53 protein-coding genes and 1 pseudogene (2 of these 54 only partly in view) are annotated in these 55,430 nt (G+C 70.3%); 26 read left to right on the forward strand and 28 right to left on the reverse strand.

The window, feature by feature from the left end; translation table 11 throughout:
- Positions 1–279 carry the start of an L-glyceraldehyde 3-phosphate reductase gene (gene mgrA / locus ACIHFB_RS02830; protein ID WP_400124990.1) on the reverse strand. The gene continues 714 nt to the left of window position 1, outside the view, so the window shows 279 of its 993 coding nt (coding positions 1–279); it begins with the start codon at positions 277–279; its stop codon lies off the left edge, out of view.
- A 116-nt stretch (positions 280–395) separates the two neighbouring features.
- On the opposite strand from mgrA, the gene ACIHFB_RS02835 reads away from it, so the two are divergent.
- Positions 396–1,283 (forward strand): LysR family transcriptional regulator, encoded by an 888-nt coding sequence (locus ACIHFB_RS02835; protein ID WP_365269052.1) that lies wholly within the window; start codon positions 396–398, stop codon positions 1,281–1,283.
- Positions 1,284–1,308: 25 nt separating this feature from the next.
- On the forward strand, positions 1,309–1,818 hold the full coding sequence (locus tag ACIHFB_RS02840; protein WP_365269055.1) for a DUF664 domain-containing protein: 510 nt from the start codon (positions 1,309–1,311) through the stop codon (positions 1,816–1,818).
- Here the strand turns inward: ACIHFB_RS02840 and ACIHFB_RS02845 are convergent.
- Both ACIHFB_RS02845 and ACIHFB_RS02850 read right to left on the reverse strand, forming a co-directional pair.
- Complete coding sequence (locus ACIHFB_RS02845; protein ID WP_400124991.1) at positions 1,806–2,870, reverse strand: adenosine deaminase; 1,065 nt, start codon at positions 2,868–2,870, stop codon at positions 1,806–1,808. The genes ACIHFB_RS02840 and ACIHFB_RS02845 overlap by 13 nt on opposite strands.
- 34 nt (positions 2,871–2,904) lie before the next feature.
- Complete coding sequence (locus tag ACIHFB_RS02850) at positions 2,905–3,297, reverse strand: VOC family protein (RefSeq protein WP_400124992.1); 393 nt, start codon at positions 3,295–3,297, stop codon at positions 2,905–2,907.
- 158 nt (positions 3,298–3,455) lie between these two features.
- Between ACIHFB_RS02850 and ACIHFB_RS02855 the strand changes: the two genes are divergently transcribed.
- Positions 3,456–3,914 carry a pyridoxamine 5'-phosphate oxidase family protein gene (locus ACIHFB_RS02855; RefSeq protein WP_400124993.1) on the forward strand — a complete coding sequence of 153 codons (459 nt, stop codon included), beginning with the start codon at positions 3,456–3,458 and terminating at the stop codon, positions 3,912–3,914.
- 15 nt (positions 3,915–3,929) lie between these two features.
- Here ACIHFB_RS02855 and ACIHFB_RS02860 read toward each other — a convergent pair whose 3' ends face one another.
- The 5 genes from ACIHFB_RS02860 to ACIHFB_RS02880 all read right to left on the reverse strand — a co-directional run bounded on the left by ACIHFB_RS02860 (position 3,930) and on the right by ACIHFB_RS02880 (position 9,581).
- Entirely contained in the window at positions 3,930–5,444 is a 1,515-nt protein-coding gene (locus ACIHFB_RS02860; protein WP_400124994.1) for an FG-GAP repeat protein, read from the reverse strand.
- Positions 5,445–5,619: 175 nt separating this feature from the next.
- Positions 5,620–6,525 (reverse strand): aldo/keto reductase, encoded by a 906-nt coding sequence (locus ACIHFB_RS02865; protein WP_400124995.1) that lies wholly within the window; start codon positions 6,523–6,525, stop codon positions 5,620–5,622.
- 38 nt (positions 6,526–6,563) lie between these two features.
- Entirely contained in the window at positions 6,564–7,454 is an 891-nt protein-coding gene (locus tag ACIHFB_RS02870; RefSeq protein WP_400124996.1) for a glycoside hydrolase family 19 protein, read from the reverse strand.
- 218 nt (positions 7,455–7,672) lie between these two features.
- Complete coding sequence (locus ACIHFB_RS02875) at positions 7,673–8,995, reverse strand: aldehyde dehydrogenase family protein (protein ID WP_400124997.1); 1,323 nt, start codon at positions 8,993–8,995, stop codon at positions 7,673–7,675.
- Positions 8,996–9,143: 148 nt separating this feature from the next.
- Positions 9,144–9,581 carry a MarR family transcriptional regulator gene (locus ACIHFB_RS02880; RefSeq protein WP_365269076.1) on the reverse strand — a complete coding sequence of 146 codons (438 nt, stop codon included), beginning with the start codon at positions 9,579–9,581 and terminating at the stop codon, positions 9,144–9,146.
- An 83-nt stretch (positions 9,582–9,664) separates the two neighbouring features.
- On the opposite strand from ACIHFB_RS02880, the gene ACIHFB_RS02885 reads away from it, so the two are divergent.
- From ACIHFB_RS02885 to urtE, 6 genes are all read left to right on the forward strand, one after another.
- The gene (locus ACIHFB_RS02885) at positions 9,665–10,777 is read left to right on the forward strand and encodes a substrate-binding domain-containing protein (protein WP_365269079.1); all 1,113 of its coding nucleotides are present in this window, start codon (positions 9,665–9,667) and stop codon (positions 10,775–10,777) included.
- A gap of 246 nt (positions 10,778–11,023) precedes the next feature.
- Positions 11,024–12,244 (forward strand): urea ABC transporter substrate-binding protein, encoded by a 1,221-nt coding sequence (gene urtA / locus ACIHFB_RS02890; RefSeq protein ID WP_400124998.1) that lies wholly within the window; start codon positions 11,024–11,026, stop codon positions 12,242–12,244.
- 61 nt (positions 12,245–12,305) lie between these two features.
- Positions 12,306–13,202: an urea ABC transporter permease subunit UrtB gene (gene urtB / locus ACIHFB_RS02895; protein ID WP_365269084.1), complete on the forward strand. Its 897-nt coding sequence runs from the start codon at positions 12,306–12,308 to the stop codon at positions 13,200–13,202.
- A complete protein-coding gene (gene urtC / locus ACIHFB_RS02900) occupies positions 13,199–14,281 on the forward strand; it encodes an urea ABC transporter permease subunit UrtC (protein WP_365269086.1) in 1,083 nt (360 codons plus the stop codon). The genes urtB and urtC overlap by 4 nt, the downstream gene beginning before the upstream one ends.
- Positions 14,278–15,048 (forward strand): urea ABC transporter ATP-binding protein UrtD, encoded by a 771-nt coding sequence (gene urtD / locus ACIHFB_RS02905; RefSeq protein WP_365269089.1) that lies wholly within the window; start codon positions 14,278–14,280, stop codon positions 15,046–15,048. Before urtC ends, urtD begins: the two co-directional genes overlap by 4 nt.
- A complete protein-coding gene (gene urtE / locus ACIHFB_RS02910) occupies positions 15,048–15,740 on the forward strand; it encodes an urea ABC transporter ATP-binding subunit UrtE (RefSeq protein ID WP_365269092.1) in 693 nt (230 codons plus the stop codon). The genes urtD and urtE overlap by 1 nt, the downstream gene beginning before the upstream one ends.
- Here urtE and ACIHFB_RS02915 read toward each other — a convergent pair whose 3' ends face one another.
- Positions 15,741–16,922, reverse strand: a complete 1,182-nt coding sequence (locus tag ACIHFB_RS02915) for an RNA polymerase sigma factor (protein WP_365269094.1) — start codon at positions 16,920–16,922, stop codon at positions 15,741–15,743. It abuts the gene before it with no gap.
- Positions 16,922–17,281 carry a YciI family protein gene (locus ACIHFB_RS02920; RefSeq protein WP_365271005.1) on the reverse strand — a complete coding sequence of 120 codons (360 nt, stop codon included), beginning with the start codon at positions 17,279–17,281 and terminating at the stop codon, positions 16,922–16,924. Before ACIHFB_RS02920 ends, ACIHFB_RS02915 begins: the two co-directional genes overlap by 1 nt.
- 98 nt (positions 17,282–17,379) lie before the next feature.
- Here ACIHFB_RS02920 and ACIHFB_RS02925 point away from each other — a divergent pair, with 98 nt between their 5' ends.
- A complete protein-coding gene (locus ACIHFB_RS02925) occupies positions 17,380–18,426 on the forward strand; it encodes an acyl-CoA dehydrogenase family protein (RefSeq protein ID WP_365269097.1) in 1,047 nt (348 codons plus the stop codon).
- A 28-nt stretch (positions 18,427–18,454) separates the two neighbouring features.
- Here ACIHFB_RS02925 and ACIHFB_RS02930 read toward each other — a convergent pair whose 3' ends face one another.
- From ACIHFB_RS02930 to ACIHFB_RS02950, 5 genes are all read right to left on the reverse strand, one after another.
- Positions 18,455–19,597, reverse strand: coding sequence for an LLM class flavin-dependent oxidoreductase (locus ACIHFB_RS02930; RefSeq protein WP_400124999.1), 1,143 nt, complete (start codon positions 19,595–19,597; stop codon positions 18,455–18,457).
- Between the two features lie 13 nt (positions 19,598–19,610).
- Positions 19,611–20,795 (reverse strand): SfnB family sulfur acquisition oxidoreductase, encoded by a 1,185-nt coding sequence (locus tag ACIHFB_RS02935; protein ID WP_400125000.1) that lies wholly within the window; start codon positions 20,793–20,795, stop codon positions 19,611–19,613.
- 5 nt (positions 20,796–20,800) lie between these two features.
- Positions 20,801–21,355: an NADPH-dependent FMN reductase gene (gene ssuE / locus ACIHFB_RS02940; protein WP_400125001.1), complete on the reverse strand. Its 555-nt coding sequence runs from the start codon at positions 21,353–21,355 to the stop codon at positions 20,801–20,803.
- A gap of 54 nt (positions 21,356–21,409) precedes the next feature.
- Positions 21,410–22,531: a dimethylsulfone monooxygenase SfnG gene (sfnG, locus tag ACIHFB_RS02945; RefSeq protein WP_365269109.1), complete on the reverse strand. Its 1,122-nt coding sequence runs from the start codon at positions 22,529–22,531 to the stop codon at positions 21,410–21,412.
- A 116-nt stretch (positions 22,532–22,647) separates the two neighbouring features.
- The gene (locus ACIHFB_RS02950; protein ID WP_353693630.1) at positions 22,648–22,731 is read right to left on the reverse strand and encodes a putative leader peptide; all 84 of its coding nucleotides are present in this window, start codon (positions 22,729–22,731) and stop codon (positions 22,648–22,650) included.
- A gap of 137 nt (positions 22,732–22,868) precedes the next feature.
- Here ACIHFB_RS02950 and ACIHFB_RS02955 point away from each other — a divergent pair, with 137 nt between their 5' ends.
- Both ACIHFB_RS02955 and ACIHFB_RS02960 read left to right on the forward strand, forming a co-directional pair.
- Positions 22,869–23,792 carry a LysR family transcriptional regulator gene (locus ACIHFB_RS02955; protein ID WP_400125002.1) on the forward strand — a complete coding sequence of 308 codons (924 nt, stop codon included), beginning with the start codon at positions 22,869–22,871 and terminating at the stop codon, positions 23,790–23,792.
- Between the two features lie 89 nt (positions 23,793–23,881).
- Complete coding sequence (locus tag ACIHFB_RS02960; RefSeq protein WP_365269114.1) at positions 23,882–24,322, forward strand: SPW repeat protein; 441 nt, start codon at positions 23,882–23,884, stop codon at positions 24,320–24,322.
- 66 nt (positions 24,323–24,388) lie between these two features.
- Here the strand turns inward: ACIHFB_RS02960 and ACIHFB_RS02965 are convergent, their stop codons facing one another.
- On the reverse strand, positions 24,389–25,183 hold the full coding sequence (locus ACIHFB_RS02965; RefSeq protein WP_365269117.1) for a metalloregulator ArsR/SmtB family transcription factor: 795 nt from the start codon (positions 25,181–25,183) through the stop codon (positions 24,389–24,391).
- Between the two features lie 192 nt (positions 25,184–25,375).
- Here ACIHFB_RS02965 and ACIHFB_RS02970 point away from each other — a divergent pair, with 192 nt between their 5' ends.
- Positions 25,376–25,987 (forward strand): hypothetical protein, encoded by a 612-nt coding sequence (locus tag ACIHFB_RS02970; RefSeq protein ID WP_365269120.1) that lies wholly within the window; start codon positions 25,376–25,378, stop codon positions 25,985–25,987.
- Between the two features lie 73 nt (positions 25,988–26,060).
- Here ACIHFB_RS02970 and ACIHFB_RS02975 read toward each other — a convergent pair whose 3' ends face one another.
- Positions 26,061–27,503: a hydrolase gene (locus ACIHFB_RS02975; RefSeq protein ID WP_365269123.1), complete on the reverse strand. Its 1,443-nt coding sequence runs from the start codon at positions 27,501–27,503 to the stop codon at positions 26,061–26,063.
- Between the two features lie 219 nt (positions 27,504–27,722).
- Between ACIHFB_RS02975 and ACIHFB_RS02980 the strand changes: the two genes are divergently transcribed.
- The 3 genes and pseudogenes from ACIHFB_RS02980 to ACIHFB_RS02990 all read left to right on the forward strand — a co-directional run bounded on the left by ACIHFB_RS02980 (position 27,723) and on the right by ACIHFB_RS02990 (position 28,559).
- On the forward strand, positions 27,723–27,986 hold the full coding sequence (locus ACIHFB_RS02980; protein ID WP_365269125.1) for a GlsB/YeaQ/YmgE family stress response membrane protein: 264 nt from the start codon (positions 27,723–27,725) through the stop codon (positions 27,984–27,986).
- Between the two features lie 80 nt (positions 27,987–28,066).
- Positions 28,067–28,231: pseudogene (locus ACIHFB_RS02985) on the forward strand (TetR-like C-terminal domain-containing protein); the annotation flags it as partial.
- A 109-nt stretch (positions 28,232–28,340) separates the two neighbouring features.
- A complete protein-coding gene (locus ACIHFB_RS02990) occupies positions 28,341–28,559 on the forward strand; it encodes a hypothetical protein (protein WP_365271116.1) in 219 nt (72 codons plus the stop codon).
- On the opposite strand, the gene ACIHFB_RS02995 is transcribed toward ACIHFB_RS02990, so the two are convergent.
- Positions 28,547–29,323: a GNAT family N-acetyltransferase gene (locus ACIHFB_RS02995; protein WP_365269128.1), complete on the reverse strand. Its 777-nt coding sequence runs from the start codon at positions 29,321–29,323 to the stop codon at positions 28,547–28,549. The two genes, ACIHFB_RS02990 and ACIHFB_RS02995, sit on opposite strands and share 13 nt — an antisense overlap.
- A gap of 207 nt (positions 29,324–29,530) precedes the next feature.
- Between ACIHFB_RS02995 and ACIHFB_RS03000 the strand changes: the two genes are divergently transcribed.
- Entirely contained in the window at positions 29,531–30,016 is a 486-nt protein-coding gene (locus ACIHFB_RS03000; RefSeq protein ID WP_365269131.1) for a nucleoside deaminase, read from the forward strand.
- Between the two features lie 68 nt (positions 30,017–30,084).
- On the opposite strand, the gene ACIHFB_RS03005 is transcribed toward ACIHFB_RS03000, so the two are convergent.
- Positions 30,085–30,726 (reverse strand): chaplin family protein, encoded by a 642-nt coding sequence (locus ACIHFB_RS03005; RefSeq protein ID WP_400125003.1) that lies wholly within the window; start codon positions 30,724–30,726, stop codon positions 30,085–30,087.
- 270 nt (positions 30,727–30,996) lie between these two features.
- On the opposite strand from ACIHFB_RS03005, the gene ACIHFB_RS03010 reads away from it, so the two are divergent.
- The 3 genes from ACIHFB_RS03010 to ACIHFB_RS03020 all read left to right on the forward strand — a co-directional run bounded on the left by ACIHFB_RS03010 (position 30,997) and on the right by ACIHFB_RS03020 (position 34,840).
- Complete coding sequence (locus ACIHFB_RS03010) at positions 30,997–32,571, forward strand: alpha/beta hydrolase (RefSeq protein WP_400125004.1); 1,575 nt, start codon at positions 30,997–30,999, stop codon at positions 32,569–32,571.
- 92 nt (positions 32,572–32,663) lie between these two features.
- The gene (locus ACIHFB_RS03015) at positions 32,664–33,758 is read left to right on the forward strand and encodes a chemotaxis protein (protein ID WP_365269139.1); all 1,095 of its coding nucleotides are present in this window, start codon (positions 32,664–32,666) and stop codon (positions 33,756–33,758) included.
- Positions 33,759–33,820: 62 nt separating this feature from the next.
- Positions 33,821–34,840, forward strand: a complete 1,020-nt coding sequence (locus ACIHFB_RS03020) for a Gfo/Idh/MocA family protein (protein WP_400125005.1) — start codon at positions 33,821–33,823, stop codon at positions 34,838–34,840.
- Positions 34,841–34,853: 13 nt separating this feature from the next.
- Here the strand turns inward: ACIHFB_RS03020 and ACIHFB_RS03025 are convergent, their stop codons facing one another.
- Positions 34,854–35,267, reverse strand: a complete 414-nt coding sequence (locus tag ACIHFB_RS03025) for an SsgA family sporulation/cell division regulator (RefSeq protein ID WP_400125006.1) — start codon at positions 35,265–35,267, stop codon at positions 34,854–34,856.
- Between the two features lie 382 nt (positions 35,268–35,649).
- Between ACIHFB_RS03025 and ACIHFB_RS03030 the strand changes: the two genes are divergently transcribed.
- Entirely contained in the window at positions 35,650–37,116 is a 1,467-nt protein-coding gene (locus ACIHFB_RS03030) for a PP2C family protein-serine/threonine phosphatase (protein ID WP_400125007.1), read from the forward strand.
- Between the two features lie 18 nt (positions 37,117–37,134).
- Here ACIHFB_RS03030 and ACIHFB_RS03035 read toward each other — a convergent pair whose 3' ends face one another.
- Complete coding sequence (locus tag ACIHFB_RS03035; RefSeq protein WP_365269149.1) at positions 37,135–38,625, reverse strand: hypothetical protein; 1,491 nt, start codon at positions 38,623–38,625, stop codon at positions 37,135–37,137.
- A 246-nt stretch (positions 38,626–38,871) separates the two neighbouring features.
- Here ACIHFB_RS03035 and ACIHFB_RS03040 point away from each other — a divergent pair, with 246 nt between their 5' ends.
- Together ACIHFB_RS03040 and ACIHFB_RS03045 are read left to right on the forward strand one after the other, a co-directional pair.
- The gene (locus ACIHFB_RS03040) at positions 38,872–40,011 is read left to right on the forward strand and encodes an aminoglycoside phosphotransferase family protein (protein ID WP_365269152.1); all 1,140 of its coding nucleotides are present in this window, start codon (positions 38,872–38,874) and stop codon (positions 40,009–40,011) included.
- Between the two features lie 241 nt (positions 40,012–40,252).
- On the forward strand, positions 40,253–42,202 hold the full coding sequence (locus ACIHFB_RS03045; RefSeq protein ID WP_365269154.1) for a peptidoglycan recognition family protein: 1,950 nt from the start codon (positions 40,253–40,255) through the stop codon (positions 42,200–42,202).
- Positions 42,203–42,209: 7 nt separating this feature from the next.
- Here ACIHFB_RS03045 and ACIHFB_RS03050 read toward each other — a convergent pair whose 3' ends face one another.
- From ACIHFB_RS03050 to ACIHFB_RS03080, 7 genes are all read right to left on the reverse strand, one after another.
- Positions 42,210–42,707: a hypothetical protein gene (locus tag ACIHFB_RS03050; protein WP_365269157.1), complete on the reverse strand. Its 498-nt coding sequence runs from the start codon at positions 42,705–42,707 to the stop codon at positions 42,210–42,212.
- Positions 42,708–42,780: 73 nt separating this feature from the next.
- Complete coding sequence (locus ACIHFB_RS03055) at positions 42,781–45,678, reverse strand: AAA family ATPase (protein ID WP_400125008.1); 2,898 nt, start codon at positions 45,676–45,678, stop codon at positions 42,781–42,783.
- Between the two features lie 165 nt (positions 45,679–45,843).
- Positions 45,844–46,086: a DUF397 domain-containing protein gene (locus ACIHFB_RS03060; protein WP_365269163.1), complete on the reverse strand. Its 243-nt coding sequence runs from the start codon at positions 46,084–46,086 to the stop codon at positions 45,844–45,846.
- Between the two features lie 83 nt (positions 46,087–46,169).
- Entirely contained in the window at positions 46,170–47,336 is a 1,167-nt protein-coding gene (locus tag ACIHFB_RS03065; protein WP_365269166.1) for a thiolase domain-containing protein, read from the reverse strand.
- Complete coding sequence (locus ACIHFB_RS03070; RefSeq protein ID WP_400125009.1) at positions 47,333–48,382, reverse strand: thiolase domain-containing protein; 1,050 nt, start codon at positions 48,380–48,382, stop codon at positions 47,333–47,335. The genes ACIHFB_RS03065 and ACIHFB_RS03070 overlap by 4 nt, the downstream gene beginning before the upstream one ends.
- Positions 48,379–49,326: an OB-fold domain-containing protein gene (locus ACIHFB_RS03075; RefSeq protein WP_365269171.1), complete on the reverse strand. Its 948-nt coding sequence runs from the start codon at positions 49,324–49,326 to the stop codon at positions 48,379–48,381. Before ACIHFB_RS03075 ends, ACIHFB_RS03070 begins: the two co-directional genes overlap by 4 nt.
- Before the next feature lie 153 nt (positions 49,327–49,479).
- A complete protein-coding gene (locus tag ACIHFB_RS03080; protein WP_365269174.1) occupies positions 49,480–50,280 on the reverse strand; it encodes a crotonase/enoyl-CoA hydratase family protein in 801 nt (266 codons plus the stop codon).
- A 166-nt stretch (positions 50,281–50,446) separates the two neighbouring features.
- Between ACIHFB_RS03080 and ACIHFB_RS03085 the strand changes: the two genes are divergently transcribed.
- The 3 genes from ACIHFB_RS03085 to paaK form a co-directional block, all read left to right on the forward strand.
- Positions 50,447–52,051 carry an acyl-CoA synthetase gene (locus tag ACIHFB_RS03085; protein WP_365269177.1) on the forward strand — a complete coding sequence of 535 codons (1,605 nt, stop codon included), beginning with the start codon at positions 50,447–50,449 and terminating at the stop codon, positions 52,049–52,051.
- A gap of 400 nt (positions 52,052–52,451) precedes the next feature.
- The gene (locus tag ACIHFB_RS03090; protein WP_400125010.1) at positions 52,452–54,059 is read left to right on the forward strand and encodes a sulfatase; all 1,608 of its coding nucleotides are present in this window, start codon (positions 52,452–52,454) and stop codon (positions 54,057–54,059) included.
- A 188-nt stretch (positions 54,060–54,247) separates the two neighbouring features.
- On the forward strand, positions 54,248–55,430 hold the 5' portion of the coding sequence (gene paaK / locus ACIHFB_RS03095; protein ID WP_365269182.1) for a phenylacetate--CoA ligase PaaK. It continues 116 nt past the right edge of the window; the window shows 1,183 of its 1,299 coding nt (coding positions 1–1,183); the start codon lies at positions 54,248–54,250; its stop codon lies beyond the right edge, outside the window.

A 55,430-nucleotide genomic window follows, 5' to 3' on the forward strand; every position in this document is an offset into this window, starting at 1 on the left:
GACGACCAGCTCGTCGCGGTAGGGCGCGAGGTCCGCCTTCAGGGCCTCACCGAAGGCGCTCTCGGCGGCTCCGGGCGGCGGGCCGTAGTTGTTGGCCAGGTCGAAGTGGGTGACGCCGAGGTCGAAGGCGCGGCGCAGGATGGCGCGCTGTGTCTCGACCGGGCGGTCCGGGCCGAAGTTGTGCCACAGGCCGAGCGACAGGGCGGGCAGCTTCAGGCCGCTGCGTCCGGTGCGCCGGTAGGGCATGTCCGCGTAGCGGTCGGGGTGTGCGGTGTACAACGCGACTCCAGAGGGGTTGGCGCGGTTTCTGAGGACCTTTGTCCACTCTTTCGCGACCTGGAGCCATTGGTCCAACAGAAGAATCCGATGGAATTCAGCGGATAGGCTTCTCAGTCATGGAACTGCGTCATCTTCAGCACTTTGTCGCGGTCGCCGAGGACCAGCACTTCACCCGTGCCGCCGAGCGGCTGCTGGTGTCCCAGTCCGGGCTGTCCGCCTCCATCCGGGCGCTGGAGCGCGAGCTTCAGACCCCGCTGTTCGTGCGGACGACCCGGCGGGTGACGCTCACTCCGGCCGGGCGGGCGCTGCTGGGCGAGGCCGAGCGGATCCTGGCCCAGGTGCGGTCCGCCCACGAGGCGGTGGCCGCGGTGCAGGGCGTGCTGCGCGGCATGCTGGCCCTGGGGTCGGAGCAGTGCATCGCCGGGGTGCATGTGGCCGGGCTGCTCGCCGCGTTCCGGGGCCGGCATCCGGACGTGGAGATCTGTCTGCGGCAGGCGGGCTCGGGTGCGCTGGCCGAGGAGGTCGCGGCCGGGCGCCTGGATCTGGCGTTCACGGTCCGGACGGCGGGTGAGGACACCGATCAGCTGCGTGCCGTCCCGCTGACCAGCGAGCCGATGACCCTGCTGTGCCATCCCGGCCACCGGCTGGCACAGAACGGTTCGGCGGTGACGCTGGAGGAGCTGGGCGGCGAGGTCTTCGTCGACTTCCACCCGGACTGGGGTCCGCGGCGCACCACCGACGCCGCGTTCGCCGACGCGGGCGTGCGACGGACGGTCGCCCTGGAGGTGAACGACGTGCACAGCCTGCTGGACATGGTGGACGAGAACCTCGGCATCGCCGTCGTACCGCGGCATTTCCGGCACAAGCGCGAGTCGTTGACGGCGCTGTCCGTGAAGGACACCGACGAGATCGTGTACGAGACGGTCGCCCTGCTGCCGCCCGCGCAGGCCACGAGCCCGGCGGCCCGGGCGCTGATGGCGTTGCTGGAAACGGAGAGCGGCTGAGCGGCCGGTGCGCGATGGTGGTCGTATGCATGCAAAGGACGTCCTCATCGACGGGTTCAACCGCATCCAGGAAGAGGTCCATGCCGCCGTCGACGGTCTCGGGCCGGACGAGCTGCACGCCCGGCCGAGCGCCGACGCCAACTCCATCGCCTGGCTGATCTGGCATCTCACACGTGTCCAGGACGACCACCTGGCCGACGCCTTCGAGCTGGACCAGGTGTGGCTGGCACAGGACTGGCAGAAGCGCTTCGGCCTCGACCTGCCGCGCCACGACACCGGGTACGGCCACAGCTCGGCGAAGGTCGCCAAGGTCAGGGTCGAGTCCGCGGGCCTGCTGACCGGCTACTACGACGCGGTGCACGAGCAGAGCCTTCAGGCACTGCGCCAGCTGGCCGCGAAGGACCTGGAGCGCATCGTGGACGAGCGCTGGGATCCGCCGGTCAGCCTGGGCGTCCGGTTGGTCAGCGTCCTGTCCGACGATCTCGAGCACGTCGGACAGGCCGCCTACGTCCGCGGACTGGTTCAGAGCGCGTAACCCGGCATGACTACGTCCTCGATGAGGGCCTTGCGCTCGTCGAACGGGATGAAGGCGCTCTTCACGGCGTTCACGGTCACCGTCCGCAGATCCTCGAGCGTCCAGCCGGCCTCGGCGACCAGCAGGGACATCTCACGGGTCATCGTCGTGCCGGACACCAGACGGTTGTCGGTGTTGAGGGTGACCCGGAAGCCCAGCTCCTTCAGGGCGGTGATCGGGTGCTCGGCGATCGAAGTGGCGGCGCCGGTCTGGAGGTTGGAGGTCGGGCACATCTCCAGCGCGACACGGCGGTCGCGCACCCAGCCCGCGAGCCGGCCGAGTTTGCCGTCCACGATGTCCTCGGTGATACGGACGCCGTGGCCGATGCGCTGGGCGCCGCACACCTGGAGGGCCTGGTGGATGCTGGGCAGCCCGTGCGCCTCGCCGGCGTGGATCGTGAACGGGACGCTCTCACGGCGCAGATGCTCGAAGGCGGCCAGGTGGTCGGCGGGCGGGAAGCCGTCCTCGGCGCCCGCGATGTCGAAGCCGACGACTCCCGCGTCCCGGAAGGCGACGGCCAGGTCGGCGGCCTCCCGGACCCGGTCGAACATCCGCATCCCGCACAGCAGCGTGCCCACCCGGACCGGCGTGCCCGCGGCCGCCGCCTTCGCCATGCCCGCCGCGAGCCCCTCCTGGACGGTCTCGACGACCTCGGGGAGGGTGAGCCCGCCGTTGGTGTTCAGCTCGGGGGCGTAGCGCACCTCGGCGTAGACCACACCGTCCGCCGCCAGGTCGAGGACGTACTCCTCGGCCGTGCGCAGCAGGCCCTCGCGGCTCTGCATCACGGCGAGGGTGTGCTCGAAGGTGGCTATGTAGCGCACCAGATCACCGGAGTTGGCGGCCTCGTAGTACCAGGCGGCCAACTCGTCGGGGTCGGTGGTGGGCAGGGTGTGGCCGACCTCGTCCGCGAGCTCCACCACGGTGGCGGGACGCAGGCCGCCGTCGAGGTGATCGTGCAGGACGGCCTTGGGGAGGCGGCGGAGGGTGTCGGTGTCTATGCGCGTAGATGACATGTGCGGTGGTTCCTCGACGTTCGGTTGAGCGGGGTCAGGCCGCGGGCTGGAGCAGGTCCCAGCGGTTGCCGTACAGATCCTGGAAGACGGCGACCGAGCCGTACGGCTCGTGCCGCGGCTCCTCCAGGAAGGTCACGCCCCCGGCGAGCATCCGGGCGTGGTCGCGGGCGAAGTCGTCGGTGTACAGGAAGAAGCCGACGCGCCCACCGGTCTGGTCGCCGACCCGCCCGCGCTGGGCGTCGCCCTTGGCACGCGCGAGCAGCAGCCCGGTCCCCTGCGTCCCGGCACCGGGCTCGACCACGACCCAGCGGGAGCCGTCGGGGCGCGCCGCGTCCTCGACGAGCCGGAATCCGAGAGCCTCGGTGTAGAAGCGGATCGCCTCGTTGTAGTCGTCGACGACGAGGGTGACCAGGGCGATGCGTCTCATCGGGGCCTTTCGGGGTGGGGTGCCGAGGAGCGGTTAGCGGGTGAGGTTATACGTAGAACCCCGCGCACGCCAGTCGCAGCGGAACGTGCGTGTGGGACCCGAGGCCCAGGCCCGCGGCCCGCGGCGGGACGGGCGGTCCGGGCACTAGCGTCTCGGGCATGACGATCACCGGTTCGCCCCGCAGTCCCGAACGGCGCAAGCAGGATGTCCTGGCCCGGCTGGAGCGGGAGGAGGACATCTGGGTGGCCACGGCGGACGCCGACGGAGTTCCGTTTCTGGTCGCGCTGTGGTTCGTCTGGGACGGCGAGTCCCTCTGGATGTCCACCCGGATCACCAATCCCACGGGCCGTAACCTGCGCGACGGCGCACGGACCCGGCCGGCGTTCGGGGACACGCGGGACGTCGTACTCATCGACGGCGACGTGGAGACCTTCGGCGCGCAGGACGTGCCCGCCGCCGCGTCCGCCGCGTTCGAGGCGAAGCACGGCTGGGATCCCGTCAAGGACAGCCCGTCGTACGCCTACTTCCGGGTGCGGCCGCGCGCGGTGCAGGCGTTGCACGGGGTGCATGAGATGCCCGGACGGCATCTCATGCGGGACGGCGTGTGGGTGGTCTGACCCGTGGGACCGCCACTACGGGGCGAGGGTCTCCCCGAAGCGGGCGTCCGGCGAAGGGGCGCTGAGAGTGGCGCCGTTGAAGGTCCACGATCCGCTCGCGGCGGGGCCGCTGCTCGTGCCGGGGAAAACCCAGGCGGCGCCGTCGTTCGTGTCCTCGCCGGGCGCGGACGCGATCAGCTCGGCCTTGCCGTCCCGGTTGGCGTCGATGAGCCGCACGGCGCCGCCGAACCAGTCGCCGTTCTCGTTGTCACCGGGAACGGACGGCGTGCTCTGGCTGAAGCTGGCCAGGCCCCGTGGCGTGAGTCCGCCGGAGGCACCGCGCATCACCCACACCGTGCCCGGGTCGGTGAGGCTGTTGATGTCGTTGGCCGGTGCGCTGAGCGCGGCGTCGGCGTAACCGTCGCCGTTCACGTCCGCCACGCTGACGGACCCGCCGAATCGGTCACCGGTCTTGTCGTCGCCGGAGGCGCCGATGGTCGTCTGGTCGAAGTGCTGGTCGGCCTCGGGACCGCCCAGGCCGTTGGGCCCGCCGAGGAACACGTCCACCGTGCCGCCGTCGACCAGCACTTCGTTCAGGTCGTCGCTGTCGGCCGGGGAACCGAAGACGACGTCGGCGTAGCCGTCGCCGTTGATGTCTCCAGAGGCCCCGACCGGGCCGCCGCGCAGAATGCGGGCGTACGTCAGGCCCTCGGAGCCACCGCGCAGATACCTGGCCTGCCCGAAGGTCTCGACGGGATTGATCGTCTCGTAGATGGTGAAGGTGCCGAGGAGCACCAGGTCGTCTTCGCTGCCGTTGTTCTCGTAGTCACCGGAGGTGAGGCCGGTGGGGGTGAAGTCCTCCGGCCATTTCCAGTCCACGGGAGTGGCCTGGAAGGTGTACCCGCCGGCGGTGTTCTCGAAGGCAAAGGTCTGTAGGGCGTTGCCGCTCACCAGGGCGAGTTCGGTGCGGGACGCATGGAAGCGGCCGGTGGCCAGGCCGAGTCCGAAGCGCCCGCGCGTCGTCGGGGCACTGTCCTGCAACCAGAGGGCGCCGGTGGCACGCAGCCCGCTCGCCGAGCCCCACAGCACGACCGCCGCCCCCGCGTCGGCGACGGTTCCGATGTCCCTGCGCGGCATACCCACGACGAGATCGGCGTAGCCGTCGCCGTCCAGGTCCCCGGAGGCGGTGGTCTGTCCGAAACCGTCGTCGGCCTGGGCGAGACCCGGTATGCCGGGGGTGCTCATGCTGAACGTCGCCCGGTGGGAAGAGGACAGACCGCTCGCGGACCCGTACAGCACCGCGACATAGCCGGCGCCCTTCTGGCCGCTGACGGTGCCGCCGGGGGCCGAGACCACGGCATCGGGATAGCCGTCGCCGTTGAAGTCGTCGTGGGCCGCCGCCACTGCCGCGTCCGCGGCGGGTGCCTGAGCGGCCGTCGCGGTGATCGTGGCACCGATCGTCAGTAGCACGGTCGCCGCGGCCGGCCCGGACAGCAGGCTCGCTCGGCGTCTGGTTGTGGCGGTCGTGGTGGTGGAACGCGTAATGCGCACGTCGTGGCTCCTGAGAACTCGCACGGCCGGTCGGGCACGGAGTCGCGGGGGTACGGCGAGGGCCCGTTCCCCGCCGCCGCGACTTTGGACCGGTCAGCACGTACGAGGGTTGTGCCGCAGCACGCCCAAAACTGCGTCAACTCCGGGCATGCGCGCTGAAAGCAGGAGCTGACGCTCAACCCGCCTTCCTGCGCAGCGTGTTGAGCCGCTCCATCTCGTCCTCGGTGAGGCGGAGCGCGCCCGCCGCCACGTTCTCCACGAGGTGGTCCGGGTTGCCGGTGCCGGGGATGGCGAGCACGTGCGGGCCCTGTTGCAGTGTCCAGGCGATCCGGACCTGCGCGGGGCTCGCACCGTGCGCGCGGGCGACGGCGAGCACCTCCTGTTCGTGGCTGTCAGCGCTGCCCTGGTCCCGGCCCTCGCCCGCCACGGCGTAGAACGGCACGAACGCGATGCCCTGTTCGCCGCAGAGCCGGAGGAGTTCGTCGGTCGCGGGGTCGGCGAAGGCGATGCCGTACGGGTTCTGCACGCACACCACGGGTGCGATGGACTGTGCCTCGGCGAGGTGGCGGGGTTCCACGGCGGAGATGCCGAGGTGCCGGATCAGGCCCGTTTCGCGGAGGTCGGCGAGCGCACCGAAGTGCTCGGCGATGGAGTCCTGCCGCATGCGGCGCAGATACACGACGTCGAGGTGGTCGCGGCCGAGCTGGCGCAGGTTCTCCTCGACGTGGCCGCGCAGCTGGTCGGGTCTGGCCGAGGTGCCCCACTCGCCGTGGATGTCGCGGTAGGGGCCTACCTTCGTGGCGATCACCAGGTCGTCGGCGTACGGCGACAGCGCGCTGTTGATCAGCTCGTTGGCGGAGCGCAGCGAGGAGAAGTAGAAGGCGGCCGTGTCGATGTGGTTGACGCCGAGCTCGATCGCCTTGTGCAGCACGGCGATCGACCTTCGGCGGTCGCTGGGGGTGCCGAGGTGGAAGGCTGCGCTCCCCGTGAGCCGCATCGCACCCAAGCCGATGCGGCTGACGGGCAGGTCACCGAGGTTCCAGGTGCCCGCGGCCTGCGCGGTGATCGTGTCCGAGGTCATCGGCGGAGTCTCGCACAGGCCTCGCGGGCGGGGTGGCGTCAGCAGTAGAGGTTGCCGCCGGGCGAGACGCCGAGGATCGAGGTGAAGCGGTTGTAGTTGTCCACGCGGCTCTGGACCTGCGCGGGGTTCTTGCCGTCGCACTCCAGGGAGCCGTTGATGGAGCGGATCGTCTGACCGAAGCCGGCCTGGTTGACCATGGCATTGTGCGGGGTCATGGTGCCGGGGCCCGACTGGGTGTTCCAGTACCAAAGACCGGTCTTCCAGGCCACGGCGGAGTCGTTCTGCACCAGCCACGGATTGTTGAGCAGGTCGATGCCGAGCGCGTCGCCCGCCGCCTTGTAGTTGAAGTTCCAGGACAGCTGGATCGGGCCGCGGCCGTAGTAGGCGGCCTGGCCCGCCGGACAGCCGTAGGGCTGGCTCCAGTCGCAGTAGTGCGGGTAGTTGGCCTGGTTCTGCTCGACTATGTGGACCAACCCGCCGGTCTCGTGGCTGACGTTGGCGAGGAAGGCGGCGGCCTCCTGCTTCTTCACCGTCTCGCTGCCGGTGTTCGCGAAGCCCGGGTAGGCGCTCAGCGCGGCGGTCAGACCGCTGTACGTGTAGAAGGAGTTCCGGTTCGGGAACATCTGGTTGAACTGCGCCTCGCTCACCACGAAGGTGGCGGAGGGCGTGTCGGAGCCGCCGTCGCAGGCGTAGGGCTCCCAGTACCAGGTGCTGATGATGGGATCGTAGCCCGGGTTGGCGTGCTCGGCGATGTAGGCCTTGCCGTCGGTGTAGCGGACGATGTCCCCGGCGTTGTACGACCGCCCCGCCGTCCAGCTCGGGTAGCTCGAGCAGGCGGCGGCGGACGCCTCGGCGGCCGGGAGGAGCACCGGCACGCTGCCGGCGAGGGCGAGGACGGTCAGTGCGGCTGAGATGCGGCGCCTCGACACAGGATCGACTCCTTCGCGAAGCACGGCCGACCCCGACAAGGCAGGGCGGAGCAGAGCCTTGTGCGCACGTGCCGGCGACGCCGGCCACGGCGTCGGGGGCGGCCGTGGTGGGGGGTGTGGAGCCACACTCAACCGCTTTGGTCTGTACCAGTCAAGGGTGTAGACCAGTCAACTCCCCGGCCCCGCGCGACCGATCACCTACGGCCTTACAGGAACGGTCAGCGCAGCGGCTTCGCCAGGACCGCCTTGCGGTGGCTGAACGTCTCGATGGAGTAGCGGCCGTGGTAGCTGCCCATGCCGCTCTCCCCCACGCCGCCGAACGGCAGGTCGGAGACGGTGAGATGGGCGAGCGGCAGACCGTACCCGAGGCCGCCGGAGGACGTCTCGGCGGCGATGCGTCCGCGCGCCTCGTCGGACTCGGAGAAGACGTACAGCGCAAGGGGCTTGTCGCGGTCGTTGATGAAGTCGATCGCCTCGTCGAGACCCCGCACGGTGACGATCGGCAGGATCGGGCCGAAGATCTCCTCCTGCATGACCGGCGAACCGGGGTCGACGTCGGCGAGGACGGTCGGCGCGATGTACTTCGCCGTACGGTCGCCGGCGCCGCCCACGACCACCCGGCCGGAGTCGAGCAGGCCGGAGAGCCGGTCGTAGTGGCGTTCGTTGACGATGCGGCCGTACTCGCCGGAGGCCGAGGGGTCGGTGCCGAAGAGCTTCTCGACGGCCCGGGTGAGGGCGGGTTCGAGGGCGGCGGCGGTCTCCGGGTCGGTCAGGACGTAGTCGGGGGCCACGCAGGTCTGCCCCGCGTTGGTGAACTTGCCGCGGGCCAGCCGGTCGGCGACGACGTCGAGGTCGGCGTCGCGGTCGACGAACGCCGGGGACTTGCCGCCGAGTTCGAGGGCGACGGGGGTGAGGTGCTCGGCGGCCGCGCGCATGACGATGCGGCCGACGGTGCCGTTCCCGGTGTAGAAGATGTGGTCGAAGCGCTCGGCGAGCAGGGCCGTGGTCTCGGGGATGCCGCCCTCGACGACGGCGACGGCCTCGGTGTCCAGATACGCGGGCAGCAGCCGGGCCAGCGCGGCGGAGGTCGCGGGTGCCATCTCGCTGGGCTTGGCCACCACCGCGTTGCCCGCGGCCAGGGCGCCGACGACGGGCGCGAGCAGGAGCTGGGCCGGGTAGTTCCACGGGGCGATGACGAGGACGACGCCGAGGGGGTCGTACTGCGTCCAGGCGGTGGCGTCGGCACCGAGACGCGCCGGGACGGGCGCCGACTCGGGGCGCAGCCACTCGTCCAGGTGGTCGAGGGTGTGGTCGATCTCGCGGACGGTGAAGTCGATCTCCGTCCGGTGGGCCTCCGCGCTGCTCTTGCCCAGGTCGACGTGGAGGGCGGCGGCCAGGTCGGGTCCGTTCTCCGTGAGCATCTCGCGCAGTCGGCGCAGTTGTGCGGTGCGCCATTCGACGGGCTTGGTGCGGCCGGTCCGGAAGGTGGCACGCAGTCGCGCCACGATGTCGGCGGGCTGCTCGGCGGTGGAGTGGTTCACGGTGCCTCGCTGGTTGTACGCGGGCCTGGCGGCGCGCGGGTGCGGTTATGGAGCGGTCGATTGCGGAGCGGTCAGCTCGATGTATATACCAACCATCGGCTCGGACCGTGCATTCCACGCTCACGAAACAGTTTGCGTGAGGCTCCCGTCACACGCGGGCGGACGCGTCGAGCGTCGCGGCCAGCCGCTCCAGCAGCCCGCGCAGCAGCTCGTCGTCCCCGTCGCTGAGGGCCGGCCAGTCGGTGCGAACCGCCCGGTCGACTCGGCGCCAGTACTCCTGGCCGCGCGGAGTGAGGTGGGCGAGGATGCGACGGCGGTCGAGCGGGTCGACCCGCCGATGGACGAGGTTCTGGTCGACGAGCTGGTCGACCAGCTTGGTCAGCGTCGGCGGCGGCAGGAAGGCGGCCTCCGCGATCGCCGACATGTGATGCCCCTGTCCGTCGGCGAGCAGCGCGAGGACCCGCCAGGCGTCCACCGAGCAGCCCTCCTCGTCCAGCACGGCCTGGAGCCGCCGCGCGGCCATCCTCTCGGCCCGCGTCAGGAGCTGCACCAGATCGCGGGGCCGGCGTGCGGCAGAGGTAGCCATCGTGCTCCTAGGGCCTGTCACGGGGTGCATACATCGTATGAGACGGACTGGAGTTCACCAGGACCACGCGGAATCATGACGTCATGTTCCGGCACGATTCCCCTGCATCCGACTGGTTCACGGCCGACGACTCCGTACTCGGCGTGGCCCTGGTCTTTCCGTTGCAGGGGCCGGCCGGGATCTTCGGGCCCACCTGCGAGCTGTGCGCGCAGCTGGCCGCGGAGGAGGTCAACCGGTCGGGCGGGGTCCTCGGCAGGGAGCTCAGGCTGCTGCCCGTCGACGGCGGCGCGGCGCCGCGCGAGATCGCCGACCACGTCGAGGCGCTGGTGGACCTGGGCGTCGCGCAGGGTGTCACGGGCTGGCACATCTCCTCTGTACGGCAGGCGCTGGCGCCGAGGATCGCCCATCGCGTTCCGTACGTCTACACCGCACTCTACGAGGGCGGCGAGCACACCTCCGGCGTCTTCCTCACGAGCGAGACGCCGCGCGACCAACTGCGGCCCGCGATGCGCCTGCTGGCGCACGAGCGGCGGGTGCGGCGCTGGTTCGTCGTCGGCAACGACTATGTGTGGCCCCGGCGTACGGCCCGGGCGGCGTACGCGTATGCGCGGGAGTGCGGCGGGAGCATCGACGGGGAGGTCCATCTCCCGCTCGGCACCCACGACTTCGAGCCGGTGCTGCGGCGCATCGAGCGGTCGGACGCGGACGCCGTACTGATGCTGCTGGTCGGCAGCGACGCGGTGCGCTTCAACCGGGCGTTCGCGGCCCACGGCCTCGACGCCCGCTGCCTGCGGCTGAGTACACTGATGGACGAGAACATGCTGATGGCGAGCGGCCCTTCGGCCACCGTCGACCTCTACAGCACCGCCGGGTACTTCGCTTCGCTGGCCAACCAGGACACGCTCGACTTCCACGGGCAGTACGCGGGCCGGTACGGGGTCGAGGCGCCCACGCTCGGCAGTCTGGGCGAATCCTGTTACGAGGGCGTGCTGTTGCTCGCCGCACTGCTCAAGCAGGCCGGGACGCTGGACGTGTCGGCGATCGGGGCGGCCGCCGACACCGTGTCGTACGAGGGCCCGCGCGGGCTGCTGCACCTGCGTGGCGGTCATGTGCGGCAGCGGATCTACCTGGCCCGCGCGGACGGGCTCGACTTCGACGTGCTCACGGAGCTCGACCTTCACGATTCCCACCCTTGACATGTCCGCACCGCACCAAGATACTTCCCACAGAAAGTAATTAGAATGCCTCGGGCGAATTGTGAATTCGGCTTCTGAATGCCGATCAAGTTCCCTCGGGGCGTTTTTTGTTGCCTCGGGGAAAGTCCCGCGAAACCTCTTGGAAACAGGGCGACTTGAGGCTGTGGACCGCTTCGGGAGGTTGCTCCCGCCATCCCCGAGGGGGTTCATTTGTCCAGGGTTTCACTTGTTCTCCGCCGTCGTTTCATGGCCGGCGGCGCCGCACTCGCGGCGGTCGTGATGCTGTCCGCGTGCGGTGCGAAGACCGACGCGGCCGGTTCGTCCGACGAGGCCGCGAAGGCCGACGTCAGCGGTGACACGGTCAAGGTCGGTCTGCTCAACTCGCTCTCCGGCACCATGGCGATCAGCGAGGTGACCGTACGCGACTCGCTGAAGCTGGCGATCGACGAGATCAACGCCTCCGGCGGTGTGCTCGGCAAGAAGATCCGGCCGATCAGCGAGGACGGCGCCTCCGACTGGCCCACCTTCGCCGAGAAGGCGCAGAAGCTGATCAAGGAGGACCGGGTCGCCGCCACCTTCGGCTGCTGGACCTCCGCCAGCCGCAAGGCGGTCAAGCCGGTCTTCGAGAAGAACAAGTCCCTGCTCTTCTACCCCGTGCAGTACGAGGGCCTCGAGGAGTCCCCGTACATCTTCTACACGGGCGCCACCACCAACCAGCAGATCGTGCCGGCGCTCGACTACCTCAAGAGCAAGGGCCTGAAGAAGATCTACCTGGTCGGCAGCGACTACGTCTTCCCGCGCACCGCCAACAAGGAGATCACGGCGTACGCGAAGGCCAACGGCATGACGATCCTCGGCGAGGACTACGCGCCGCTGGGCTCCACGGAATTCAGCACGATCGCCAACAAGGTGAAGGCGTCGAAGGCGGACGCCGTCTTCAACACCCTCAACGGCGACTCGAACGTGGCCTTCTTCAAGGAGTACAAGTCGGCCGGCCTGACCGCGAAGTCCATGCCGGTCGTCTCGGTGTCGATCGCCGAGGAGGAGGTCAAGTCGATCGGCTCCCAGTACCTGGCGGGCCAGCTGACGGCCTGGAACTACTACCAGACCACCGCGGGCGCGGCGAACACGAAGTTCGTGAAGGCATACAAGGCCAAGTACGGCGCGGACAAGCCGACCAGTGACCCCATGGAGGCCGCGTACACCTCGGTCTACCTGTGGAAGGCGATGGTCGAGAAGGCGAAGTCCTTCGACCCGGAGAAAGTGAAGGCGGCCTCCGACGGCATCACCTTCGACGCGCCCGAGGGCAAGGTCACCGTGGACGGCGCAAGCCAGCACATCTACAAGACCGCGCGCATCGGCGAGATCGGCACCGACGGCCTGATCAAGGAGGTGTGGAACTCCGGCAAGCCCATCAAGCCGGACCCGTACCTCAAGGGCTACTCCTGGGCCTCCGGCCTGTCCTGACCGACCGTCACCGTCCGTGGGCCCTCCGGGGCCCACGGACGCCGTCTCCCGGAGCCGCCGTATGACCGTGATCCTCGGTCAGACCTTCACCGGCATCAGCATCGGTGCCGTCCTGCTGCTCATCGCGCTCGGCCTTTCGCTCACCTTCGGCCAGATGAACGTCATCAACATGGCCCACGGCGAGTTCATCATGGCGGGCGCCTACACGACGTACGTCCTCCAGAAGTCCATTTCCAGTGCGGGAATTTCACTGCTGGTCGCGCTGCCCGTCGCTTTTCTCGTCTCGGGTGCGCTGGGCGCGCTACTGGAATGGCTGTTGATACGACGCCTGTATCTGCGGCCACTTGACACGCTCCTCGTCACCTGGGGTGTCTCGCTGATGCTTCAGCAGCTCGCCCGTGACATTTTCGGCGCGCCGAATGTGCAGACCCGTGCGCCGGACTGGCTGACCGGCAACATCACCGTCATCGGCGGGGACGACCCGCTGACCTTCGCCAACAGCCGCCTGTTCATTCTGGCGTTGGCGATAGCGGCGGTGGTCGCGCTGTCGCTGACGCTGCGGCTGACGCCGCTCGGCCGGCGGATCAGGGCCGTGGTGCAGAACCGGGACCTGGCGGAGGTGTCCGGCATCTCCACGTCCCGTGTCGACCGCACCGCCTTCTTCATCGGTTCCGGTCTCGCGGGCGTGGCCGGGGTCGCACTGACCCTGGTCGGTCCGATCGGGCCGACGATGGGCACGAACGTCATCATCGACGCCTTCCTCGTCATCGTCGTCGGCGGCATCGGCCAGCTCAAGGGCAGTGTGATCGTCGCCTTCGTGCTGGGCGTGCTCCAGTCGGTGCTGGAGTACTCCACCACCGTGAGCGTCGCCAAGGTGCTGGTCCTGGTGGCCATCGTCGCGTTCCTCCAGTGGCGGCCCCAGGGGCTGTACACGCTGCGTACGAGGAGTCTCGTATGACCGTTCTCAACGGACGTGCCCGGACGTGGGCCGCATTCGCAGGTGCAGCCCTGCTGCTCTTCGCCGTCGCCCCGCTCGCCCTGTCCGACTTCCGGCTGGGTCTGCTCGCCAAGTACCTGTGCACGGCGATGGTCGCCGTCGGCATCTGCCTGGCGTGGGGTCGCGGCGGCCTGCTCACGCTCGGCCAGGGTGTCTTCTTCGGGCTCGGCGGCTACGCCATGGCGATGCATCTGAAGATCGCCGACGCGGGTCCGGGCAACCTGCCCGACTTCATGGCGCTGTACGGCACCGCCACCGAACTCCCCTGGTGGTGGAAGCCGTTCGAGAACCCGCTGTTCGCGCTGGCCGCGACCGTGCTGCTGCCGATGGCCGTGGCGGCGATCCTGGGGCTGTTCATCTTCCGGCGCCGGGTGAAGGGCGCGTACTTCGCCATCCTCAGCCAGGCCCTCGCCGCCGCCTTCGCGATCTGGCTGATCGGTCAGCAGGCGACGACGGGCGGCACCAACGGACTCACGGACATCCAGGGCTTCTTCGGCTACGACCTCGACGACCCGGTCAACCAGCGGATGGTGTACTTCATCATCGCCGCGTCCCTGCTGGTGCTGATCGCCGTCGCCCGCCAGCTCATCCACAGCCGGTACGGCGAACTCCTGGTCGCCGTACGGGACTCGGAGGAGCGGGTGCGCTTCCTCGGATACAACCCCGCGAACGTGAAGCTCGTCGCCTACGTCGTGGCCGCCGGCATGGCGGGCCTCGCGGGCGCGCTGTTCGTCCCGGCCGTCGGCATCATCTCGCCCGCGATGATCGGCATCGTGCCCTCCATCGAGTTCGTGATCGGCGCGGCGGTGGGCGGCCGGGCCAGTCTGGTCGGCGCCGTGCTCGGCGCGGTCGGCGTGGCCTGGGCCAAGACGGCGCTGTCGGAGGAGTTCCCGGCGGGCTGGACCTACTTCCAGGGCCTGCTGTTCATCGTGGCGCTGGCGTTCCTGCCGGGCGGTCTCGCCTCACTGGCCGGGATGGTACGGCGACGCCGCCGGGCTGTTCGGCAGACGCCCGCCCTTCCCGTGGGAGAAGCAGCATGAGCGAGTTGTCAGGGCTGGAAATACGTCAACTGCGGGTGTCCTTCGACGGGTTCACCGCGGTGGACGGCGTGGACCTGGAGGTCCAGCCGGGTGATCTGCGGTTCCTCATCGGCCCGAACGGCGCCGGGAAGACGACGCTCGTCGACGCCGTCACCGGTCTGGTGAGGGCCGAGGGCTCGGTGCTCTTCGGCGGCGAGGAGCTGCTCGGGCGGAGCGTGCACAGGATCGCCCGGTCGGGCATCGGCCGCACGTTTCAGACGGCCACCGTCTTCGAGGAGTTGACGGTGCTCCAGAACCTGGACATCGCGGCCGGCGCGGGCCGTGGCGCGTGGACCATGCTGCGCCGCCGCAAGGATGTGCCGGAGTCCGTCGCGCGGGCACTCCGGACGGTCGGGCTCGCCGAACTCGCGGACTCCCCCGCAGGGACGCTCGCGCACGGGCAGAAGCAGTGGCTGGAGATCGGCATGCTGCTCGTGCAGGACGTACGGCTGCTGCTGCTCGACGAGCCGGTCGCCGGGATGAGCCACGACGAACGGCAGGCCACCGGCGAGCTGTTGGAGCGCATCAGCGAGGAGCGGACCGTCGTCGTCATCGAGCACGACATGGACTTCATGCGCTCCTTCGCCCGCAGCGTCAGCGTGCTGCACGCCGGCAAGGTGCTCAGCGAGGGCACGGTGGCACAGGTGCAGGCCGATCCGAAGGTGCAGGAGGTGTACCTCGGGCACTCGGCCACCGAGGACGCCACCGCCGTCGTACAGGAGGCGTGATGCTTGAGATCGACGACGTCCGCGTCGGCTACCACCGCAGCACCGTCCTGCACGGCGTCTGCGTGGACGTCCCGAAGGACGGTGTGGCCGCAGTGCTCGGGCACAACGGCGCCGGCAAGAGCACACTGCTGCGCGCGGCGGTCGGACTGCTGACCCCGGTCAGCGGCACGGTCCGGTTCGACGGCGAGGACATCACGCGCCGCAAACCGCACGAGCGGGTCGCGCGCGGGATGGCGTACGTCCCGCAGGGCCAGCAGGCGTTTCCGCACCTGACGACCGCGGAGAACCTCCAGTTGGTCGCGGACGGCCGTAAGCGCGGGAGGGCGGCGGTCGCCGAGGCGCTGGACCTGTTCCCGGCGCTGCGCACCCTCTCCAACCGTCGTGCGGGCCTGTTGTCGGGCGGCCAGCGGCAGCAACTCGCCATCGCCCGCGCCCTGGTGACGGAGCCTCGGATGCTGCTCCTCGACGAGCCGACCGAGGGCATCCAGCCGTCGGTGGTGGCCGAGATCGAGGAGACGATCCTCGCGCTGGCCGCTCGGGGCGGACTGTCGGTATTGCTGGTGGAGCAGCACGTCGGCTTCGCGATGCGGGCGGCGCAGCGGTACTACGTCCTGGAGGCGGGTCGGGTCACGTCGTCCGGCGAGGGCGGCAAGGACGCGGAGCTGTCGGTGCGGGAGGCGCTGAGCGTGTGATCACAGGGCCCGCCGAACGCGTTCGAGGTAGGCGCGTTCGGCCGGGTTCTCGCTCAGTGCGATCGCCGCGTCGTACTCCTCGGCTGCCTCGGCGGTCCGTTCCAGACGGCGCAGCAGATCGGCCCGTACGGCGTGGAAGACGTGGTAGTGCTCCAGGTCCAGGGTGTCGACCAGGGCGAGTGCCGCGCCGGGTCCGCTCACCTCCGCCACCGCGACCGCCCGGTTGAGGGCCACGACCGGGGTGCCGGCCAGTGCCGTCAGCTGGTCGTAGAGCTGGAGGACCTGGCTCCAGTCCGTGGCGTCGGCGGTGGGTGCGTCGCTGTGCACGGCCTGGATCGCGGCCTGGATCTGGTAGGGCCCGGGCCGGTTCCGGCGCAGACAGCGGCGGACCAGGGCCTGGCCCTCAGTGATCAGCTCGCGGTCCCATCGGCCGCGGTCCTGCTCGGGCAGCGGCACGAGCGAGCCGCCGGCGTCCTGCCGGGCGGCCCGGCGGGACTCGACGAGCAGCATCAGAGCCAGCAGCCCGGTCGCCTCGGGCTCGTCGGGCATCAACTCGGTGAGCAGCCGGCCCAGGCGTACGGCTTCGGCGCACAGCTCGGGGGCGCCCTCGTACCCCTCGTTGAAGATCAGGTAGACGACGGCCAGGACACCGTTCAGACGGTCGGGGAGGTCGGCGTCGCGGGGTACGCGGTAGGGGATGCGGGCGTCCCGGATCTTGGCCTTGGCGCGGACCAACCGCTGGGCCATGGTCGGCTCGGGGACGAGGAAGGCGCGGGCGATCCGGTCGGTCGTGAGCCCGCCGAGCAGTCGGAGCGTGAGGGCGACCTGCGCCTGGAGCGCGAGCGCCGGGTGGCAGCAGGTGAAGAGGAGTCGGAGCCGGTCGTCGCGCACGGGTCCCTCCTCGGCGGGTGGGTCGGGGGCGTGCACCAGGGCGGCCTCGGCGTGGCGGGCGTCCCTGGACGACTCGCGGCGCAGCCGGTCGATCGCCCGATTGCGGGCGGTGGTGATGATCCACCCGGCCGGGCTCGGCGGGATTCCTGTCTCCGGCCAGCGCTGCACGGCCGTGGTGAAGGCGTCCTGGACCGCTTCCTCGGCCAAGTCGATGTCGCCGAGGAAGCGGACGAGGACGGAGACCGCGCGGCCGTACTCGGATCGGAAGACGGCCTCCACGTCAGGAGCCATCAGCCCTCTTCGTCATGCAGGTGCATGAAGGGCCGGACCTCGATCGGCAACGTGGTCGCCAGAGCGGCCTTGCGGCCCCACTCCAGGGCCACGTCCAGGTCGGGTGCCTTGATCAGACAGATGCCGCCGAGCATCTCCTTGCCCTCGGCGTACGGGCCGTCGGTGACCAGGACGTCTCCGTCGCGGGGCCGCAGCACGGTGGAGGACTCCGGGCCGTGCAGTCCGCCGGCGAACACCCAGGCGCCCGACTCCCGCAGCTCCCGGTGGAACACCTCGAGGTTCTTGCCGATCTCGGCGAGGATCTCCGGGGCGGGCGGCTCCCCGATGGGCTGCATCACGCTGAGCAGGTAGTACTTCATGACGGCCTCCCAGGCGTCGTGGCGTTCTCTCACCTCCTACACGAACGGAAGAGCCCCGGATCGACACCTCGCGCCGCGACACCGGAAGAATCTTGTCCATGGCCACCGCATCCCACCCGCTCGTAGCCCGTGCCCGACAACTCGCCACCGACCTCCTCGCGCCCCAGGCGGAGCGGGTCGACCTCGAGGGCGTGCCCATGAGCCATGTCGAGGCGGTCAAACGGTCCGGGTTGCTGGGGGTGAGCGCACCCGTGGAGTACGGCGGTTCGGCCGCGTCCGCCGCGGTGGCCCGCGAGACGGCGGAGATCCTGGCCGGCGCGTGCTGCTCCACCTGGTTCGTGCAGACGCAGCACTACACGCCGGTGAAACTCCTCACCGACTCCCGACTGCCCGTTCGGGAGCGGCTGCTCGGCCCGCTCGCGACCGGGGAGCTGCTGGCCGGGATCGCCTACGCACACGTCCGCGCCTTCCCGCGGATCCCTGTGCGGGCCACCGCCGAGCGCGGCGGCTGGCGCTTCGACGGCACGGTGCCCTGGTACACCGGCTGGGGGCTGAACGACGTGATGCTGCTCGCGGGCGTCACGGACGCGGGCGAGGTGGTGTTCGCGTTCACCGAGGCGCGCGAGCAGGCGGGCCTGCGCCCGTCCGAGCCGATGCGACTCGCGGCCCTGACCGCTGCCCGCACGGTGTCGTTGCAACTGACCGGAGTCCGGCTGCCCGACGAATCAGTGGTGCTGCGCACCCCGCACGAGAAGTTCGCGCAGATCGACCTCCCCCGCGCCGCGAACACCAACCCGGCCGTCTTCGGCATCGCGCACGCGGCGCTCGCCCTTCTGGACGGCGACACGGAGGCAGAGGCAACGGCCTCCGCCCTACGCACCCGCCTCGACGAGGTACGCACCCAGGCCTACGCCCTCGCCGACCACCCCGCACCGCACGAACACGTCGAGGAACGCCTGGCCCTCAAGACACGGGCCTACGACCTGATGCGCGCGGCAACGACCGCCGCGATCGTCTCCGGAGGCGGCCGCACCATGGACCTGCGCAACCCTGCGCAACGGCTGGCGCGCGAGGGCATGTTCCTACTGGTGCAGGGCCAGACGACCGGAGTACGCCGGGCACACCTCGAACAGCTGTCGGGCTGAGTCCCAGCCCGTCTCCCGCGTCCGAAGCTCAGCTCGCGAACGGCACCTGCGCCGAGGAGGCCGCCTGTTCCCCGAACGGATGCCGCCACAGGCCGCGCGCGGCGAGTCGGGGCAGGACGCCCTCGCCGAACCAGTACGCCTCCTCCAGGTGCGGATAGCCGGAGAGGACGAACTCGTCGATACCGAGGGCGTGGTACTCCTCGATTCGCTCGGCGACCTCGTCATGGCTGCCGACCAGGGCGGTGCCCGCGCCGCCGCGGACCAGGCCGATGCCGGCCCAGAGGTTGGGGTGGATCTCCAGGCCGTCGCGGTCGCCGCCGTGCAGCGCGAGCATCCGCTGCTGCCCCTCGGACTCGCTGCGGCCCAGCCCGGCCTGGACGGACCGTACGGTCTCCGGGTCGAAGCCTTCGAGGAGCCGGTTCGCTTCCGCCCAGGCCTGCGCGGAGGTGTCCCGGGTGATGACGTGCAGCCGGATGCCGAAGCGGAGGGTCCGGCCCTGTTCGGCGGCCAGTCCTCGGATCCAGGCGATCTTCTCGGCGACCTGGGCGGGGGGCTCGCCCCAGGTGAGGTACACGTCGACGTGCCGGGCGGCGACCTCGCCGGCGATGGGTGAGGAGCCGCCGAAGTACACCTCGGGAACGGGGTCCGGCACGCGGGCCAGCCTGGCGTCCTCGACCTGGAGGTGCTCGCCGTTCAGGTCGACGGTCTTGCCGTCCCACAACTCCCTTACGATCTGGAGGAATTCGCCGGTACGGCGATAGCGGGCGTCCTTGTCGAGAAAGTCCCCGTAGGCCCGCTGCTCATGGCTCTCACCGCCGGTGACGACATTGAGGAGCAGCCGTCCGCCGCTCTGCCGCTGGAAGGTGGACGCCATCTGCGCGGCGAGCGTGGGTGAGACGAAGCCGGGCCGGAAGGCCACGAGGAACTTCAGGCGCTCGGTGTTCTGGCTGACCATCGCGGTCGTCAGCCAAGCGTCCTCGCACCAGGCTCCGGTGGGCGTGAGCGCACCGACGAAGCCGAGGTCCTCGGCGGCGCGGGCGATCTGGCTCAGATAGGCGACCGTGGGCGGCCGGTCCCGTCCGGAGAGGGTGGCGGGGGTGCCGTGGCCGCCGCCGACGACATGGCGGCTGTCGCCGTTGGTGGGCAGGAACCAGTGGAAGGTGAGGGTCACCGGGGATCTCCGATCAGAGCAGGCCGTGCCGGGGCGGCTTCGTACCGCTCAGGACGTACCGGCCGAGGTGCTGGATCTTCCAGCGGGCGGGGTCGTGCAGGGTGTGGGTGCGGGCGTCGCGCCAATGCCGGTGGAGGTTCAGGGAGTTCAGCGCGGACCGGGTTCCGGCGACCTCGAAGAGCGCACCGGCGACCTCCACGGCCGTGGTCCCCGCATGGGCCTTCGCGGCGGCCACCGCGAGGGACGCCTCGGCCGCCGAGTCGTCGGTGAGGTCCGCGCGGGCGGCATCCACCCGCAGGGCGGCTTCACGCAGCAACGCCTCCGATGCCCGCACCTGGAGGGCGAGTTCACCGAACCGCTGAATCAGCAGCGGATCCTCCACGGCGGTCTCGGTACCGCTCTCGAACCAGGGACGGCTCTTGGTGCGGACGAACTCGGCGGCCTCGTCGAGCGCTCCCCCGGCGATGCCCGTGTCGATGGCCGCGTGCAGCAACTGGGCGATGGCGCCGTGGAGTTGAGGCCCTCGGAAGGTGAGGTGGTGCGGCAGGATCCGGTCGGCCGGGACGGTGACGCCGTCCAGGCGGACGGTGCCGCTGGCCGTCGTGCGCTGGCCCATGCCGTCCCAGTCGTCGACCACGGTCAGCCCGGGGGCGTCACTCGGCACATAGGCGACATGGAGGTTGTCGTCCTCGGTGCGGGCCAGTACGGGGATCCAGTCGGCGAAGAGGGCGCCGGTGGAGTAGTGCTTGACGCCGGTGAGGACGTACGAGCCGTCCGGCTGCGGGTCCAGGCGGGTACGGATGTCCTGGACGTGCTTGCTGCCCGCCTCCGACTGGGCGTTGCCGAGGCGGCGCCCGGCGAGCAGTTCGCCGTAGAAGAACTTCTGCTGTTCCTGCGTGCCCTGACGGCGGATCACATTGACGTAGACGAAGTGGCTCTGCGGGATCTGGGCGAGGCTGGCGTCGGCGGCGGCGAGCAGTCGGAAGAGCTCCGCGAGGGTCTCCTGGCGGATGTCGGCGCCGCCGTGCTCGGCGGGGACGGTGACGCCGAGCAGCCCGGAGGCGGAGAGCCGGTCCAACTCCTCGCGCGGGAGCCGGCGTCGGGAGTCCCGTTCGCAGGCTCCGGCGCGGAACTCGTCGGCCAGGGCCGCCGCGACGGAGAGTGCCTCTCCGTCGTCGGCGATCACATGGGCGGGCATCACGCTCAGCTCGCCGCGGCCAGCAGCGGGGTGCTGCCCAGGGCCGCCGAGAACTGGTCGACCACCTGGGCGAGCGCGTCGGTCGCGGGGGGCGCGACGGTGAGGGAACCGTCGTCGTGCACGGTGATGTCCTTGTCCAATGTGAACCAGCCCTGCACTATGTGGCCCGCGCCCATGGAGCTGAGCACCGGGCGGAGCGCGTAGTCGATGGCCAGAACGTGCGCGGTGGTGCCACCGGTCGCGAGCGGCAGCACGGTCTTGCCCGCCAGGGCGTACTGCGGGAGCAGATCGAGGAGCGCTTTCAGGATTCCGGAGTACGACGCCTTGTAGACCGGCGTGCCGACGACCACGCCGTCCGCGCGGGCGAACAGCTCGGTGGCCTCGACGATCGCCGGGTGCCGGAAGTCCGCGCGGAGCAGGGCCTCGGCGGGGAGATTTCGGACGTCGAGCGGGACGACGTCGTGGCCCTGCGCCGTGAGCCGGTCGTCGAGGTGACGCAGCAGGCTCTTGGTGCGGGAGGAGGCGGAGGGGCTGCCGGAGACGGACAGGACGGTGGCCATGGGTCCTCTTTCGAATTTCGAAGAGCGGCGGGGTGGAGTCAGGCGAGGGTGGGGTCAGGCGTGGGCGTGGACGGACTCGGCCTCGTTGTCCGGCAGTTGGGCTTCGAGCTCGCGGACGAGGGGCAGCACGCGCCGACCGAAGTACTCGACCTCCTCGTGGTAGTGCAGGAAGCCGAGGAGGAGCAGATCGACGCCGAGCCGCTTGTAGGCGACGATCCGCTCGGCGATCTGCTCCGGGGTGCCGATGAGCCCGGTCCGGAAGCCGTCGTTGTACTGGATCAGGTCCTCGAAGCCGGAGTCCTGCCACATGCCCTTGCCGTCCGCGGTGGACCGCCCCGCCTGCTTCACAGCCGCCCCGAAGCCCTCGACGGCCTCGCTGTCGGCCTTCGCGACGATCTCCCGCAGGGTCTCGTGGGCCTCGGCCTCGGTGTCACGGGCGATGAGGAACCCGTTGAGGCCGAACTTCGGCGCCGTACGGCCCGCTTCGGCAGCGGCGTGCCGTACGTCCGCGAGCTGCTCGACGACCCCGTCGAAGTCCTTGCCGTTGGAGAAGTACCAGTCGGAGACCCGACCGGCCATCCGGCGGGCGGCCGTGGAGTTGCCGCCCTGGAAGATCTCCGGGTGCGGGCGCTCGGGGGTGTTGAGGGGTTTCGGCTTCAGGGAGAAGTCCCGCAACCGGTAGAAGTCCCCGGCGAGTTGGGTGTGGTCCTCGGTCCAGATCTGGCGCAGGGCGCGGATGAACTCCTCGGAGCGCCGGTAGCGTTCGTCGTGCTCCAGCCAGGGCTCGCCGAGCGCGGTGAACTCGCCCTTGAACCAGCCGCTGACGACGTTGACCGCGAAGCGGCCGTGGGACAAGTGGTCGGCGGTGGCGCCGAGTTTGGCGAGGACGCCCGGGTGCCACAGGCCCGGGTGGACGGCGGCGATGACCTTCAGGCGCTGCGTGGCGAGCAGCAGGGCCAGGCTGAAGCTGGTCGACTCGTGCTGGTACTCGGCGCCGTAGCTGGCCATGTAGCGGACCTGGCTGAGCGCGTAGTCGAAGCCGTTGTTCTCGGCGAGGACGGCGAGTTCGCGGTTGTACTCGTATCCCCAGTCGGTGCGCTGCTCGATGGTGCTGGTGACCAGTCCCCCACTGACGTTGGGGACCCAATAGGCGAATTTCACGGGTGCTGCGGACATGCGGAACTCCTGTTACGGAATGGCGCGAGGTTTTCGGGTACGCCACAACAGCACTCGGCCCCGGAAGGAGCGGAGTTGCGGGAGGCGCGAAAACTGCGGCGGATCGGCGAAGAGGATCAGGCCGCGGCGCAACAGGAGGCGCTGGAAACCCGTGCGAGGTCGACATGGCGTCGCCGCGTGAGGTCCAGTCGCATCATCATGCCTTCGATCGTGGCAGCCGCCCGTCGAGGCCGTCAAGGTAAACCCGACCGGTCTCGAATCGCGGACCATTGAATTTCACGAACGTGTGACAGGGAAACCCTTGAACGCGCCGGGAAATCGCGCGCATTCTGCTGCCGTGCGCACAGAACAGCTGGAATACATCACCGCGGTCACCCGACTCGGTTCACTGCGCCGGGCGGCGGAGGAACTACGGCTCTCCCAGCCCGCGTTGAGCGAGACCGTGCGGAATCTGGAGCGCGAGCTGGGAGTGGATCTCCTGGAGCGCAAGCGGTCCGGGGCGACGATGAGCGCGGAGGGCCGGGAGCTGCTGCCGCACATCGTCAATGTGCTGGACGCGGTGGACCGGTTGCGGGCCGCGGCGGGCGAGCAGCACCGCATCAGCCGCATGGTGCGCGTCGGCACGGTCAACGCGGCGACCGTGCCCCTGCTGATCCCGACGGTGCGCGCGTTCCGCGCGGCGCATCCGCTCACCCAGGTCGAGGTGGTCGGCGCCCAGCAGACGGACATCCACCGGGCCCTGCTGGAGGGAGGTTTCGATCTCGGCCTGGTCAACCATCTGGAGGGCGACGACACGCCCGCCGAACTGGAGAGCACCGAGCTGCTCAGCGGCCGTCCCGTGGTGTGTCTACGGCCGGACAGTCCCCTCGCGGCACGCACCGCCGTGTCGGTGGCGGACCTGCTCGACGTACCGCTGATCGCGATGCGCTCCGGCTACGTCATGCACCGCTACCTCCACCGGCTGCTGGAGGGCCGGATGCCGTCGGTGTCGTACTCCACGGACGGCGCCGAGATGGGCAAGCTGATGGTCGCCGAAGGGCTCGGCGTGACCGTGCTGCCGGACTTCAGCGTGATCGGCGATCCCCTTCAGCGGTGCGGGGCGATCACTCATCGTCCGCTCGCCGGCGGCGCGATCCGGGTACTGCTCATGCTCCAGCGGCGCCGGGCCGAGCCCGTGCCGCAAGGGGTGCGGGACCTCCACGACGCCTTCGTGGCACGCGCCCGGACGGTGGGCGGACGCAGCTCGGACCACTACACATAAAGAAGAAATAAGAGCAGAATGGACGTACGCGGCGCTTACCGCATACCGCACCAGACGCGGTCAGGCCTGCTAGTCAAAGGAGACGAGTTATGGCCAACGTCTCGCCCACCAGAGGTGACATGACCAGCCACCCCGATGTGTCCGAAATGCGGGATCGCTACGCCCGTATGCTCGGCGGTCGCGATGTGACGCTCCTGGACGGACCGGTGTTCCTGCTCGGTCTGTACTGCGCAGTATCCCCGTGGATACTCCACTACACGACCAGCCAGCCCGACCTCGTGCCGCACAACCTGGTCATCGGGATCGCGATAGGGCTGCTGGCTCTCGGATTCACCCGCGCTCCGGAACGCATGTACGGCCTGAGCTGGGCCTTCTGCGGGCTGGGCGTCTGGATGATCGTCTCGTCGTGGATCGTCGGCGAAAGCCCGGACGCCGGAGTGGTGCTCAACAACATCATCATCGGCGCCCTGGCCGTGATCCTGGGGCTGATGTGCGCCGGTACGGCGGCGAAGAGCGCCCCCAAGCCGTAGGGATCACAGCGGAAGGGACGAACACCCGGCCGGTCCGCGGCGCGCGGACCGGCCTTCCGCTCCCCCTCACCGGCCGGGCACCGACCACGGCTCCTGCGGCAGCGGGCTGCCGGTCTCCAGGAGGGACTTGAGGTTGGACAGCACCGCCGGCCAGCCGGACGAGACATCGGCCAGCTCGCCCTCGTCGGCGAGGTCCTCGTGGGTCACGGTGAGCCGGACGATGTCGGCGTGCGGCTGGATGTCGAAGGTGACCCGGGAGTACGTGTCCTCCTGCCCCTCCTTCTGCGGGTCACCCCAGCTGGTGACCAGGCGGTGCGGGCGGTCGCTCTCGACGACGGTGCCGACGACGTCGGCGATGCCTGAGCCGTCGGTGCGGACGTGGGCCCATCGGGAGCCGGTCCGCCAGTCCGACGACTCGTTGCGGTGGCCCCAGTAGGCGGCGGTCAGGTCGGCGTCGGTGAGCGCCTCCCAGACCTTGTCCGGGGTGCTCTCGATGTAGATGACGTAGACGTAGGTCGGCTTGTCTGTCATGGCTTCCTCGGCTCGTCGCTTCAGGTCGCCGAGCGCACGCAGGCGCGGGCGCTCGAACTTGTCGATCCACCGCTCCTGGATCTCGTGGAGCGGCACGGGGTTGAGGTAGTGCAGCTTCTCCCGGCCCCGCCGCACGGTGCTGATCAGGTTCACGGCCTCCAGGACGGCCAGATGCTGGGTCACCGACTGGCGCGCCATGTCGATGTGTTCGCACAGCTCGCCGAGCGTGAGCCCGTTGTCCTCGTGCAGCCGGTCCAGCAGCCGCCTACGGGTCTCGTCGGCCAGCGCCTTGAAGACCCGGTCCCTCGTTGAGTCGCTCTCTGATCGCACACTCAAAGTTATGCAGGCAATTACCTGCATGTCAAGGTGGGCATTTTGAGGATTTCGTCCGCTATGCGCTGGATGACTGTTACACGACGTATGGAAGCCCTTGATGTGCGGTCCGTAGCGTCGAACACGCGCCGCCCACGGGGTGGTGCCACTTCCCGGAATCCCGAACCACCACCGAAGGACAGCTCTCTGATGCGTTCTCCCCGTACTCTGCGCACCGCCCTCGTCGCCGCCGGTGTCACCGCCGCGCTGGGCGTCTCGGCAGCCGGGGCCATCGCCCTCCCCGCGTCGGGGACCGGCAAGGCCGCACCCGCCGCGCATGCGACCGAAGCCCCCTCCAAGACGCAGCGCATCCACGTGAAGACGGTGCGGCTCGCGGACAAGGTCTCCACGGCGAAGGTCTACACGACCGGCAAGTACCGCTACGAGGCGGAGATATGGGCCAAGGGCGTCAAGTACGCGACCCTCTACACCAACGGCAAGGCGGCCCCGCCCGCGCACGCTGAGAACAACGGCCTCCACGTCACGCTCCACCCGAACGGCAAGGTCACCTCCTCGGTCGAGCGGGCCGAGCCGAAGCCCGTCGCCAAGCGTGTCCTGGTCGCCGACGCGACGCCGGCGGACGGGACTTCGACGGCGAAGGTGTACAAGCTCGCGGCCGGCCACTACGAAGCCGACATATTCGCCGGCGCCACGAAGATCGACACCCTTGTAGCCGAGGGACATGCCGCACACGGCCAGAACAACGGCCTGCACGTCACCCTGCAGCCGGACGGTCAGCTGGCGTCGCGGGTCGCGCCGTGACGGGGCGCCACGGGATGGCGGACGGATCGCCGGCGGGCTAGTGGGGAAGCCGCCGGCGAAGCCGCCGCAGGGCTCAACTCACCGTGAGCGCCGTGTCGTCGACGACGAACGACGTCTGGAGGATGGAACCCTCGGTGCCGGTGAACCTGACCGTGACGGTCTGACCGGCATAGCCGCTGAGGCTGATGCTGCGCTGGGTGTAGCCGGTGGCGGCGTTGAGGTTCGAGTACGTCGCCGGGGTGCCGAGGACCGTGCCGGAGCCGTTCAGGACCTGGACCTTCAGGGTGTCGTAGGCGGTGCTGGTCGTGGTCTCCGCGGTGTCGATGTGCAGGTAGAAGCTCAGGGTCGCGGAGCAGCCGGACGGGATGGTCACCGTCTGGGCGAGGGTGTCGGTGGACGCCGCGCCGTTGCCGTTCAGCCAGGCGTAGTAGGAGCCGGAACGCGCGGCCTTGCCGGTGGAGTTGGTGATGACACCGCTCGTGGTCGTCCAGGTGGTGGCGCCGGACTCGAAGCCGGTGTTGCCGAACAGCTGGGCATTGGTGCAGGTGGGTGTGTCGCCGCCGCCGTCACCGCTCCCGCCGGAGAGCCATTCGGTGGCGTTCAGGGCGAGGGCCGCATTGGTGGCGCCGGAGTCGTTCCAGCCGTCGTACAGGGTGTTGCCGGACTGGCCGGTGCCGTCGTCGGCGGGCGAGGTGTCCCCCCAGAAGGCGACGCGCCCGCTGCCGAAGGTGCTGGTCGCGAAGAAGGCTCCGGTGTTCCCGGAGTAACCGGAGCGGTAGAGCAGGCCCTTGACGTTCGGGTTGTTCGCGGGCCGGAGCGTGGCGGTCGTGCCGCTGGCGATCAGGCTCCGGGTGACGTTGCCGAAGGAGCCGTGCAGGACCGGGTCGGCGCTGTCGCTGATGGCCGCCGGGTAGCCGGAGGAGACGTTGAGCACGTCGACGGAGAAGCCGAACGGGTCGGTGGAGTCGACGCTGTTGTTGGTCATCAGGTCGTTGAGGATCTCGACCGCGTCCTCGCCGTCGTTGTTGCGGTCGGCGCCGGTGTGGTCGGAGATCATGAACAGACCGCCGCCGTTCTTCACGAAATTCATGATCGCGGTCTTTTCCGCGCTGGTGAACAACGTGTTGGGCTCCGGCAGGACCAGGGTGTCGAAGTTGGTCAGGTCGGTCGTCGACGAGCCGCCGTAGCTGAGGGCGCCGCCGGACGGCAGTGTCTTGAGGCTGTAGTCGCCCGTGCGCTGGAGGGCGACGCCCCAGGCGGACAGGGCGCCCGTCCAGTCCGTCTCGGCGGACGGGGTGGAGTCCTGGCCGAGCGGGTCCGGCTGGCTGGTGGAGACGATCCAGTCGGCGTTCCCGGCCGTCTCGGCATGGGCGTTGTCGAACAGGACGCGGTGCGGGGTCGCCGCGCGGGCGGGGGTGGCGCTGGTGGCGGTCTGGAGTGCCACGCCCGTGACGAGCAGTCCGAGACCGGCCAGGGCCGCTGTGCATCTGCGGCGGAATCTTCTGGATCCAAGCATCCGGCGAACCTCCGTGTGGGGTGGGAAGAGGCAGTGCGGGGGCTGAATCTGCGCGCGTAGAACCATCACCGATCGTTCTACGCGCGTGGCACGCTTGAAAGGTACATGGCATGACCGGGCCGTGAACAGAAAACTTGCGCGCCACTCACCGGAACGGACTGTCTCCGGCTCCAGCGGGCACTTGCTCAGCAGCGGGGGTCACGACAAAGAGGGGCGGAGATGGAGATCTCAGGCATCATCAGCGCCATCATCATCGGCATCGTCATTGGTGTCCTGGGGCGGCTCGTCGTCCCCGGACGTCAGCGCATCGGAATCCTGTGGACGATCCTCGTCGGCATCGCGGCCGCTCTGCTCGGCTCGGCGATCGCCAACGGCTTCGACGTCGCCGACACGGACGGCGTCGACTGGATCGAGTGGCTCATCCAGATCGGCCTGGCCGCGGTCGGTGTGGCCGCCCTGGACCGGACGAAGGTCCGCCGCTGAGCATGGGATCGCGGCAGGGACAACCAGCGTGGGGCCGCGGCTGCTTCGTGAGGCGCGAGCAGCCGCGTCCCCACGCGGCCATGACGCGCTCGGCCACGGCGCGGCACGCGCGACGGCCCCCGCCGCAGGACGCGGCGCATCACCGGGCCCTGGCGACGGTGTGCCGGGACTGGGCGGTCGAGCAGCCGCACCGCTGTCTGCTGATCCAGGTCACGCCCGTGCCCGGGCACACCGCGCCCCCGGAGACGGTCGACAGCGCACGGACGGTGCTCGCGCCGTTCCTGCCCGCCTTCGACGGGGCCGAGCCCTCGGCTGCGGTGCGGCCGGTGGTGACGCGGATGCAGAGCTGGGCCGATGCGGACACCCCGGTCGCGGGATGGGCGGGCCGGCACTCGCCCGCAGTCGACCGCCGGGCCGGCCTGGTCGCACCTGCACGGGGTGGTCGGGCTGGAGGTGTCCGGCCAGTTCGGCGGCATGGGGCATGACGGCGGCACCCTGCTCACGGCCCGGATGGACTCGCTGGCGGACGCGTTCGGACTTGGCCTGACCGGCGCGGCGCGCTACGGCACGTAGACGTACGGCGTGGTGGTGGTCAGCGGCTGGAAGCCGAGCCGTTCGAGGATCGGGCGGCTCTGGCTCATGGCGTCGACCTGGAGATACCGGTACCCGCGGGCCACGGCGGCCCGCGCCCGGTGGGCGACCAGCGCACGGTAGATGCCGCGGCCGCGCCACTCCTCGACCGTGCCACCACCCCACAGGCCGGCGAACCGGTTGCCCGGCGCCATCTCCATACGGGCCGCGCTGACCGGCGTGTCACCGGCGAGGGCGACGACGGCGGCGACCGATTCGGGGTCGTCCGTGAGCCGGGCGAGCAGTTGGTGCCGCATCCGGGAGCCGTCGGTGCCGAACGCCTTCTCGTGCACGTCGGCCACGAGGTCGACGCCGGCCCGGTCGGTCACGGGAAGGATGCGGATGCCCTCGGGCGGCTCGGCGTCGAGGCTCAGATCGGCGACCTCGCCGATCATCAGCGTCTCCTCCGGCTGGGCGGTGAACCCGGCGTCCCTGAGCCGCTGTCCGAGATCGACGGGCAGGTCGTGGCCGTAGAGCTTCCACTCGAACTCGCGGCCGAGTCCCGAGAAGTAGGCGATCTGCTCGGCGATCGCCGCGTCCGCGCTCGCCTCGTCCAGGTCGGACCACACGACGCCGTTCCAGCCCTGCGCGGAGGACACCTGGCGCACCACGCGCCCGGCACGCTCGACCCTGGAGTCGGGAGTGTCCGGCTGTGCGCCTTCACGCATGTCCCGGTCGAAGAGGGCAAGCACACCGACGTGATCCATGTGCTCACTCCAGCACCGGGATCCCCGCGTGGCAACCGCTTTACCACTCAAATACCGCGGAAGCGTCGATGTGGCGTCGTGTGGGCACCGCGGTGCGGCGGGACACATCGCCGATCGTGATGCTCGGCCACGGGCAGGCCTTTCCGGCCGCGCGCGGTCGAACGTAGTCTGCGTTGTGAAGATCACCTCACGGAAGGGCCGTACGCCATGGTCGTGAAGGACACCGAGCTGCCGTATCTGCGTCGCTGTGTGGAGCTGGCGGCCGAGGCGCTTCGGGCCGGTGACGAGCCGTTCGGCTCGGTCCTGGTGGACGCGGGCGGGACGGCGGTCGCCGAGGACCACAACCGGGTGGCCTCCGGCGACCGCACACGGCACCCCGAGTTCGAGCTGGCACGCTGGGCCGCGGACCGTATGACACCTCAGGAGCGGGCGGCCGCCACCGTGTACACATCCGGCGAGCACTGCCCGATGTGCGCGGCCGCGCACGCCTGGGTGGGCCTCGGCCGCATCGTGTACGTCGCCTCGTCCGAGCAACTGACGTCGTGGCTGGCCGAGTTGGACGTACCCGCGCCACCGGTGCTGCCCCTGCCGGTCAACGAGGTGGCGCCCGGCGTGGTGGTGGACGGCCCGGTGCCCGAACTGACCCAGGAGGTCCGGGAGTTGCACCGGCGCTTCCATCGCGGGCGCGGCTGAGGCCGTACCAGGACGGGGCCCCACCGATCACGGGTGCGGTGGGGCCGTCCGTCACCGGGAGGACCCGGTCAGAGTGCCGCCTTCACGCGGAAACGCCGGTACAGGACGGCTCCGCCCAGCAGCAGAGCCGCGCTGCCCGCGACCGCGGGGAGCATTCCGTCCGATCCCGTGTCGGCGAGGGCCGCCACCGTGGGCGGGGCCGCCTGGGAGCGGGCGCGGGGCTCGGACGGCTTGACCGGCTTGGGTGCCGGCCGCGTCGAGGGGCGGTCGGGCCGGCCCTCGGAGGTGTTCTCCGACTCGTTGCCGGTGGCCGGGTTGCCGACGCCGACCACATTCACGCTGTTGCCGCTGACGTTCACCGGGACATGCACCGGGAGCTGCACACCGTTCCCGGACAACACACCCGGCGAATCCTTTCCGCGGCTCTCCGCCGTGGCGCCGCCGGGCTTGCCGCCCCGCTTCGTGCCCTCGCTCTTGTTGGCGCACTCATTGCCCGCCGCCGGATTGAAGAGCCCCACCACGTTCACGGTGTTCCCGCACACGTTCACCGGGACGTGCACCGGGAGCTGGATGATGTTGCCGGAGATCAGCCCGGGCGAACCGGATGCGGCACCCTCGGCCGCGGAGTCGGCGTGCACAGGCGCTGCCAAAGCCATCGCGCCAGATGCGGCGGCGACGGCGATCACACCGTTTCGGGTAACCCGTTTCATAGGTTCCCTGCCTTCCAGACATGGTCGCGGGCACTCACCCGCACCGGATAAAACGCAGGCGAACCATCCGAGTTATGGCTTATCGGCCTTTCACCCCATCGAGCGGCACAATTATCGAACTGGCGGCAAAACCGTCCCATTCACCGAGGGCGGCCGGAGGGTAGGGCACTCCGTGCAGTCCCGCTCGCCCGGAGGCGTCGGTTCCGGGGGCCGCCTATCGTGAGCTGAGGCGCCGATTCCCGGTCCACGGCAGGCGCCCTGGAGGCATGGATGCTGGCCAAGCTGACGACGCGCCTCACGGTCCGGCGCTCCGCGCTCACCGGTGCGGTCGGACTGGCCGTGCTGGCGGCAGGGCTGCCGACAGGGACCGCACCCGACACCGGCGACCCCGACCTCACGCGGTTCTACCGGCAGAAGGTCGCGTGGGCGAAGTGCGACGGCGAGTCGATGCCGAAGGATCTCCAGTGCGGCAAGGTCACCGTCCCGCTCAACTACGCGAAGCCGAAGTCGGGCACGCTCGACCTGGCCCTCGCCCGCTACAAGGCCACGGGCAAGTCACGCGGCTCGGTGGTGCTGAACTTCGGCGGCCCGGGCGGCGCGGGCGTCCCCCAACTCGCCTTCGGTGGCGACGACTTCATGGACCTCACCGATGGCTATGACGTGGTGACCTTCGACCCCCGCGGTGTCGGCAGATCCTCGCCGGTCAGCTGCGGCGACGGCTCCGAGCAGGCCTCCGAGGCGATGAACACGGACACGGACATCACCGAGGACCCGCAGACTCTCCTCAAGCAGTTGCGGCGGGCGGCCGCCCTGTGCGTGAAGCACTCCGGACCCGTGCTCCCCCACATAGGGACCGTGAACGCCTCCCGCGACCTGGACGTCATACGCCAGGCCATCGGCGACAAGAAGCTCAACTACCTCGGTTTCTCCTACGGAACCCGGCTCGGCGCCGTGTACGCGACACAGTTCCCGAAGAAGGTCGGCCGGTTGGTGCTGGACGGCGTGGACACCCTCACGGAGCCGCTGACCAAACAGGCGTACGTGGGGTCCGAGGGCCAGCAGAACGCGCTCGACGACTTCGTCGCATGGTGCGCCGAGGACGACGTCGCCTGTCCCCTCGGGACCGATTCGCGCATGGCCCGCGAACATGTCGTGGACCTCGTCGAATCGCTGGACGACGACCCGGTGCCGACCGACTTCGGCGACAACTTCACCGGGCAGGACCTCGTCGCCGCCCTCAGCCAGGCCCTCTACAGCAGGGACATGTGGCCCACGCTGGAACGCGCCATCGCCTCGCTCGTCGAGAACGGCGACCCGCACGGCCTCCTCGCCCTCAGCGGCGGCGGCCTCGCCCGGGACGGCGACGGCGGCCTCGTCGACGAGGAGGACGTCCCCTACGACAACCTTCAGGCCGCGTTGCTGGCGATCAACTGCGCGGACGACCCGGACCGCCCGACCGCCGACTGGATCACGAAGAACCTCGACCGGCTGCGCACCCAGTACGAGAAGGCCTCACCGGTCTTCGGCGACTACCGCCTCACCGAGGTGCTGATGTGCTACGGCCGCCCCAAGGGCACCGACTTCATCCGGAAGGAAGTGCGTGACGTCGACACCCCGAAGATGCTCCTCGTCGGCACCCGCGGCGACCCGGCGACGCCGTACCGCTGGACCACGGAGACCGCGAAACGACTCGGCTCCTCGGCCGTCGTGCTCGACAACAAGGGCGAGGGACACACCGGGTACTCCGCCTCCAAGTGTGTGCACAAGAAGGTCGACGACTTCCTCCTGTACGGCTCTCTGCCCGCGAGCGGCAGCTCCTGCGGCTCCGAGCACGACGAGGACTGAACGCCGTGCCGCACACCGGTGATGAATTCCCCCCAATGCGCAAATTAGTTACCCCAAGTGCCCCATCGGACAATCGGGCCTATCGTGCTGTTATGGAGCACGCACTCAGCCCCGCGACCCTCACCGAACTACGCCGTCCGCGCCCGTATCCGGCGGTGTCCGTGCTGACGCCCACGCACCGCCGCGAGCCGGAGAACGCCCAGGATCCGGTACGGCTGCGCAATGTCGTGGCCGAGGCCAAGAAGCAGTTGGAGTCCGATCCCGCGGTCACCCGGGACCGGCGCACCGACGTCGAACGACAGCTCGACCAGGCCCTTGCCGAGGTCGACCTCACGCACGCCGAGGACGGCCTGGTGATCTTCGCTGCGCCGGGTGAGCACCAGGTGTGGTCGCTCGGTCGTCCGGTGCCCGAGCGGGTGGTGCTGGCGGACACCTTCCTGACCAGGAACCTCGTCTCCGCGCAGGCCGCCGAGCGCCCGTTCTGGGTGCTGTCGGTCTCCGCCGATCGCGTCACGCTGTGGAACGGCGGCACCGACCGGGTCGCCGAGGTCCGCGCCGGCGGCTTCCCGCTGACCCGGTCCTTCGACAACTTCGACGCCGAGCGCCAGGAGCGGATCGGCGATCTGCCGAGCACCTTCCGCGACGAGGGCACCCGCCACTTCCTGCGCGACGCCGACACCACGCTGGGCAAGATCCTCCGGGATGACCTGCGGCCGCTGTACATCACCGGTGAGCAGGCGGCACTGTCCGCGCTGGACGAGGTCGGCAGTGTCACCAAGGACGCGGTGCACATCCCGCACGGCGGACTCGCGCACGGCACGCCCGACGCCGTCTGGCAGGCGGTACGGCCGCTGGTGGCCGCCGAGGACCGCAAGAGCACGGACCAAGTGGCCCGGGAACTCGAATCGGCGCGCGGGCGGCGGGCGTTCGCGGCCGGCCTGGACGAGGTCTGGCAGAGCGCCCGCGAGGCACGGGTGCGACTGCTCGCCGTCGAGGAGAACTACCGGGCGACGGTCCGGGACGACGGCGACCACCTGATCCCGGCCGAGAGCGGTGACCTCGACGCCCGCGAGGACATCGTGGACGAGATCGTCGAGCAGTGCCTGGAGACCGGCGCCGAGGTCCGCTTCGTACCGGACGGCACCCTGGCCGACGCCGACGGGATCGCGGGAGTGCTGCGCTACTGACGGTCGGGCGCTTCCCCCGTCTACCCTTCGCCGGAGACAGCCGGCGACAAGGGAGTGCGCACGTGGGTGACCTGTTGGGCGTTGCGGTACTGGGTGCCGGACACATGGGGGCCGACCACATACGTCGGCTCGACCAGGTGGTGAGCGGAGCGCGCGTCGCCGCCGTGGCCGACCCCGACACCACGCGGGCCAAGGAGGCGGTGGCCGGGATCGAGGGAGTCGCGGTACACGCCGAGCCGGCCGCCGCGCTCGATGCGCCCGGCGTCGAGGCCGTACTGATCGCCTCGCCCGGGCCGGCCCACGAGGAGGCGCTGCTCGCCGCGTTCGCGCGCGGGCTTCCGGTGCTGTGCGAGAAGCCCATGGTGCCCGACTCCACGGGCGCTCTCCGCGTGGTGGAGACGGAGGCACGACTCGGGCGGCGGCTGGCCCAGATCGGGTTCATGCGGCGGTACGACGCCGAGTACCGGCAGCTCAAGTCGCTGCTGGACGCCGGGCGGCTGGGGCGCCCGCTGATGCTGCACTGCACGCACCGCAACGTGTCCTCGCCGCCCGGCTTCACCTCCGCGATGCTGATCAACAGCTCCGTGTCGCACGAGATCGACGCGGCCCGCTGGCTGCTCGGGCAGGAGCTGACCGCGGTGACCGTGCTGCGTCCGCAGTCCTCCGCCGGCGCTCCCGAGGGCCTGCTGGATCCGCAGTTCGTGCTCTTCGAGACCGAGCGTGGCGCCGTCGTCGACGTGGAGGTCTTCGTCAACTGCGGGTTCGGCTACCAGGTGCGCTGCGAGGCCGTCTGCGAACGGGGCAGCGCCCGGATCGGCGAGGGGCACACCATGCTCGTCACGGCCGACGGCGGCGCCCGCGAGGAGGTGGCGCAGGACTACGTCGTACGGTTCGCGGACGCCTACGACCGCGAGGTGCAGTCCTGGGTCGACGCCACCCGACAGGGACGGGTCACCGGTCCCGCGGCCTGGGACGGCTACGCGGCCTCAGTGGTCGCCGAAGCCGGGGTCCGCGCGCTGGAAACCGGCGTCCGGGTCGCCGTGGACCTCGCCCCGCGCCCGGACCTGTACGCCGGCCACTGACGCGGTGCCGCACTCAGACGCTCCCGAAAAGGGAGTTCAGGCCGGCCTCCACGGCTGCGCCGACGTCCTCCTGCCCCGGCGCGACCACGGCGAACGTGCGCAGCAGGAAGCGGCGCAGGGCGGGGGTGTCGAACTGAAGCAGGGCCAGTCCGTACGGCGAGTGGAACTCCATGATCGTCCGGCCCCCTCCGCAGGGCCAGATGTGCACGTCGCCGGTGCCCGCCGGGCCGCGCAGACCGGCCTCGAGCAGCGCGCGGCCGAAGGTCCAGGTGACCTGCTCGCCGTCGAGGGCGGCCTCGGGCGGGAAGTCGATGTGCACGGCCAACGGGTCGGCGGAGATGTAACGGAGCGTGGCGGGCACGGGCAGCTCCTGCTCCTCGGCCGTGATCAGATGGGCGCGGGCGGGCTGCTCGAGACTGATGTCCATGGTCGGTCTCCACTGCGGGTGAGAGGTCGGCCTGTTGTGCCGGTGTGCTCTTACGACCCCGCAAGTGCCCTTTGCATTACGCAAAACGCCGAACAAGTTGGTGTGACCTGCATCACGCGAACAAGTGCACGTCGAACACGCACCTGAAAGTCGGCCCGGAGCCCGCCGTCACTCGGTCAAGTCGCGTACGCCACCTACGACTTGCCCCCTCGGCGACGTACACCATTTACACCGCGGACTCACGCCCTGAAGACTGTGGCATATGCCGGGAGCACCACCGTATCGTGTGTTGCCGAATCCCTTACAGGGCGTCGCGGGCTGTGCCACAGTCGTAACGGTCCCTCCGTCCGCCTTGGTCGTACCGTCCCCCTCGGAGTGCCTGATGCCGTCCCATCTCTCTGCGGACCGCCCAGCCGCCCAGCCGCCCGGACGCGGCTCGGTCGACGCGCTCATATCGCAGACGCGACGGCTCAAGGGTGACGTGGACGCCGTACGGCGGGATGCCCGGAGCGAGGGATCGGATCCGCAGGAGCGGTGGCAGCGTGCCCTGTACGACCTGGCACTGCACCAACTCAACGATCTGGACGCCCACTTGGCCCAGCTGCGGGAGGGCCCGCCGCCCGTCACCATGGCACCCGAGCCCGTGTCCGCAGTGCGTGCCGTGCCGCCCGCTCCCCGGCACGGCTCGCTGCTGAGCCGGGTCGGCAGCGCGGAGTGGAACCTCCTGACGGACGAGGCCAGTTGGTCCGGTGAGCTCTTCCAGATCCTGGGCCGTGACCCCGCCGCTCCCCCGCTCACCCTCGACGAGCTGCCGTCCCTGGTGTTCGACGAGGACCGGCCGAGGCTGACGGCGATGGTCACCGACTGCCTCGTCGACGCGAAACCCATCGACGGGGAGTTCCGCATCGTACGTCCGGACGGCGGCATACGGACCGTGCACATGATGGGCGAGCCCGTGCTCGACGCCGACGGCAGCACCGCCTCGATGTGGGCCGTACTGCGCGACGTCAGCGAACTGCGGCGCAACCAGCGGACGGTGAGCGAGACCCGTGACTCGCTGCAACGCCAGCGGCAGCGCGCGCAGACCGAGCACCGGCTGGCGGTCGAGCTGCAGGAGGCCGTGCTGCCGCCGTGGCGCGGTTCCCTGCGGCTCCCGCACCAGGGCGCCGAGAGCCTGGACCTCGCCGCCCACTATCTTCCGTCGTCGACGAGCGCACTGATCGGCGGCGACTGGTACGACGCGCTCCAACTGGCCGACGGCGACACGCTGTTGAGCGTGGGCGACCTGACCGGACACGGCGTCGCCGTGACATCGGGCATGGCGATGCTGCTGGGCGCGCTGCGCGGGATGGCGATGGCGGGCACCGAGCCCGGACAGCTGATGTCCTGGCTCAACCAGTTGCTCGACGCCACCGTGCAGCCGGCCCTGGGCAGCGCCGTCTGCTGCCGCTACCAGCCCGCGACCCGCAAGCTGGCGTGGGCACAAGCAGGGCACCCCGCCCCGCTGCTGTTCCGCAACGGGACGGGGCGCACACTCGACGCACCGGACGGCGTCCTGCTCGGCGCGACCTCGGGCGCCGCCTATGAACAGGCCGAAGAGACCCTTCAGGCGGGCGACCTGCTCCTGCTGCACACGGACGGGCTTGTGCCCAGGCGATGGGGGTCCCCCCGCTCGAGCGAAGCCGAGAGTGGGGGAGGAGGGGAGGCCGTGCACCGGCTTCTCGACCTGGCCCCCCGCTTCCGCGAGGCGCGCACCGCACAGGACTGCGTACGGACGGTCCTGGAGGAGTTGGGCGAGTTCGAGCGCGAGGACGACGCCTGCGTGCTCATCGCCCGGGTGGCGGACTGAACCAGCGGCACAGACGCCCTATGCCCGTGCGCTGTTGCCGCCCCGCGCCGGCTTCGGCAGCGCGAGCTTGATCTCCTCCCGCAGTTCGCTGATCCTCGGATAACTGGAGTACTCGGCGGTGAGCCGGTACATCTGGCGCAGCCGGTCCCAGGTGCGATGGGAGGAGTTGGATCCCATCGACATCAGGGCCAACCGCGCGTACCTGTCGGCCTGTTCGGGGTCGTCCGAGATGAAGCAGGCGGAGGCCATGGACAGATAGTCGAAGATCTTCGACCGCTGCCGCCCGTCGATCCGCAGGGCCAGGGCCTTCTCCGCGTAGTGCTGGGCGTGCGCGGCCGCACCCGGCTCGTGTTCGGCCAGCGTGCGGTAGGCCAGGGCCTGCATGCCGTACAGGTCCTCCTCCTTGAACATCTGCATCCAGCTCGGCGACGGCACGTCGCTCCGGTCGGAGACGAAGAGGTCCTCCGCCTGTCCGAGGGTGCGGCGCATCGCCTGCCCCTTGCCCATCGACGCCTGTGCCCAGGCCTCGATGGTGTAGAGCATCGCCCGGGTGCGCGGCAACACCTCTTCGCCGGAACCGGACTTGGCGAGCTTCATCAGGTCGAGTGCGTCGTCGGGCCGGCCCAGATGCACCATCTGGCGAGCCGCTCGGGAGAGCGCCTCCCCGGCGCGGGGCCGGTCGCCGCCCTCACGGGCCGCATGGGCGGCGATGACGAAGTACTTCTGGGCCGTTGGCTCCAGGCCGACGTCGTGCGACATCCAGCCTGCGAGTACGGCGAGGTTGGCGGCGACGCCCCACAGGCGTCGCTGGAGATGTTCGGGGTGACGGTAGGCGAGCATGCCGCCCACTTCGTTGAGTTGACCCACGACGGCCTTGCGTTGCAACCCGCCACCGCGGGCCGCGTCCCAGGCTCGGAACACCTCGACCGAGCGCTCCAGTTCCTCGATCTCCTGCGACCCGATGGGGGCGGCCTCATAGCGGTCGAACCCAGCGGGGTCGGCGTGCAGGGGATTGTCGAGGTCGGGAGCGTCGGCCGAGAGGGTCGGATCGGTGTGCAGCCAATCGTGCATGGCGCTGCTGAGTGCTGATCCCGCGGCGAGCGCGGCACCCGCGCCCACCAAGCCGCGTCGGTTGAGCATGAGGTCCATTCCCGTGAATTCGGTGAGGACCGCGGCAGTCCGTTCGGGCGCCCACGGCACACCGTCGGGATGCTCCACGCTCCCGCCGCTCTGCCGTTTCCCCGTACGCCCGTGCCGGACCAGACCGAGGTCCTCGATGGTCACGACACGGCCGAGACGCTCTGTGAACAGGGCCGCCAGCACCCGCGGCACGGGATCGCGCGGGATCTCTCCCACGTCGATCCAACGCCGCACCCGTGAGGTGTCGGTCGACAGCTGTGGGTGGCCCATGGCCGCCGCCTGCCGGTTGACCAGCCTCGCGAGTTCACCTTTGGACCAGCCGGCCAGGCCGAACAGATCCGCTAGGCGAGTGTTGGGTTCTCCGCTCACGTCAAGCCCCCAGGTTCTCGGCTGAGTTGACAGTAGCCCGGTGAGAGTTGCCGGGCGACTATTCGCCACGGTTCGCCAGGGTGCGCCAGATGGTGTGCCACTGGGCATCGGGTGTCAGGTAGGAACGCGCCACCCCGACCCGGTCGCCAGTCGTAGACATCGGGCACATTCCCCAGGGTGTACCCAAGGGGGCCGGGCCGGGTAGCGCAACGTCGTCGCAGGCACACGAAGGGATCTGTTTCGCCCATGTACGCAGCATCGTCCTCCGTGTCCGCCCCGCCCCGGTCGCTGCGCCCCCGCACTGCGGGCAGCGGCCCCTACCTCGACCCCGCGCGTCCCGCGCCCTCCCGGCTCGGAGCGGGTCGGCCGCCGCGTGCCGCGGGGCTCGGCACCCAACCGCTCAGCGGGAGACTCGACTTGTCCGGCCCTCAGGGCACGCAGCTGCGTACGGCGGTCGCGTCGGTGCATCGCATCTGCCCGGAGTTCGCTCCGGTCCAGGTCCTGCGCCGCAGCGGGCGCTCCGTCCTCCTCGTCGGGACGACAGGGCGCAGCACGGCCGTCGCGAAGTGCTTACTCGACCACTCCCCTGCGTGGGCCGAGCGGCTTCGGCACGAGATAGCTGCATACCGCTCGTTCGTCCGGCACCGCCCGCCCGTGCGGGTGCCCCGGCTGATCGCGGCGGACCCGGACAGCTGCACGCTCGTGATCGAGCGGATGCCGGGACGGGTGGCGGCTCTCCAGCGCCACCCGGCCGAGGCGCCGCCGCGTGCCGACATCAGGGCGGCGCTCGGCGCGATCTGCCGGCTGAACGCCTGGCGCCCGCCCACGGGGACCTTCGACGCCCCGCTGGACTATGCGGCCCGCATCTCCCGGTACCACGAGCTGGGTCTGCTCACCGACCGGGACATGGGGGATCTGCAGAAGCTGGTGCACGGCATCGCGCATTCGGCGGGACGCCAGGGCATGGGCCAGTTCTGTCACGGCGACGCACTGCTGTCGAACATCCTCCTGTCACCGGCCGGTCCAGTGCTGGTGGACTGGGAGCACGCGGGCTGGTACCTGCCCGGGTACGACCTGGCGACGCTGTGGTCGGTGCTCGGGGACGCACCGGTGGCCCGGCGGCAGATCAGCCAGATCGCACAGTCGGCGGGACCTGCTTCGCGGGACGCGTTCCTGGTGAACCTGATGCTCGTGCTGACGCGTGAGATCCGTACCTACGAGACGGCCGTGCAGCGTTCGATGCACGACGTGACCCCGGCGGCACCGGGAGTGGCCCACCCGGGTGCTGCGCCGTCCGGCGAGGAACAGCGGCTGCTGCTCAGGCGGCTGCACGACGACTGCCAGCTGGCCCGTCGGGCTGTGCGCGCGGCGGTCGGCACTCGCTGACGGGGACGGCGGTCCGCGGTACGCCCGCCACAGCGGCGTACTGCGGACCTTCGTGTGCGCGGGGGCCGCTGAGCGCCGACGCGCCCTGGCACACCGCCGCAACGAAACGCCCCACACTCTACGATTACGCGATAAAACACCTCCCTCTGGGCATGATTGACGGATCGTCGGCCGACCGGTAGCACAGACGCACACCCGGCCCCGCACGGCTCATCGCGCTCGACCGTCCCAGGAGGCTGCTTTGCCAGGATCCGCCACCGCCCCCCACCGAGGCCACCGCAGAGCCGCTCAGGCAGTGGCGTCCGCGGCCCTGCTGCTGCCGCTCCTCGGCGCGGCACCGTCCGAGAAACCGGCAGACGGGCTCCAGCAGGCGTTCGCCGCCGCAGCCGCCGAGTACCACGTCCCGCAGAGCGTGCTCCTCGGCGTCTCCTACCTCCAGTCCCGCTGGGACACGCACGGCGGTGCGCCGAGCGTGACCGGCGGCTACGGCCCGATGCACCTCACCGACGCCCGTACCGCGCTGGCCGCCGCCCCGCACCACAGCGAGGGCACCGAGGACGCCCGCGGCGACGGCGCCCGCAAGCCGCTGCTGCCCGAAACCGACGTACCGGCGACCACCGAACTCCCCGCCCGCCTCACGACGCTGACGAAGGCGGCGAAGCTGACGGGGCGTCCGGCCGAGGACCTGCGCACGGACCCGGCCGCCAACGTGGCGGGCGGTGCCGCGCTGCTGGCCGCCGCCCAGCAGGACCTGGGCCGGCCGCTCAGCGACGACCCGGCGGACTGGTACGCAGCGGTGGCCCGCTTCTCGTCCGCCGACGACGGCACGACGGCGGCGGCTTACGCGAACGACGTGTACGACGTGCTCCGCACCGGCGAGAAGCGCACCACGGACACCGGGCAACTGGTCACCCTGGCCGCCCGACCGGGCCTCGCCCCCGAGACCGGGCAGCTCGCGCAGGCAGGGCTGCGTACGGTCTCGGCCGAGGGCACCGAATGCCCCACGACGGTGTCCTGCGAGTGGATCCCGGCTCCGTACGAGGAGGTCGGCGAGGGCGACTACGGCAACCACGACCTCGGCGACCGGCCCGCCTCACAGAGCATCGACTACATCGTCGTCCACGACACGGAGGGCGCCTGGGAAGGTGTCCTCGACCTGGTGCAGGACCCGACCTATGTGTCGTGGAACTACACCCTGCGCTCCACCGACGGCCACATCGCCCAGCACCTCAAGGCCAAGGACGTCGGCTGGCACGCCGGCAACTGGTACGTCAACTCCAAGTCGATCGGCCTGGAGCACGAGGGCTTCCTGGCCAACCCGGACGCCTGGTACACGGAGGCCATGTACCGGACGTCGGCCCGTCTGGTGAAGTACCTCGCCGACAAGTACGGCATCCCGCTGGACCGTCAGCACATCCTCGGCCACGACACCGTGCCGGGTCCGACCACGTCGACGATCCCCGGCATGCACACGGACCCGGGCCCCTACTGGGACTGGGCGCACTACTTCACCCTGCTCGGCCGCCCGTTCGCGCACACCGCGCGGGCCGACGGCTCCCTGGTGACGATCCTGCCCGAATACGCCGCCCACCGGCCCGTCTACACGGGCTGCACGGCGCAGGGCGAGCCCTGCGCGGCCCATGGCTCCAGCGCGGTCCGGCTGTACACCCAGCCCGACGAAACCTCCGCCCTGATCAAGGACATCGGTCTGCGTCCCTCGGGCGCCGACTCGACGATCGACGTCAACGACATCGGTTCACGGGCCTCCACCGGCCAGCAGTACGCGGTCGCGGGCCGGCAGGGCGACTGGACGGCGATCTGGTACCTGGGTCAGAAGGCCTGGTTCGAGAACCCGAAGAAGCAGCCGACGGCCGTGAAGGCCTCCGGTCTCGTCATCACTCCCAAGGAGGGGCTGGCGGAGATTCCCGTGTACGGGCGCGCCTACCCGGAGGCGGCGGCGTACCCGGCGGACGTGCCCGTGCAGGAGGTGTCGCCACTGCCGTACAAACTGCTCGCCGGGCAGAAGTACGTGGCGGGTGGCAAGGTGCCGGGCGAGTACTACTACGCGGTCACCTTCGCGACGGACTCGCACAAGGTGGTGGCCGGGAAGGACGCGTACTACGAGATCCAGTTCGGCCACCGGGTGGCGTTCGTGCGAGCGGCGGACGTGCGCGCGGTGTCGTCCGAGTAGGCCGGGGTCAGCCCTGCTGGAACAGCTCCGCGGGCAGCGGTTTCAGCAGGGCGTACAGGTCGTCGGTGATGGGTCGGTCCCAGGCGGCGATGGTGACCAGGACCTTGTCGCTGCGGTCGAACTGGACACAGGAGATCCGGCTCTCGGAGAGCTTGAGGCGGCGCACGATCAGCAGGTTGTCGCCCTGCATGACGGGCACGTCGTCGACGCCGACGACGGTCACCTCTTCCTCGTTCTCCAGGGCCAGCAGCAGCTGCGCCACCTCGAAGGGGATCTCGCCCTCGGTGACCTCGCGGGCCGGGGAACCCTCCGGCAGATTGCCGATGATCATCGCCGGACCGCGGCCGCCGAACAGGTCGTACCGAAGGAAGACGCCCTGGCAGGTGCCGTCGGGGGCGGGCAGCAGGCCCGCGCCCAGATTGCCGGGCCAGTCGCCCGGGTCCATGGCCAGTACGTCGAAGTCGGGCCCGGCGGGGGTGGCGCTGCGGCGGCGGAGGAACGACATGCCGCCAATGGTACGTGGCCGGGGCGGGTCGGTGGGTGCTGGGCCGAGGGCGGTTGCGGTGGTTCTCGCGCTCCTAGTGGGTTGTATCCGATCTTGGCTTCAGAGCCACCGCCAGACCGGTGTGGTCCGTGCCCATCTTCCGGTAGACCGCCGACAGCAGGCGTACGACAGTCTGCTCGTCGATGTGCAGTTCCTGCGCGATCTCCGTCCGCGTACGGCCCTCGGCCGCCAGGGTGGCCGCGAAGCGTTCGCGGGTGGTCAGCGTGTCCGTCTCGGTGCTGTGCAGGCGGCGAGGGCGCAGGCCTGCCGCGGCGAGTTCGTCGCGGGTCGCTTCGACGAGGCCGTCGGCGCCGCACTGCACAGCCGTTTCGAGGCCGCGGTAGAGGTGTTCGGCGGCTTCCTTGGGGCGGCCGGTGCGGCGTAGTTCGGTGCCCAGGGCCACGAGTGCGCGGGCGAGTTCGTATGCCGCCGGCGAGCATTCCAGGTGGGCGACGGCCTCCTCCAGGTACTTCACCCGGACCGAACCGGAGGAGACCTCGGCGGCGGTGTGCAGGGCCTGGCCCACGGCGGACGGGGTGCCGAACCGGCGGGCTCGGGCGACCGCTTCGAGCGCGGTGGCGACCGCACGTTCGGGGGCGTCGTGGCTCTCGGCGCGGGCGAGGTGGAGCTGCCAGGGGCACCATGCGGGGTTGCGCATGCCGCGCGGTTCCAGTCGGCGTCCCGCGGCGGCGAGCTCGGCGGCCGCGTCCTTGGCGCGGCCGCGGGCGAGGAGCAGTTCGCCGTGCACGGTCTGGGCGTCGGGGAAGACGACGGCGGCCGGGAAGGGCTCGCCGAAGCGGTAGTCGTCGGCGATCTGGGCGGCCTCGGAGGTCCGCCCGCGTGCGAGCAGTACCTCGATGAGGATGCCGACGGCGTACCAGTGGGCGGGGGTGCCGGGGCCGACGCGTTCGGCGAGGCGCAGTCCCGCGCGGACGAAGTCCTCGGCCTCGGCGAGCCGGCCGCGGCGGTAGCGGACGTAGGCGAGGAGCGTGTAGCCGAAGGAGAGGTGGGCGCCGCGCCAGCCCTGCCGTTCGAAGTCGGCGATGCCCGCGGCGAACAGCTCCTCGGCGCGGCCGGGCCGGTCGGCGTACATGAAGGCGAGGGCGACCAGGACGGGCACCTCGAAGCCGCGGTCGGGTTCGGCCCAGCCGAGGCCCGAGGCGAGGGCGCGTTCGGCGTGCTGGAGGGCGACGTGGGCGGGTTCGCCGCGCAGGACTCCGTCCCAGGCGCGCAGGCCGATGATGTAGCGCTCGGTGAGATCGCGGCCGGCCAGGCGGTCGGCGAGTCTGCTGAGGCGGCGGGAGCGGGAGGGGTGGTCGGGCTCGTCGGCGCGGAACGCGTTCCACATGAACTGCTCGGCGACCATGCGCAGCCTGACGCGGGCGTCCTCGGTCACGGGGACCTCGCGGGCGAGGGTGTCGGAGGCCTCCGTGAGGCGGTCGCTGTGGGCGAGGACCTGACCGAGCCGGTAGACGATCTTGTGGCGCAGTCCGGGGTCGGCGATGGGCTCCGCGAGTGCGGCCCGCAGGTGGTTGACGGTGGTCGCCGGTTCGGTGAGCAGGGACGCGGAGCCCAGTTCGTACAGGACGGCGGCCCGGTCCTCGTCGGGCGGGGGTTCGCGCAGGGCGCGGGCGAGGTAGGTGCGGGCCGCGTCGGGGGCGCCGGCCCGCAGGGTCTCCTCGGCAGCGGCGCGCAGTTGCTGCACGACCCAGGTGTCGCCCTCGGGGTGGGTCTCCAGAAGGTGGCGGGCGGCGGCGGAGGCGCCCTGTCCGTCATTGACGACGGACCAGGCGGCCTGGCCGTGGAGGGCGACGCGGACACCGGGCGGGATGGCCCGGTAGACGGCGGTGGCGATGAGCGGGTGGACGAATTCCAGGCGGTCCTCGCCGGTGAGGATGCGGGCGCCGCGCAGGGCGTCCGCCGCGTCGGCGGCCTCCTCGTGGCCGAGTCCGGCGACCGCGGCGGCGAGCAGGGGATGGATCTCGGTGCCGAGGACCGCGCAGGCCCAGGCGAAGCGGACGGTCGATGTGCCGAGGCGTTCGAGGCGGGCGATCAGACCGCTGCCCTTGACGGCGGCGGCGAGATCCCGCAGCAGGTGCGCCCCGGTCTCGGTCGGGGTGAGGCCACGGTCGCGCACCTTGGCCATGAGCTCGACGGTCTCGAACGGGTTCCCGGCGGTGACGGCCCAGCACTCCCGGCAGAACGCGTCGTCGGCGTGTCCGCCGAGCGCCTCCCGCACGAGCCGGGCGACTGCGCCGGCGCTGAGCGGTTCCAGGTCGATGGGACGTCCGCCCGCGCGCCCGGGCAGTCCCCTGAACGACTCGGCGTGGTCGGGGAGTTCCTCCGGCCGGTACGCCACCACGACCAGCAGCGGGAGTTGCTCGGACCGGGGCGCGAACGCGGCCAGCCAGCCGAGGGATTCGGGGTCCGCCCAGTGTGCGTCGTCGAGGGCGAGGACCATCGGCGCGTGCCGTACGGCGAGATGGGTGAGCACCCAGTCGAGGCCGTCGCGCAGGCCCTGTTGGTCGGGTGGGGCGCCGCCGGTCGGGGCGCAGAGGCCGAGCGCGGGGCCGACGATGTCGTACCAACTGCCCAATGAGGCACGGAGATCGGACTCCGGGAAGGCTGCGAGCTGCGGCTGGAGGAGTTGGCGGGCGACGTGGAAGGCGACACGTTGTTCCTGGTCGCCGCCGCGTGCGGACAGCACCATGCAGCCCTGGGCCGCGGCACGGCGGCGGGTCTCGGCGAGGAGGCTGGTCTTGCCGATGCCGGCGCGCCCGGCAAAGGCGAGCAGGGCGCCGCGGGGCCGGTCGGATCGTTCGCCGCCGTCCGCGCGCAGGCCGGTGAGCTCGGCCAACGCCTCGTCCACTGCGGCGAGTTCGTGCTCGCGCTCGAAGAGGGTCCTGCTGCCCCGTGCGCCGCGCTGCCCCATGGTGCACCCCCTGCCACGGTGGTGCACCCGCGCGAGGAGCGGGCGCGCACTGCGGCCTACAGGCGCCTCAGCGTACGCCGCGCGCCGCCCGCGCGGCCCCGTCCGACCATTTCTGACCGAGGCTGTCCGGGGCCGCTTGTGCCGTCCATGATGATCGCGGCCTGCTCAGGTGAGGTCGAACTCGCCTTCCCGTGCGCCCGACACGAACGCGCCCCACTCCGCGGGTGTGAAGATCAGGGAAGGGCTCTCCGGGCTGCCGCTGTTGCGCATGGCGATGAAACCCTCGACAAAGGCAATCTGTACGTCCCCCAGCCCGCGGCTGCTGGAGTGCCACTCGGCGTTGCTGAGGTCCAGCTCCGGCTTGTCCCAGCCCGCGAGCGGGTGGTCCTGGATGGTGCTCTCGGCCACGTCCGTGCTCCTCCCGATTCGTCGTCCGCGGGCCAGCCTAGCGATCGGTACCGAGTGCCAACAGGCCACGTGAGGGGGACCTTTCAGGAGTCGGGTGGCCGCGACCCCACGAGCCACATGGAGAAGAACTGGGATCCGCCGCCGTAGGCGTGTCCGAGGGCCCTGCGGGCCCCGTCCACCTGGTGCTCGCCGGCCTGTCCGCGCACCTGAAGGGCCGCCTCCGCGAAGCGGATCATGCCGGAGGCGCCGATGGGGTTGGTCGACAGGACGCCGCCCGACATGTTCACGGGCAGGTCCCCGTCCAGTTCGGTCACCCCGGACTCGGTGAGCTTCCAGCCCTCGCCCTCGGCGGCGAAGCCGAGGTTCTCCAGCCACATGGGTTCGTACCAGGAGAACGGCACGTACATCTCGACGGCGTCGATGTCCCGGCGCGGGTCGGCGATGCCTGCCTGCCGGTAGACGTCGGCCGCGCAGTCCTTCCCGGCCTGCGGCGACACCGCGTCCTTGCCCGCGAACAGCGTCGGTTCGCTGCGCATGGCGCCGCCGTGCATCCAGGCGGGCGGCCGGGGTGCACGGGCCGCACCGGCACGGTCGGTGAGGACCATCGCGCAGGCGCCGTCCGAGGACGGGCACGTCTCCGAGTAGCGGATCGGGTCCCACAGCATGGGCGAGGCCTGGACCTTCTCCAGGGTGATGTCGTGCTCGTGCAGATGCGCGTAGGGGTTCTTCAGCGCATTGCGCCGGTCCTTGTACGCCACGAGCGAGCCGACCGTGTCGGGCGCGCCGCTGCGCCGCATGTACGCGCGCACGTGCGGCGCGAAGAACCCGCCGGCGCCGGCCAGCAGCGGCTGCTGGAAGGGTATGGGCAGCGACAGGCCCCACATCGCGTTGGACTCGGACTGCTTCTCGAACGCCAGGGTCAGCACCGTGCCGTGGACGCGGGCGGCGACGAGATTGGCCGCGACCAGTGCCGTGGACCCGCCGACCGACCCGGCGGTGTGCACACGCAGCATGGGCTTGCCCACGGCGCCGAGCGCGTCGGCGAGATACAGTTCCGGCATCATGACGCCCTCGAAGAAGTCGGGCGCCTTCCCGATCACGACGGCGTCGATGTCGGCCCACGTCAACTCGGCGTCGTCGAGGGCCCGTCGGGCCGCCTCTCGGACGAGGCCCGCGATCGAGACGTCCCGGCGCGCCGCCACATGCTTGGTCTGGCCGATGCCTACGACGGCCACGGGCTCCTTGCTCATCGGGCATCCCCTTCGAGTACGGCGACCAGGTTCTGTTGGAGACAGGGGCCGGACGTGGCGTGGGCGAGGGCCCGGTCGGACTCCCCGCACTGGATGCGGGCCGCCGCCTCACCGATCCGGATGAGCCCGGCGGCGATGATCGGGTTGGCGGCCAGCGCGCCGCCGGACGGGTTCACGCGGACGCCGTCGTCGAGCCGGAGCGCCTTGCGCAGGACGACTTCCTGCGAGGTGAACGGCGCATGCAACTCGGCGGTGTCGACGGGCCGTTCGAACGCGCCCGCCTTCTCGGCGGCCAGGCGCGTGGACGGCGAGTCGGTCAGGTCGCGGACGCCTAGTCCGTGCGCCTCGATCCGGTGGTCGATGCCGCGGATCCAGGCGGGCCGTTCACACAGCTCACGGGCCCCCTCCCCGGCCGCGAGAATCACGGCGGCGGCGCCGTCACCGATGGGCGGACAGTCGCCGGTGCGCAGGGGCCGTACGAGATAGTCCCCCTGCGGCACCGAACCCGTCAGCTGGGCATGGGAGTTGGCGGTGGCGTCCGCACGGCTGCGGGCGGCGACGGCGGCGAGGGCCGGCTCGTCGGTGTGGCCCGCGTCGATGAGCGCCTGTGCCTGGAGAGCGGCCAGGGCGACGGAGTCGGGCCACAGGGGTGCCACGTAGTACGGGTCGAGCTGCCGGGTCAGGACGTCGCGGACGGAGCCGGGTGAGGACTTGCCGTACGCGTACACGAGCGCGGTGTCCGCGTCGCCGGTGAGCAGTTTCGTCCACGCCTCGTACAGCGCCCAGGCGCCGTCCATCTCGACGTGGGACTCGGAGATCGGGGGCCAGGCGCCCACGCCGTCGAGGGCGAGGGTGAAGGAGAAGGCGCGGCCGGCCAGGTAGTCGCTGGAGCCGGAGCAGGTGAAGCCGATGTCCGCGGTCTTCAGTCCGGTCCGGTCGAGCACCTGGTGCAGGACCGGCATGAGCATCTCCACCTCGGAGGTCTCGTCGGTGGTGCGCCGGTGGTCGGTCTGCGCGAAGGCGACGACGGCGATCTCGCGGGTCACAGCAGCTCCCTGTAGGTCTCGTAGTCCGCGTCGGCTTCGCCGGTCGGCCGGTAGTGGTCGGGGAAGCGGGCGTCCTCGGTCCACACCGGTTCGACCCGCAGGCCCATGCGCACCTGGTCGTAGGGGATGCCGCCGATCCGGCCGTGCAGGGCGAGGTCGGCCCCGTCGAGGGCGATGTGGCCGTAGACGTAGGGGACTTCGATGTCGAGGTTCTTGGCCTTGATGTTGACGATGCAGAAGGTGGTCACTGTGCCGCGCGGACCCACTTCGACCTGTTCCAATGTGGCCACACCACATGTGGGGCACGCACCCCTCGGCGGGACGTACACCTTGCGGCAGGACGGGCAGCGCTCGCCGACGTTGCGGTGTTCGGAGAGGGCGCCGATGTATGCGGTCTGGGCGCGGCCGGGGCTGTAGGTGTAGTCGAGGCGGGCCTCGGCGACGATTCCGGTGACCATGTCCTTGAAGTTCTCGACCTCACCGCTGTGGCCGGTCGGTTCGGCCGCGCCGTCGTACGGCTCGAAGCAGGCGATGTCCGTGATGGCGCCGATGCGTTCCTCGGCCCAGCGGACGCGGACGCGCATACCGGTGTGCACGGTGTCGGAGGTGGGGGCGTCGAGGGCGTGCAGGAGGGCGGTGTCGGCGCCGTCGAGGCGGACCAGGACCCAGGCGAAGGGGGTGTCGAGGGGCTGGCCGCGGCGCGGGGCGTGGTTCCAGGCCCAGGTGGTGACGGTGCCGGTGGGGGCGACCTCCACCAGGTCGCGGATCTCGTCGGCGGTGACGGGGTCGTACTCGACGGGCGGTACGAGAGTGCGGCCGTCGGTCGTCTTCACGCCGAGGACGACGCGTTCGCGCAGACCGGTCAGGAAAGCGCTCTGGACGGGGCCGAGGGAGCGGGTGAAGGGGAATTCAACGGTCAGCGGGGCCTTGAGAACTTCGGGCATCGGGGAGCGGGCCTCCTTCAGAGGTCGGGTGCGGGGAGCGCCCCGAAGGGGCGCGGGGCTCTTGCATATGCGGCTCCGCCGCGTGGGCGCGACCAGCCACGACGGACCCGCAGTGACCCACGGCCTTCCTTCGGCCAAAGCCAAGCGCAGCGGCTACGCACGCCTGTAGAAGGGCGGGCGCTTCTCCGCGAAGGCGCGGGCGCCTTCCTTGGCGTCGGCGCTGTCGAAGATCGGCCAGCCGCGCTTGAGTTCGGCGGCGAGCCCGTCGGACTCGCTCATCTCGGCGGTCTCGTACACCGACGCCTTGACGGCCTCGACGGCCAGCGGGCCGCAGGCGTTGATCTGTTCGGCGATCCCCAGGGCCTTGGCGAGCGCCGTACCGTCGGGCACGACGTGCCCGATCAGACCGATTGCGGCGGCTTCCCGGGCGCTGTAGGGGCGTCCGGTGAGCAGCATCTCCAGGGCGTGCGTGCGTGGAATCTGCCGTTGCAGCCGGACTGTCGAGCCTCCGATCGGGAACAGCCCGCGCTTGACCTCGAAGAGCCCGAAGGTCGCCGTCTCGCCCGCGACGCGGATATCGGTGCCCTGGAGGATCTCGGTGCCGCCCGCGACGCAGTGGCCCTCGACGGCGGCGATCACCGGTTTGCGGGGGCGGTGATGCCGCAGCATCGCCTTCCAGTGCAGGTCGGGGTCGGCCTTCATCCGGTCCCGGTACTGCTGTCCGTCCATGCCCTGACCGGCCAGGGCCTTGAGGTCCATGCCCGCGCAGAAGGCACCGCCCGCGCCGGTCAGCACGATCGAGCGGACCTCGTCGTCCTCGTCGGCCGCGATCCAGCCGTCGTACAGACCGACGAGCATGGGCAGCGAGAGCGCGTTCTTGGCCTCGGGCCTGTTGAGCGTGAGCACCAGTGTGGCGCCTTCCCGCCGTACGGCGAGGTGTTCCGTCCCACCCATCGACCGTCTCCCCTCTCACAGAACGAGAACAGGTTGCAGGAGGCGGCGAAGCACTTCAAGAGTTTTCTGACAGTCAGTCAGATTTCTGTTGCGCGGACCCTTCACAGTTGTGCCGCCCTTTGCTCTGATGACCGGCAACCGAGGGGCAGCGAGGTCAGGAGGAGCCGTGGAGTACAACCTTGCCGACCTGTTCGAGTCGGTCGTCGACGTGGTGCCGGACCGTGAGGCACTGGTGTACATCGACCATCCGGGCACGGGCGCGGAGCGCCGGCGGACGTACGCGGAACTGGACGCGGCGGCCAATCGCATCGCACACCATCTCATCGACAGCGGGATACGCCCCGGCGAGCACCTCGGCCTGCATCTCTACAACGGCGTCGAGTATCTCCAGACGGTGCTCGGCTGCCTCAAGGCGCGGATCGTGCCGGTCAACGTCAACTACCGATATGTGGAAGAGGAGTTGGTCTACCTCTACCGGGACGCGGACCTGGTGGCTCTGGTCTTCGACACTGAGTTCACCGACCGGGTGGCGGCGGCCCTGCCGCGGGCGGAGAAGGTACGGCATCTGGTGCGCGTGGGGTCCGGGGGCACACTGGGGGTGCCCTTCGACGAGGCCGAGGCCGCCGGTTCGCCGGAGCGCGGGTTCCCGGCACGTTCGGGCGACGACCAGTTCATCATCTACACCGGCGGCACCACGGGGATGCCCAAGGGCGTGATGTGGCGCCAGGAGGACCTGTTCTTCTCGGGGCTCGGCGGCGGCGCACCGACCGGTGAGCCGGTCAAGAAGCCGGAGGAGCTGGCCGAGCGGGTCGCGGCGGGCGGATCGGGGATCACCTTCTTCCCCGCTCCCCCGCTGATGCACGGCACGTCCACACTGACGGCGTTCATCGGCTTCAACTTCGGGCAACGGATCGTGCTGCACCGCAAGTTCGTGCCCGAGGAAGCGCTGCGCACCATCGAGCGGGAGAAGGTCACCAGCGTGTCGCTCGTCGGCGACGCGATGCTGCGGCCGCTCATCGACGCCCTGAGCGGCCCCATGAAGGGCACCGACTGCTCGTCGATGTTCAGCGTGTCGTCGTCCGGAGCGATCATGTCGGACACGGTGCGCCGGCAGTTCCAGGCGCTGGTCCCGAACGTGATGCTGCTCAACAACTTCGGCTCCTCCGAGTCCGGTTTCAACGGCACTGCCACAGAGGACTCCGGCCCGGAGCGAGGCTTCCGCATCCGCGTCAACTCGCGCACCCAGGTGGTCGATCCGGCCACCCGCGAACCGGTCACCGTCGGCGAGGTGGGCCGCGTCGCCCAGTGCGGGCACGTCCCGCTCGGCTACTACAACGACCCGGGGAAAACCGCCGAGACCTTCTTCGAGAAGGACGGCGAGCGCTGGGTACTGCTCGGCGACATGGCCACCGTCGACGAGGAGGGCGTCGTCACGGTCCTCGGCCGCGGCTCGCAGTGCATCAACACCGGGGGCGAGAAGGTGTACCCGGAAGAGGTCGAGCAGGCCCTCAAGTCCCATCCGGATGTCTACGACGCACTGGTCGCCGGCGTGCCGGACGTGAAGTGGGGTCACCACGTGGCGGCCGTGGTGCAACTGCGCGAGGGCGCGCGGCAACCCTCCCTCGACGACATCCAGACACACTGCCGGTCCCATCTGGCGGGCTACAAGATCCCTCGCCAGCTGGTGATCACGAATGCGATCCGGCGGTCGCCGAGCGGCAAGGCCGACTACCGGTGGGCGCGGGAGGTGGCGGTGGTGGCGGACCGGTGATCGGGAGGGTCCCAAATCGGGGATGCAGCGGGTCGTCTGTTTGAACAGTGGGTGACGTGCGACCGTATTGATGGTGGCGGAACGGGTCCTGGCCGGAACCGGCCCGCCGTGACATCGCCTGGTTTCAAATGGTTCGCGCGGTTTGCACAGTTCGCACGGAAGGACCTTCGTGTCTCAGCACGTCACTCGTTCTCGTCAGCTGCCGGACGCCGAAGACGGGTCGGCTGACAGCGGGACAACGGACGCCGAGACGCTCGAAGGTGGTGCACCCGAGGCGGAGACTTCCGAGACCGATTCCGAGACTGCCCCTGCGACCGCTCCCGACACCGATCCCGAGTCCGCTCCCGAAGGAGCCGGTTGGTTCGGCTGGCGCCGGAAGTACCCCCGTACCGCCCGCGGCGTGACCGTGGGTACGACCGTCCTGGCCGCCGCTCTCGTCCTCTTCGCCCTCCTCGTGCCGAACCGGCTCGAACGCCTGAACCTCGGTGCGTTCCTGCGCATCCCGGCCGAGGGCGTCCTGCTCGCCGGTCTGCTGCTGGCGCTGCCGCCCAGGCCCCGGCGGATCATGGCGGTGGTCTCGGGCGCGTTCCTCGGTCTGCTGACCGTCCTGAAGTTCGTCGACATGGGCTTCTACCAAGTGCTGGCCCGGCCCTTCGACCTGGTGCTGGACTGGATACTGCTCGACGACGCGACCGACTTCCTGCGCGAGTCCTTCGGCCGCACCGGCCAGGTACTCGCCGTGGTCGCGGTGCTCGTCCTGTTCGTCGCCGTACTGGTCCTCACCACGCTCGCGACGGTGCGCCTGACGAACCTGATGGTCCGCCACCGTCCCGCGGCCGCCCGTACGACGCTGATCCTCGGCACCGCGTGGATCACCTGCGTCACGCTGAGCGTGCAGGTCGCCGGCGTCCAGGTCGCCACCAAGGGCAACGCCGAGTTCCTCGGCAACCGGGTGGAACAGGTGCGCGCGGGCCTGAGGGACGCGGAGGTCTTCGAGAAGCAGGCCGCCGTGGACGCGTTCGCGACCACTCCGCCGGACCAGTTGCTGACCGGTCTGCGCGGCAAGGACGTCCTGTTCACGTTCATCGAGAGCTACGGCCGGGTCGCGATCGACGACCCGGCGATGGCACCGCAGATCGACGCCGTCCTCAAGGAGGGCACCCGCTCTCTCGACGCGGCCGGGTTCGCGTCGCAGAGCGCCTGGCTCAGGTCACCGGTCACGGGTGCCGGGAGCTGGCTGGCCCACTCGACCTTCCTGTCCGGGCTGTGGATCAAGAACCAGCAGCGCTACCGCAGCCTGACCACGAGCGATCGGATGAACCTCACCAACTACTTCGGCAAGACGGGTGCCTGGCGTACGGTCGGCATCGTGCCCGGGGTGCGGCGGGCCTGGCCGGAGGGGAAGTTCTTCGGCCTCGACCACATCTACGATTCCGAGCACCTCGGCTATCACGGCCCCTACTTCAGCTGGACGCCCGTGCCCGACCAGTTCAGCCTGGAGGCCTTCGAACGCCTGGAGCACGGCCGTGCGGACCGCCGGCCGATCATGGCGGAGATCATCCTGGCGTCCAGCCACAACCCCTGGGCACCCGTCGCCCGCATGATCGACTGGAACGACCTCGGCAACGGCTCGGTCTTCCACGGGATCAAAAAGGAGGGCAAGGACCCCAAGGAGGTCTGGAAGAACCCGGAGAGCGTACGCACCGAGTACCGGCACGCCATCGAGTACTCCCTGCGCAGTGTGACCGAATGGCTCGAGCGCTACGGCGACGAGAACACGGTCCTCGTCTTCCTCGGCGACCACCAGCCCGTACCGACGGTCACCGCGGGTGACCGCAGCAAGGACGTGCCGATCACGATCGTCGCCCGTGACCAGAAGGTGCTGGACAGAATCTCGGACTGGGGCTGGACGGACGGCCTCAAGCCCGCCGCGGACGGTCCACGCTGGGGAATGGACTCCTTCCGCGACCGCTTCATGACGGCGTACGGAACTCAGAACTCCGGCTGATCCCTCCGGCGTCGAGGAACGCCCCCTCCTGGTGCAACCCGCGAGGGCACCGGCCCGCAAGGGGGTTCGCTGAAAAATCGGCGGCAGAGCTCTTGCCTGAGGTCAGATGGCCTGGGTTACTGATCTGGAGCGAGTCGACCGAATGATCGGTCGTCCGGATTGATGCGGTTGTGTGAGGGAGCGCGCACGTGGCGAATACAGCGGAGGACCTGCGGGACTCGGGAGAACGGCTCGACGCGGAGGCGCTGCGGGCGCTCCAGCTGGAGCGGCTGCGCACCTCGCTGCGGCATGCCTATGCCCACGTGCCCTTCTACCGGGAGTCCTTCGACAAGGCGGGCGTCCATCCCGACGACTGCCGTTCCCTCGCCGATCTGGCGCACTTCCCCTTCACCACCAAGGCGGACCTGCGCGAGAACTATCCGTACGGGATGTTCGCCGTACCCCAGGACCGTATCCGCCGTATCCACGCCTCCAGCGGTACCACCGGACGTCCCACGGTGGTCGGCTACACGGACAACGACCTGTCCCTGTGGGCCGACATGGTGGCCCGGTCGATCCGGGCGGCGGGCGGGCGGCCCGGTGACATCGCACATGTGGCGTACGGCTATGGGCTGTTCACGGGTGGGCTCGGCGCCCACTACGGCGCCGAACGACTCGGCTGTACGGTCATCCCGGCCTCCGGCGGCATGACGGCCCGCCAGGTCCAGCTGATCCAGGACCTGAAGCCCGGGATCATCATGGTGACGCCGTCGTACATGCTCACGATCCTCGACGAGTTCGAGCGGCAGGGCGTCGATCCGCGCGACACGTCCCTGCGCGTGGGCATCTTCGGCGCCGAGCCCTGGACCGAGCAGATGCGCCGGGAGATCGAGGAGCGGTTCGCGATCGACGCGGTCGACATCTACGGCCTCTCCGAGGTGATCGGGCCGGGCGTCGCCCAGGAGTGCGTGGAGACGAAGGACGGGCTGCACATCTGGGAGGACCACTTCTTCCCCGAGATCGTGGATCCGATCACCGGTGAGGTGCTGCCGGAGGGCGAGGAAGGGGAGCTCGTCTTCACCTCGCTCACCAAGGAGGCCATGCCCATCGTCCGCTACCGGACCCGGGACCTGACCCGTCTGCTGCCGGGGACCGCCCGGGTCTTCCGGCGGATGGAGAAGATCACGGGCCGCAGTGACGACCTGGTGATCCTGCGCGGCGTCAATCTGTTCCCGACCCAGATCGAGGAGATCGTGCTGCGCACCCCGGGTGTCGCGCCCCATTTCCAGCTGCGTCTCACACGCGAGGGCCGCCTCGACTCCCTGACGGTCCGCGCGGAGGCCCGCTCCGACGCCTCACCGGAGACGCGGGACGCCGCCGCTCAGGCCATCA

It is taken from the genome of Streptomyces sp. NPDC051963 (assembly GCF_044593495.1).
Taxonomy (GTDB): domain Bacteria; phylum Actinomycetota; class Actinomycetes; order Streptomycetales; family Streptomycetaceae; genus Streptomyces.

Excerpts from the sequence above, each read along its gene's own strand:
- ACIHFB_RS02835 (WP_365269052.1), top strand. The coding sequence starts at position 396 with ATGGAACTGCGTCATCTTCAGCACTTTGTCGCGGTCGCCGAGGACCAG.
- ACIHFB_RS02840 (WP_365269055.1), top strand. The coding sequence starts at position 1,309 with ATGCATGCAAAGGACGTCCTCATCGACGGGTTCAACCGCATCCAGGAA.
- ACIHFB_RS02845 (WP_400124991.1), bottom strand. The coding sequence starts at position 2,870 with ATGTCATCTACGCGCATAGACACCGACACCCTCCGCCGCCTCCCCAAG.
- ACIHFB_RS02850 (WP_400124992.1), bottom strand. The coding sequence starts at position 3,297 with ATGAGACGCATCGCCCTGGTCACCCTCGTCGTCGACGACTACAACGAG.
- ACIHFB_RS02855 (WP_400124993.1), top strand. The coding sequence starts at position 3,456 with ATGACGATCACCGGTTCGCCCCGCAGTCCCGAACGGCGCAAGCAGGAT.
- ACIHFB_RS02865 (WP_400124995.1), bottom strand. The coding sequence starts at position 6,525 with ATGACCTCGGACACGATCACCGCGCAGGCCGCGGGCACCTGGAACCTC.
- ACIHFB_RS02880 (WP_365269076.1), bottom strand. The coding sequence starts at position 9,581 with ATGGCTACCTCTGCCGCACGCCGGCCCCGCGATCTGGTGCAGCTCCTG.
- ACIHFB_RS02885 (WP_365269079.1), top strand. The coding sequence starts at position 9,665 with ATGTTCCGGCACGATTCCCCTGCATCCGACTGGTTCACGGCCGACGAC.
- urtA (WP_400124998.1), top strand. The coding sequence starts at position 11,024 with ATGGCCGGCGGCGCCGCACTCGCGGCGGTCGTGATGCTGTCCGCGTGC.
- urtB (WP_365269084.1), top strand. The coding sequence starts at position 12,306 with ATGACCGTGATCCTCGGTCAGACCTTCACCGGCATCAGCATCGGTGCC.
- urtC (WP_365269086.1), top strand. The coding sequence starts at position 13,199 with ATGACCGTTCTCAACGGACGTGCCCGGACGTGGGCCGCATTCGCAGGT.
- urtD (WP_365269089.1), top strand. The coding sequence starts at position 14,278 with ATGAGCGAGTTGTCAGGGCTGGAAATACGTCAACTGCGGGTGTCCTTC.
- urtE (WP_365269092.1), top strand. The coding sequence starts at position 15,048 with ATGCTTGAGATCGACGACGTCCGCGTCGGCTACCACCGCAGCACCGTC.
- ACIHFB_RS02915 (WP_365269094.1), bottom strand. The coding sequence starts at position 16,922 with ATGGCTCCTGACGTGGAGGCCGTCTTCCGATCCGAGTACGGCCGCGCG.
- ACIHFB_RS02920 (WP_365271005.1), bottom strand. The coding sequence starts at position 17,281 with ATGAAGTACTACCTGCTCAGCGTGATGCAGCCCATCGGGGAGCCGCCC.
- ACIHFB_RS02925 (WP_365269097.1), top strand. The coding sequence starts at position 17,380 with ATGGCCACCGCATCCCACCCGCTCGTAGCCCGTGCCCGACAACTCGCC.
- ACIHFB_RS02935 (WP_400125000.1), bottom strand. The coding sequence starts at position 20,795 with ATGCCCGCCCATGTGATCGCCGACGACGGAGAGGCACTCTCCGTCGCG.
- ssuE (WP_400125001.1), bottom strand. The coding sequence starts at position 21,355 with ATGGCCACCGTCCTGTCCGTCTCCGGCAGCCCCTCCGCCTCCTCCCGC.
- sfnG (WP_365269109.1), bottom strand. The coding sequence starts at position 22,531 with ATGTCCGCAGCACCCGTGAAATTCGCCTATTGGGTCCCCAACGTCAGT.
- ACIHFB_RS02950 (WP_353693630.1), bottom strand. The coding sequence starts at position 22,731 with ATGATGATGCGACTGGACCTCACGCGGCGACGCCATGTCGACCTCGCA.
- ACIHFB_RS02960 (WP_365269114.1), top strand. The coding sequence starts at position 23,882 with ATGGCCAACGTCTCGCCCACCAGAGGTGACATGACCAGCCACCCCGAT.
- ACIHFB_RS02970 (WP_365269120.1), top strand. The coding sequence starts at position 25,376 with ATGCGTTCTCCCCGTACTCTGCGCACCGCCCTCGTCGCCGCCGGTGTC.
- ACIHFB_RS02975 (WP_365269123.1), bottom strand. The coding sequence starts at position 27,503 with ATGCTTGGATCCAGAAGATTCCGCCGCAGATGCACAGCGGCCCTGGCC.
- ACIHFB_RS02980 (WP_365269125.1), top strand. The coding sequence starts at position 27,723 with ATGGAGATCTCAGGCATCATCAGCGCCATCATCATCGGCATCGTCATT.
- ACIHFB_RS02990 (WP_365271116.1), top strand. The coding sequence starts at position 28,341 with ATGCGGACACCCCGGTCGCGGGATGGGCGGGCCGGCACTCGCCCGCAG.
- ACIHFB_RS02995 (WP_365269128.1), bottom strand. The coding sequence starts at position 29,323 with ATGGATCACGTCGGTGTGCTTGCCCTCTTCGACCGGGACATGCGTGAA.
- ACIHFB_RS03000 (WP_365269131.1), top strand. The coding sequence starts at position 29,531 with ATGGTCGTGAAGGACACCGAGCTGCCGTATCTGCGTCGCTGTGTGGAG.
- ACIHFB_RS03005 (WP_400125003.1), bottom strand. The coding sequence starts at position 30,726 with ATGAAACGGGTTACCCGAAACGGTGTGATCGCCGTCGCCGCCGCATCT.
- ACIHFB_RS03010 (WP_400125004.1), top strand. The coding sequence starts at position 30,997 with ATGCTGGCCAAGCTGACGACGCGCCTCACGGTCCGGCGCTCCGCGCTC.
- ACIHFB_RS03015 (WP_365269139.1), top strand. The coding sequence starts at position 32,664 with ATGGAGCACGCACTCAGCCCCGCGACCCTCACCGAACTACGCCGTCCG.
- ACIHFB_RS03025 (WP_400125006.1), bottom strand. The coding sequence starts at position 35,267 with ATGGACATCAGTCTCGAGCAGCCCGCCCGCGCCCATCTGATCACGGCC.
- ACIHFB_RS03030 (WP_400125007.1), top strand. The coding sequence starts at position 35,650 with ATGCCGTCCCATCTCTCTGCGGACCGCCCAGCCGCCCAGCCGCCCGGA.
- ACIHFB_RS03040 (WP_365269152.1), top strand. The coding sequence starts at position 38,872 with ATGTACGCAGCATCGTCCTCCGTGTCCGCCCCGCCCCGGTCGCTGCGC.
- ACIHFB_RS03050 (WP_365269157.1), bottom strand. The coding sequence starts at position 42,707 with ATGTCGTTCCTCCGCCGCCGCAGCGCCACCCCCGCCGGGCCCGACTTC.
- ACIHFB_RS03055 (WP_400125008.1), bottom strand. The coding sequence starts at position 45,678 with ATGGGGCAGCGCGGCGCACGGGGCAGCAGGACCCTCTTCGAGCGCGAG.
- ACIHFB_RS03065 (WP_365269166.1), bottom strand. The coding sequence starts at position 47,336 with ATGAGCAAGGAGCCCGTGGCCGTCGTAGGCATCGGCCAGACCAAGCAT.
- ACIHFB_RS03075 (WP_365269171.1), bottom strand. The coding sequence starts at position 49,326 with ATGCCCGAAGTTCTCAAGGCCCCGCTGACCGTTGAATTCCCCTTCACC.
- ACIHFB_RS03080 (WP_365269174.1), bottom strand. The coding sequence starts at position 50,280 with ATGGGTGGGACGGAACACCTCGCCGTACGGCGGGAAGGCGCCACACTG.